We start from the raw sequence: 56696 nt of genomic DNA on the forward strand, positions 1-56696 counted from the left end.
GGTCTTCGAAGCAAACGTGGAGGCCCAAGGCGGCGCCTACGCCACCGGCGTCCTGGTCCTCATGACCTCGGCCTCGATCGCAGTCACCCTGTCCGCCCGCCGGAAGAAGCAGAAGGCCAAGTCCATCGCTTTCGGTGCGGTGGCGGTCGTCTTCGCCTACACCACCGTGGCCAATGTGGTGGAACGCCCGGACGGCATCAGGATAGCGGCCCTGTTCATCCTTGGCATTGTCCTGGTGAGCTTCGCGTCGCGCATACGCCGGTCCTTTGAGCTGCGGGCTACGCACATCAAGATGGACCAGATGGCACTTGAGTTCACGGCCTCCAACGAGGAAGGCCCTATCCGGATCATCGCGCACGAACCCAAGCGGCTCAGCGCCGACCGGTACGAATTGAAGCTGCAGCACGCCCAGCAAGCCAACCACTTGCCGGTAGACAGCCACGCGATCTTCATCGAGATCATCGTGGATGACAGCTCCGACTTCGAGCAGGAACTCCTCGTGGAAGGCAAGGTCCGGCACGGCTTCAAGATCCTGGAGATCCACAGCAACAACGTGCCCAACACACTCGCGGCGGTGCTCCTCCACATCCGGGACGTCACGGGACTCATGCCGCATATCTATTTCCGCTGGACCGAAGGCAACCCCATCGCCAACCTGAGCAAGTTCCTTTTCTTCGGCGAAGGCGAGATCGCCCCGGTAACCCGCGAAGTGCTGCGCGAAGCCGAACCAGACATCACGCGCAGGCCCTGGGTGCACGTGGGCTGAACATGGCAGTGTGGGTGCCGCTCCTCATGGAGCGGCACCCACACAGTGTTTTCCAGGCGATCGCCCTAGCTGATCGCAGACGCGCCGCGCTCCCCTGTCCGGACTCGCACCGCCTGGGAGACCTCGATGGTCCAGATCTTGCCGTCCCCGAATTGGCCGGTACTGGCGCCGGAGATGATGGCGTCCACTATTCCGTCCACCAGCTCGTCCGTCGCCAGGACCTCCACCCGGATTTTGGGAAGGAGATCGGAGTTGTATTCCGCGCCCCGGTACACCTCGATGTAGCCCCGTTGTTGGCCATATCCGTTCGCTTGGCTCACGGTCATCCCGTTGACTCCAAAGCGTTCCAGGGCTTCCCGGACCTCGTCGATCCGCTCCGGCCTCACGATGGCCGTAACCAGTTTCACGTCGACGCCTTGCTGCGCATCCGATCTGTTTTCCCGTTAGAGCTAGCTTCTGGTTCACCGCTGGAACCCGACGGAGTTTTGCCGTTCTGTGGTTCTCCGGGATTGAAGGATCCGCCGACCATGGCCAACTCGTAGGCTGTTTCCGCGTGCTCCGTGATGTCGATGCCCGCCAGCTCTTCGTGCTCCTTGACGCGCATGCCCACAGTCTTGTGGATGGCCAGCCCGATGAGCGTCGTCATGATCGCCGTCCACGCGGTGACCACCAGCGCCGTCAATATTTGGGGCCAGAACTGGGTCAGGCCGCCGCCGTAGAAAAGACCGCCCTCAGTCTTTGCCGAGGGTACGGCGAAGAATCCGAGGGACAGGGTCCCCCACAGGCCGCCGACAAAGTGGACGGCAACAACGTCCAAGGAATCGTCCAGGCCGATCTTGAACTTCAGTCCGATGGCCAGCGCGCAGATGGCACCGGCGATGACGCCGATGACGATCGCGCCAATCGGATCCACGAATCCACAGGCCGGGGTGACTGCCACCAAGCCCGCGACGGCGCCGGATGCGGCGCCGAGGGACGTCGCGTGGCCGTCGCGGAGCCTTTCGACAAGCAGCCAGCCAAGGAGCGCTGCGCTTGTGGCCAGGAGGGTATTTGTCCAGGCGAGCGCTGCGATTCCATCAGCGGCCAGTTCCGAACCGGCGTTGAAGCCGAACCAGCCGAACCACAGCAGGCCTGCCCCGAGCATCACGAAGGGGAGGTTGTGCGGCCGGATGTTGGGATCTTTCATGAATCCGAGCCGTTTGCCGAGCACGACTGCCAGCATCAGCCCGGCCATGCCCGCATTCATGTGGACGACGGTGCCACCGGCAAAGTCGAGGGCTGAGATCTTGCTGCCGATGATCCCGGTGGAACCGAAGAGCCCGCCGCCCCAGACCCAGTGGGCGATGGGAGCGTAGACGATAGTCACCCAAAGGCCGGCAAACAGCAGCCATGGGCCAAACCTGACACGTTCAGCCACAGCGCCGCTGATCAGCGCGACAGTGATGATGGCGAACGTGGCTTGGAATCCTATGAAGACCATGTCCGGCAGCCCTGGGGCTTTCCCGCCAATGACGCTGGCCAGTCCGCTGAGTCCGAAGTTCGCGAAGGGATCTCCGATGAAGCCGCCCAGGGTATCCGGGCCGAACGCGAGTCCGTAGCCCCACAGGGCCCAGACCACCGCGACCACGCCGATGGCACCGAAGCTCATCATCATGATGTTGAGGACGGACTTCATCCTGACCAGGCCGCCGTAGAAGAACGCCAAACCTGGCGTCATGAGTAGAACGAGGGCGGAAGCTGCAAGCATCCAGGCTGTTGCGCCGGGATCGAGGGTCTGGGGGTTCACATCCAGCCCTACGCTGAAGAATACTGGGTTCATTTCGGGAGCCTTCCTGCATATACGGCGCTCCATGGCGCCCGCACGGCGAGACCATTTTTAAAACGAACAGGTCCTGGTACCTCACGGGTTACCGACCTTGACAAGTTGCGTTGACTCGAACGTACAGTCGGCCTGTTTCAGCCTTCGGCACGGCTCATTTCAGGCACGTAACACCAAAGGCCCCAGGGTTAAATCCGGAAGTCAGTCATGTTTCAGGCGTGTTACACGCCGCGTGTCGGCCTCGTACGCCGGGTGGCCAAGGCGCCAGCGTCAGCGGCTGGCTGCCGGCACCAGGATCCAGAGAACCTCGACGGGCTCGTCCGTCGGATTGACCCAGGTGTGCGGCTCGCGGCCCGGGAAGGACAGCGTGTCTCCTTCTTCGAGCTCGTACTCCTCGTTGGTGAGGATCAATTTGATCCGGCCCTTGACGACGTGCAGGACATCGACGTCACAATCGACGGCGTAAAGCTCGGCTTCTCCGCGGCCGCGTGGCTCGATGGAGGCCTGCAGGATCTGCAACCTCCGTTCCGATCGGGCAGTCAGGAGCCGCTCCACGATTCCCTGGCCACCGAGCGAAATCCTCGGCCCGTCGTCGCGCCGGGTCAGGTGTGTCTCCGGTGCGGCGAAAAGGTCTCCGATGGACACTGAGAGAACTTGGCAAAGCGTCACAAGGGAAGCGACCGACGGCGATGTCAGGTCACGCTCCACACGGCTCAGGAACCCTTTGGTGAGGCCAGTGGCGTCGGCAACCTGCTCGATGGTGAGCCGCTGCGATTGGCGGGCGGCGCGGATTCTGGAACCGATGGCAACGGGGACATTGCTCGGTTCAACGGGGAGAGCCTTCATTCACGAACCTTTCAGGCCGTTTATGCGGCCCTGTCATTGCAGCAATAGTAGCCGGATCGCCCGCGTGGCAGGGCCTTTGGCTAGCCGGAGGGCCGCCGATGAGTCCGCTGTGCAAGACAGCGTCTTGACTGTTACTCGCATCACTACGTATCCTCATAGGCAACAAGTGTTGTTTGTGAGGCATACATCACAGACTACTCTCCCCAATCACCAGCGCAGAGACCTTCCGCAACCCCGCGCGAACCCAGCGGACCGGCGTCGGAATCCCCCAGAGCTCTGCGCATCACTTTCAGGAGCCAACCGTGGACTCTTCGTTCATCAATATTGCGATCGTGGTGGTGTATTTGCTTGCCATGCTGGCCTTCGGCTGGTGGGGCAAGTCGCGCACCAAGAACAACAGCGACTTCCTGGTGGCAGGACGCCGCCTCGGTCCGATGCTCTACACCGGCACCATGGCCGCCGTCGTCCTCGGCGGCGCATCGACGGTTGGCGGCGTCGGTCTCGGCTACAAGTTCGGTGTCTCCGGCATGTGGCTGGTGGTCGCGATCGGTTCGGGCGTGCTCCTCCTGAGCCTGCTTTTCGCCGGCACCATCCAGCGACTGAAGATCTACACGGTCTCCCAGATGCTGAGCCTGCGCTACGGCCAGCGAGCCACGCAGACCTCCGGCATCGTCATGCTGGCCTACACACTCATGCTGTGCGCCACGTCCACTGGTGCCTACGCCACCATCTTCGTTGTCCTCTTCGGCTGGGAGCGCTGGCTTGCCATCGCCGTCGGCGGCGCAATCGTCCTCGTCTACTCCACCATCGGCGGCATGTGGTCCATCACCCTCGCCGACCAGGTGCAGTTCATCATCAAGACGGTAGGCATCTTCTTCCTCATGCTCCCGTTCGTCCTCAACGCCGCCGGCGGCTTCGACGGCATCCGTGCCCGCGTTGACGCCAGCTTCTTCCAGTTGGACGGCATCGGAGCGCAGACCATCATCACGTACTTCGTGGTCTACACCCTGGGCCTCCTGATCGGCCAGGACATCTGGCAGCGCGTCTTCACCGCCAAGACCCCCAAGGTGGCCCGTTGGGGCGGCGCCACTGCCGGCATCTACTGCGTCCTGTACGGCGTCGCCGGAGCTTTGATCGGCCTTGCCGCCCGCGTGGCCCTGCCCAATATCGACGTCAAGGCCCTCGGCAAAGACGTTGTCTACGCCGAGGTAGCCACCCACATCCTGCCGATCGGCATCGGCGGCCTCGTCATGGCCGCGGCAGTCGCGGCCATGATGTCCACCGCTTCCGGGGCCCTCATCGCCGCAGCCACCGTTGCCCGCGCCGACGTAGTCCCGTTCGTGGCCAGCTGGTTCGGCAAGACAATCAACACCGACGACACCGAAAACCCCGAGCACGACGTCAAGGCCAACCGGTACTGGGTCCTTGGCCTGGGCATCGTTGCCGTGCTGATCTCGATGGCGGCGCAAGACGTCGTGGTAGCCCTGACCATCGCCTACGACATCCTCGTGGGTGGACTCCTGGTTGCCATCCTGGGCGGGCTGGTCTGGAAGCGCGGCACCGGTATTGCCGCGGCCTGGTCCATGGCGGTCGGGTCCGTACTGACGCTGGGCCTGCTGATCGCCTACGCCACGGGAATCATCCCCAGCGAAGACGGCGTCTACGCCAACGATCCCATCTACTGGGGCCTCGGCGCCTCGCTCGTGGTCTACGTTGTGGTCTCCCTGCTGACCCCGCCAACCGAACCCGCGGTCCGCGAAGCTTGGGACCGCCGCGTTGCCGGAGCAGCCGTGGAGGAGCTCCCCTTGGAAGCCCACCCGGTGGCCAGCCACTAAGCTTCACAGAATCAAGTACGACGGCGGCGCCGCACCTTCTCCTCGAGGGTGCGGCGCCGCTGCCTTTTGGAACCATTTCTACCGAGCCTTAATACCGGGCCGCGATTGTACCGTTCCATGTACAGTAGGAAGAGCTTCAAGAGATGTGGTGCCAAGCTCCGACTTGCCACACGCCAACCCCATGTTCGCGGGTGGTTCGGATGAAGAAGCGGCCCGGCTCGGACCAGAGACAACCGAACGGGCAAGAGCAACTCCACAGGAGAAGGCCATGCCTTTCGAAATCGGCGCCACCGCCGACCGCACCACCCAGTCCGGCACCCTGTTGTTGCCCCGCCCCCGGCGGGTGGACGAGTTCGTCCGGGTGATTCCCGGCGTCGACCTGTCCCAAGGCTCCATCACGTTCGTGGTGGACGGGAACTTGGAACGCTATTGGCATCATGAGCCGCGGCTCATCACCGAAGCGCTCTCAAAGGCGGTCCAGCCCGCCCGCTGGTTCCCGGCGACACGGAAACTCACCCTTACGGTGGCGGCAACCGGGCACCGGGCAGGCGTGCAGAGGCACTTCATCCTGAGCGCGTTTTAGCCGCCCGGGTTTAGCACCTCGGGTTCAGCGGAGCCCGGGGCTACTCGATCTCTTCAGCCTCACGGTGTTCGTCGGCATCGAGGGCAACCGGCCGCTCGTCGTCGTCAAGAACCTCGGATTGGTCGTCCCAGTCCTCGTCCACCGCCAGGTCCTCGTTGTAGTCATAGGCGGGATCGGCCTCGACCGTGGGACGGTCGGGGTGGCGGGCGTGGGTCTCGGTGCTGTCCATGGTGCAACCTCCGTTCGACGTGCCGCTGAGCCCATCGCACAGGCATAGGAGGCAGCCGTCCAGCGCTACCCCGCCAATTCGTGGACCCTGTCCATCCATCCCAGCACTGCCCCCTGCCGTGGTCAAGGCTTCCCGGGAGCCTCCCGTTTTTGAGGGGGACCTAAATTCTCCAGTGAGGATTACCGGCCGAAAAACCGCGGAAATTGGCGATAGAGTGGAGCCGCAATGAGGCGATGAAGCCCGCCCCAGCAACCCAGGAGTCCCGGTGCAACCGCACACAAAACCCTCGCATCCAGACAACTCGCATCCAGATAATCCGCAGGACTCAAGCAGTCCATCGCAGGACGTAGCAGCCCCCAAGGCTCCCCCGTCGTCGTCGGACATCAAGCGCTGGCGGCAGTACTTGGCGGATGAGCGAGCCGAGGCCGCCGTTTACCGCCAACTGGCGCAGCGCCGCGACGGCGAGGAACGCGAAATCCTTTTGGCCCTCGCAGAGGCTGAAGGCCGCCATGAGGCACACTGGCTCAAGCTCCTCGGCGAACATGCCGGTATGCCGAAGGCGGCCTCGGTCCGAAGCCAAATGCTCGGCTTCCTGGCCCGGAACTTCGGATCGGTGTTCGTGCTGGCCCTCGCCCAACGGGCTGAAGGCCGCTCGCCTTACGCGAAGGATCCGGCAGCGACCCGCGCCATGGCGGCCGACGAACAGATCCACGAAGAAGTAGTCCGCGGCCTGGCGACGCGCGGCCGCAACAGGTTGTCCGGCACGTTCCGCGCGGCCGTATTCGGCGCCAACGACGGCCTTGTCAGCAACCTTTCACTCGTAATGGGCATGGCGGCCACCGGCGTTCCCGCCACCGTGGTCCTGTTCAGCGGCATCGCAGGCCTGCTGGCGGGCGCCTTGTCCATGGGTGCCGGCGAGTATGTCTCGGTGCGCTCGCAACTCGAGCTCCTCAAGGCCACCCGCCCCACCCAGGCCACGCTCACCGCAGCCCCTGCGCTGGACATCGAGCACAATGAGCTGGTCTTGGTGTATCTGGCCCGGGGCATGTCCCGAGAAGCCGCCGAACACCGGGCCGCCGAACGCATGGGCCTCTACAGCTGCGATTGCGATCCCAGCCTCTCGCTCCAACCCGAAGTGGAAGAAACCGTCAACGAGCACGAGGCCGTAGGCTCCGCCTGGGGTGCCGCGATCTCGAGCTTCTGCTTCTTCGCTTCGGGCGCCATCGTGCCCATCCTGCCGTTCATCTTCGGCATGACGGGCTTCGCGGCGCTTGCTGTGGCCGGTACGCTGGTGGGCATCGCGCTTCTGTCGACCGGCGCCGTCGTCGGCTTGTTGTCCGGAACCTCGCCGCTGACCCGCGGCCTCCGGCAGCTCGCCATCGGGCTCGGTGCGGCCGCGGCAACGTATGGGCTGGGACTCGTCTTCGGCGCAGTCATCGGTTAGTAGCGCCGGCCCGACGGGGCGCCGGTGCAGGGACTTGGGGGAAGACTTGCATTCAAACTACGGTTACGACGGCGGTCCGCCGCCCAAGCGCCCCAGTACCGTTCTGGCGCTGTTCCGAAACTTGATGGTGGTGGCAGTCGTCGCTGCCGTAGCCGTCCTGGTCAGTGGATTCCTCCGCGGCGGCCCCGGGATCACCGGCTTGCTTCCAAACCGGACCCCTTCTGCCCATGCCACGGCAAGCAGCCCCGGGCAGGACGGGGCTCCCGGGCAGGCACCACAAAAAGCGGCCCGTGCGCCGGATACCCCACCACCTGGACTGGAGGAAGCCGGGCAGCCGCTCGGCTCCCCCGCGAAGCCTGCGGTAGCCAGCAGCTCCTACAAGTTCCTGGCCACCAACGCCGACGGCACCCCAGTTGGCTACTCTCCGTGCCGGCCATTGCACTACGTGGTCAACGCAGCCCTCGCCCCGGCCGGATCCGAGGGGCTCATCGCCGACGCCATCGCCAAGATCGCCGCCGCCACCGGCCTCAAATTCGTTGACGACGGCCCCAGCACGGAAAACCCCTCCGAGAAGCGCAAGCCCTACCAGCCCGCGCTCTATGGAGATCGTTGGGCACCGCTGTTGATTTCCTGGACCACGCCCGAGGCGGCTCCGGGGTTGGCAGGAACCGTCATCGGAACCGGAGGCAGCACCATGTACAGCTTCGGCACCGGACCCAAGAGCTACGTCTCCGGAAGCCTGGACCTCGACGCCCCGCAAATCACGGAACTGCTGGGTGTCCCCGGGGGTGCCCATTATGTCTCCGCCGTGATTCAACACGAACTTGGCCACGTGGTGGGCCTTGACCACGTTGAGGATCCCATCCAGCTCATGTACCCGGAGATCGGTGCCCCGGATGGCTTGGCAGCCGGAGACCTGAACGGACTCTACAAACTCCACACGGCCCCGTGCCGCACCGACCTGTAGCCCGGTTCACCTGCAGCTCCGCCCAGCCCAACTAGCTCGCATTAGATGTCGTTTTGAGCCGTGATAACGACAACAACTGCGAGCTAGTTGGGTGGGGATAGGCCTAGTTGGGGGCGGGCTGTAAGACGCGGGCAGGCTTGAAGCTGGCTCCTGCGCCTGGGTAGGAGGGGATCTCGATCCGGCCGTGGCTGTGGATCTCGTTGACCGTGGCCTTGGTGTGTTCGGCGATCCGCTCCAAGGTGGTCACCCACATCCCGTCCATGGCCTTCACTCGTTCGATCAGCCGCTCCAAGGCAACGGCCTTGGATGGACGGCCGGAGATGAACGGGTGGTTGGTCAAGACGAAGCAACTGCCTTGGGCGTGGTGGGCTTCGGCTTCGAGGGTCCACATCTCCAAGACCTTGGCCGGGCTCTCGATGACGCCGCTTCCTGTTACTCCCGGGTAGAACGCGTATTGTTCCCAATCGTCCAGGGCCCAATCGACCGGGATCTCCACAATGTCCCGTGAATCGCTATCCCCTGAATTACCCGGGGCAACCGCCATGCGGTAGGGGGCATCGCCGTCGAGCAGGCTTGAATCGTAGAGGAAGCCACGGTCCGCTAGCAGTGCCGGCGAGTGCCAGTTCAGCTCCCACCACGGTGCCCTGTAGCCGACCGGCCTGACCCCGGCTACCTTCGCGAGGGCTTCGAGCCCGCGGTCCAGGTAGTTGGCCTCGGTGGCGGCATCGATTCCCTGCATCGGTTCGTGCAAGTAGCCGTGGTGGGCCACTTCATGGCCGCCGTCGACGATCCGCCGCACCACATCGGGGTAGCTTTCCGCCGTGAACCCCGGGATGAAGAAGGTTCCCTGGATCTCTTGTCGCTCGAGGATCTTCAGGAGCCGCGGAACAGCGACCCTCGGGCCGTAGGACTGGTGGCTCATGAGCGACATGCGCCTGGTGCTTGTGGGATCGTGCGCAATGGTGCACGATTCGGCGTCGACGTCGAACGTGAACGACGCCGCCGCCTTGAAGTTTTCGGGCCACGTGATCGCGTGGGCCTCGTCGGGGAAAGCGTTGGTGGTCATCGGGTGTCCTTTCAGTCGTTGACCAGATTGGCGACGGCGTCTTCCGCAAGCGGCTGCGACGTCGCGGCCGCGGAGGAAACTGCGGCTGAGGACGGCAGCGGAAGGTATCGGGCATGAACCCGTGGGCCCAGTGCGCCGTAAACCGCCGCGGCAACGAGCCCGCCTGCCAGCCAGGACAAGTCGATCCCGCCCATGGCCGTGGCGATGGGGCCCTGCATGATCGGCAGGACGCCGTACATGAACAGCCACGTGGCGAAGATTCCTACCAAAAGCGCGGTGATCCCGGCCCAGTTGACTGCCGGGAGCCGACGTGTGCCCACGGGGTCGAAGAGTCGATCGACTGCGACAGGGCTACGCTTGTCCACCCAGAAGTAGTGCACCAGCATGATGCCTCCCCACGCGGCTACCCACGCCACGAGGCCGCCGAGCCACGTGCTCAATGTTGACGCGAAATCCTCCTGCAGGATGAAGAACACGACGCCGACCAGGGCCAGGAGCCCGACAAAGAGGTTCAAGGAACGACGCTTGGCCTTGATGTCCAATGCCTGGGCGGCCACCGAAAAGGTATAGATATTCAGGATGTTCGTCGCGATGGGACCGTGCAGCACCAGGAACAGGACCGGGATGGCCAGGACGCCGAAGTTGTCGACGATGAGGTGGCCGGGATCGGCCGTGCCGCTCTTCGTTGCCAGGCTGGCGCCGAGGATGCCGAGCCACACTACCGGGAGGAACTGGCCGAATACCGAGGCCAGGTAGACCTTGTGCTTGGGGACGGACTTGCTGACGAAACGTGAATAGTCCGCTGCGTAAGTGAACCACGTGATCCCCCAGCCGATGCCGATGACCGTCATCACGGTGGTCATGGCCGCGATCCGCGCGCCGCCTTCAAGGACAGCACCGGGAGGGCCCGCGTAGCCCCAGTCGATATTCATGCCGAACCAGGCCACGGCCGACATGGCGATCAGCACCACGATGGTGGGCGGGACGGTCCACTTTTCAAAAGCCGCGATGGCCTTGTAGCCGAACCAGGCGATCGTGACCTGGGCGGACATGATCAGGAAAGCCACCACGATCTTGGGGCCCACGTTGGGCTGCTCCGGATCGACCATGCCGAGCTTGCCAAGGAGTGCCATCACCAGGTCCAGGATGATCCAGGTGTTGACGGCGCACCAACCGATTCCGAGCAGTGCCTGGATGGCGCTCGGAAGGTAGTTGCCGCGGCGGCCGAAGACGGCCCGGGCCAGGACCATGCCGGTAGCTCCGGTCCGTTGCCCCAGGAGGACAAACAGGCCAAAGAGTGCCATACCGATCAGGTTTCCCACCACCAGGACAGTCACGGTATCGGCAAAGCCGAGTCCGAGCTGGACGCCGAGGGCCCCAAGGACCCAGTTGATGGGGGCAAGGTTTGCGCCTGCCCAGATCCAGAATTGGCCCGCTACGCTGCGGGTACGCGCTGATTCGGGAATGGACTGCAGGTTCTGTTCGACGTCGGTCTGCGCCGTTGCAGCCCCAGGCGTCGCAGTGGATAAGTTCTCGTGCATTGGGGGATCCTCCGTGTAGGAAAGGGACTACTTCAATGTATGTGCCCCAGATCACAGCAACAAGATACGATGTGTACGATAGTTCCCCGAAATTAGTTACGGAGTGTCATGTCCCTACTCCTTGCCGACGCCTTCGAACACGAGAGCCTGAGAGCCGCTGAACCAGTCCTGCGGACGGATGTGCCCGGGGCACTGTCCCGGCAGCTCCGCTGGGTCCATTCGAGCGAAGTGCTGGACATCGCTCCGCTGCTGCGGGGCGGCGAGCTGCTTCTGAGCGGCGGGCAGGCTCTCGCCACTGCTTCGGATGAGCGCCGGGTGGACTACGTCCGCCAACTGGCGGCCCGCGGCATCACTGCCTTGGCCATCGAGACCGGTCCCGAGCTGCCCGCAATACCGGAGTCCATGCTCGACGCCGGCCAGGAGGCCGGGCTTCCCATCATCGAGTTGTGCAAAGTGGCTCCCTTCGTCGGCATCATGCAAGCCATCAACTCGCTGCTGGTCAGCGAATCGGTGGCGCAATTGCAGTTCGGCGACGAAACGAGCCATGCCATGTCGGCGGAACTCGCGCACGGAGGCGGATTGGATCAGCTCCTCGCCGTGCTGGCCGGCCGGACGGGTTCCAGCGCGAGGCTCGTCTCGCCGTCGGGCATCACTTTGGGAAGCGCGACGGCGGCCGTCCAGCCCGAGTCGTTCACCGTCACCACAGTCGATGTGCCCGTCCGCGGCGTGCTGGCCGCCCGACTGGAGTTGGAAGTTCCCGACGACGGCGACGCCAACCTCGCGCGGGTGGCCGGCGAGCGGTGCGTCGATATCCTCGGCTTGGCGTTGCTGCAACGGATGCCACCCGGGCTCAAGGAACTTGCGGGAATCGAGCTTATGCGGGCCATCAGTTCGGGCACCCAGTCATGGAGGCTCCAGCAATTGGGGCCGGCCTCAGGGTTCCCCGCCAGCGGTCCGGTCGCCGCCGTCGTGGTTCGTTCCCCGGCCGCGGGACAGCTTCGGACACGGCTCGACGGCATCCTGGACGAGGCGGTTCCGCAAAGTGCGAGCTACGCGGACAACGCCGAACTGATCGCCTTGGCCGCTCTCCCCCACGCCACGGCAGTGGCTTCGCGCATCGCGCTCATCCAAGCGCTTGGGGCCTTGGATGTCCCCGATGGCTCGGTCATAGCCGTCGGTCCGCTGGCCCAGGGAATCGGCGAAGCACCGTGGTCGCTGGCAGAAGCACGCCGGACGCTTGAACTCATCCCGGGGTCCGAAACCCGGAATGGCGTTGTCGACGCCGAGGACTTCGCGGTCGAGCGCTTGGCGGAGGCAAGCCTCGACGCGGCCGCCCGCGAGGGATTCGTGCGGAGGCAGCTCGGCGCCGTCGTCGAGCATGACGAGCAGCGGCGCTCGGAGCTGATGCGGACCTTGGCGGTGTGGCTGGATTCCGGGTGCAATACCGCCCAGGCGGCTCGGGAGCTGCACTTGGAAAGGCAGTCGATGCACCACCGGCTCCAGAGGATTTTCGAGTTGTGCGGCGGGGATCCGCGGGGGACGGGCCGGTTGGCCGCCCTTCACCTGGCAACCCGCCTCGCCCGGATTTAGGTTGCCAGCCCAAGCTGCCCTGTTCCGCTTTACTGGAACACGGCCGCGCCGGATCCGGACATCTCGGCGCCCATGTTCGAGTTCGCCGGGATCTGGCGCGAGATGCCTAAGTTCGTGTTTTCACGGACCCTCACGCAGGCAGGCTCGAACACCACAGTGATTCACGACGTCGTGCCTGAACAGATCGCGGAAGGAATCAGGGCCTGAACGGCCCACCGTTGGGTGGGCCGTTCGAGCACTACTTGAGCACCACGGTCCTGCTGCCTTGCAGGATCACGCGCCCTTCGCAATGCCAGCGGACAGCGTTGCTGAGTGCTTTGCACTCGGTATCTCGCCCGGCCGCGACCAGGTCGTCCGGACCGAAGGTGTGGTCCACTTCCACGACTTGCTGGGCGATGATCGGCCCCTCGTCCAATTCGCCGTTGACGTAGTGCGCGGTGGCACCCACGGTCTTGACGCCCCGCGCGTACGCCTGGTGGTACGGCTTGGCACCCTTGAAGCTGGGGAGGAACGAATGGTGGATGTTGATGGCCCGGCCATCGAGCTTGCGGGCAAGATCGTCGCTGAGGACCTGCATGTAGCGGGCAAGGACCACGAGTTCGACATCCAGGCGATCGATGAGGTCAAGGAGTTGACCCTCTGCCGCCGTCTTGGTGTCCGGGGTGACCGGCACGTGGAAGAACGGAATGCCGTGCCATTCGACCGTGCGCCTGTGGTCCGGGTGGTTGGAGACTACCCCGACAATGTCGATGGGAAGTTCCCCGATGCGCGCCCGGAACAGCAGGTCGTTGAGGCAGTGCTCGAACTTCGAGACCATGATCAACACCCGCCGCTTGGCACCGTGGCGTTGCAGCTGCCAGCGCATGCCGAATTTTTCAGCAACGGGAGCGAAGGATTCCCGCAGCGAGTCGATGGTCGACTGATCCCCATCCGATGCGAAGTGGATCCGCATGAAGAAATGGTGATCCAGTTGGGAGTCGAATTGCTTGTTGTCGATGATGTCGCAGCCGTGTTCCAGGAGGAAGCCGGAGACAGCGTGCACGATCCCCCGCGTTTCCGGGCAATCGAGCGTCAGGACATGCTCAACAGTGGTAGCCGGCAGCGCCGAGCTAACGGATTCATTCTGTGTGACAGTCATGGCTAGCACTCCACTACGTTGACGGCGAGGCCTCCGCGGGAGGTCTCCTTGTACTTGCTTTTCATGTCCGCTCCTGTCTCTCGCATGGTTTTGATTGCTTTATCAAGGGACACTTTGTGGCTGCCGTCGCCGTGCAGTGCAAGGCGGGCGGCGTTGATGGCCTTCACGCTGGCGATGGCGTTGCGTTCGATGCACGGAATCTGCACCAGCCCGCCCACGGGATCGCACGTGAGGCCGAGGTTGTGTTCGATACCCACTTCGGCGGCGTTCTCCACTTGCTCGGGAGTACCCCCAAGGACTTCGCACAGACCGGCGGCAGCCATCGAACAGGCAGAGCCCACCTCGCCCTGGCAACCCACTTCGGCGCCTGAAATGGATGCGTTGATCTTGAACAGGATCCCGACGGCGGCCGCCGCGAGCAGGAAGCGGACCACGCCGTCGTCGTCGGCTCCCTGCACGAACTTCGTGTAGTAGTGCAGCACCGCCGGCACAATGCCGGCCGCACCGTTGGTGGGTGCCGTGACGATGCGGCCGCCCGCGGCGTTTTCCTCGTTCACGGCAAGCGCGAACAAGTTCACCCATTCCATAGCGAGCAGCGGGTCTGCCGAGCTTGAACCCTGCAGACCGGCGTCGGTGGCCTTGAGCGTCTTGAACAACGACGGCGCCCGGCGCCGCACGTTCAAGCCTCCCGGCAGGATTCCTTCCGCAGCGCAGCCGTTGTCCACGCATTCGCGCATGACGGCCCAGATGTGCAGCAGCCGCTCGCGAAGTTCGGCTTCGCTGCGCCACACGAGCTCGTTGGCGAGCATGACATCGGAAATGGACATGTCCTCCCGTGCGCAGATCGCCAGGAGCTCGTCCGCGGAGGTGAAGGGATAGGGCAGCACGGTGCTGTCTGCGACGACTTTGTCGCTTCCGGACGCATCGCCGTCCACCACGAAGCCGCCGCCGATCGAGTAGTAGCTGCGTTCGCGTAGCACTTCCCCGGTGTGGTCCAGGGCCCGGAAAGTCATGCCGTTGGGGTGGGCGGGCAAGGATTTGCGTCGGTGCAGGACCACGTCTTCGTCCCAATTGAAGTCCACGCGGTGGTGTCCGGCGATCCGCAATTCGGCGTCCAGGGCTGCGGCCGCTACCTGGTCGTCGGCGGTGGAGGTGTCCACCGTTTCCGGCGCCTGGCCTTGGAGCCCAAGTACTACGGCTTTGTCCGAGCCGTGGCCGCGGCCGGTGGCGCCCAGCGAGCCGAAAAGCTCTGCCTGGACGCGCACCGTTGCCGCGAGTTGCCCGGAGGATTCCAGGCCGTCGGTGAACTGCTTTGCCGCCCGCATCGGGCCGACCGTGTGCGACGACGACGGCCCGATGCCAATGGAAAACAGGTCAAGCACACTCAGTGCCATCAGGGAACCTCGGGAGAAGCGAATTCCCTCATGCCGTCAAGCAGCCAGCGTCCCAGGAACTCGGCGAACGAAGCCCGTGGGAAGATCCGGAAGCTGTCCTCTCCGGTCTTCAACAGCATCGCCGGGATGTTGCCGATTTCCGTGGCCAGGGCCGTCCCGGTGCGGAAGGCGCGGGGGTGCAAGTCGAGCGAGCAGCCCTTTTCAAGGACGTCCCGGGCACGGACGCCGGACAGCTCGAAGGTGGTGCGGTTGGCGGACAAGTCCACCACCTGGCCCGGGTCGTCGCCCAGGGCCTCCACCAGTGCACGGACCAGGTCTCCGCCCAGGGAATCATGGGCAGTTTCCGGTGCGACCACCAGGAATTCGTCCGGCCCAAGCCAGAGGGTGGTGGCCCTCTCATCCCCGCTGATCTCACCGCAGGCGGCCGGCAGTCCGCTGGTCACGGACGCGAGGCGGGCTCCGGCGTCGGACGCCCGGTCAACCCGGACGCCCACCATGGTCTGGAACGGGATCTCCTTCAACGCCACGATTCCAGGCACGGAGCCGGACTCAAAGGTCGGTGCAAGGTGCGACGCCGGGCTGCGGCGTGCCGCACGGAGCGTCTCGGGGTTTGCGGGTGTTGCTGTTTCAGCCATCTTTACGGGTCCCTTCAGCGTCGAAAAGTACGGTTTCTCCCACAACGACGTCCAGCAACTGGTCGCCGACGGAGGCCACCAGGGTCTCGCCGATCCGGTTGCGGCCGTTGGTGATCAGTGCCAGGCCGAAGGACCGGCCCAGAGCGGCACTGTGGTAGCTCGAGGTCACGAAGCCCTGCATCGGCACGGGGCCGTATGCCGGGTTGACCGGGATTCCCTTTTCCACGAGCTGGGTGCCTTCCGGAAGACGGAACGAACCGTCCGCCGGCAGTACGCTGACCAAGTGCTTGCGGTCCGTGCGGACCGCGTCCTCGCGGCTGTAGGAACGCTTGCCGATGAAGTCCTTGGCCTTGGAAACGATCCACTCCATCCCGGCGTCCTGCGGGGTGACCGTGCCGTCCGTGTCCTGCCCGACGATCGGGTAGCCCTTCTCGGCACGAAGCACGTGCATGGTCTCGGTGCCGTATGGGGTGATGTTGAACTCGGCCCCTGCCGCAGCAACGGCTTCCCAGGTGTTGAGCCCGTACCAGGACGGAACATTGATTTCGTAGGCAAGCTCACCGGAGAACGAAATCCGGCAAACCCGTGCCTGGACTCCGGAGGCCAGCGTGGTCTCGCGGAACGTCATGAACGGGAATGCTTCGGCGTCCAACCCGCCGTCGGCCGCCAGTTGCGGGGCGACCTTTGCGATCACGGCGCGGGACTTGGGTCCGACGACGGCAATCGTCGTCCACTGTTCGGTCACCGAAGTGCACACCACGTCCAGCTCCGGCCACTCGGTCTGGTGCCACTCCTCGAGCCAGTCGAGGACCTTCGCGGCGCCGCCGGTGGTGGTGGTCATGAAGTAGCGGCCCTCGTCAAGGCGCAAGGTCACGCCGTCGTCGAAGATCATGCCGTCCGGGGTGCACATGACCCCGTAGCGGGCGGAACCCGGGGCGAGCTTCTTGAACGCATTGGTGTAGATGCGGTTCAGGAACTCGCCGGCATCCTTGCCTCGGATCTCGATCTTGCCGAGGGTGGTGGCGTCCATGAAGCCCACGGATTCCCGCACAGCGGCGCATTCGCGAAGCACGGCAGCGTCCATATCTTCGCCCGCTTGCGGGTAGTACCACGGGCGCTTCCATTGCCCGACGTCCTCGAAGAGCGCTCCCTGGGCAACGTGCCAGGGGTGGATTGAGGTGATGCGCGCGGGATCGAACAACTCGCCGCGCTGGCGCCCGGCCAACGCCGCGAAGGCCACCGGGGTGAAAGGAGCCCGGTAGGTCGTGGTTCCGATGTCGCCGATACTCCGGCTGCCTCCGGCGGATGCTTCGCCAGCCTGCTTGAGGGCCGCGGCGATGACGCCGATGGCGTTGACGCCCGACGTCTTGCCTTGGTCGTTGGCGGTGCTGATGGAGGTGTACCGCTTGATGTGTTCCACCGAGCGCATGCCGGCCCCGGTCGAACGAAGCACGTCGGCCACGGACTGGTCGCGCTGGAAGTCGACAAAGTGGTGGTGCCACTCCCCCGCGTTTCCGCTCTGGCCCGGCACCAGCCACAACTGGCGGGTGGGGGCGGAGGCTTTCGGCGCCTTGATTTCGGTGGGCACCGCCTGGGAGCTGAACCCCGCGGCGATGGCGGCTGCGGCACCCGCGGATACGCCTTCGCCGAGGCAGTCCCCGAGATCGTAGCTTCCGCGTCCGGAGCCAACAACCTGCTGGTCCCTGACCACGGAGCTTGGCACGAAGCCGGCCAGCTCGTCGTCCCAACGCAACTTGCCTTGGCGCTGGCTGTGGAGGTGGACCACAGGACTCCAGCCACCGGCAACCGCCAGCAGATCGCAAGCGATCCGTTCGACGCCGGAGGTGACTTCGCCGTCGTCGTTGAGGCTGCGGATGGTGACGCCGTCGATCCGGCCGTTTTCCCCCGCACCGGAGGTATCGGCGACGGCGCTGCCGACGAGGACGCGGATGCCGCTTTCAACGGCGGCTGCGGCCTTGTCGCTGAGCTTCGGACGGGCGTCGACGACGGCGGCGACCTTGACACCGGCGGCGAGCAGATCCGCGGCTAACAGGTAGGCCGAATCGTTGGTGGTGCCGATGACGACCCTCCGCCCGGCAGCGACTGCGTAGCGGTTGAGGTAGCTCCGGACCGCTGAGGCCAGCATGATGCCGGGACGGTCGTTGTTCTCGAAGACGAGCGGACGCTCGTGTGCGCCGGGGGCGAGAACCACCTGCTTGGCACGGATGTGCCAAATACGCTGGCGGGAGACGCCGTCCGCGGCCGGGCTGCCGAGGTGGTCCGTACGGTTCTGTGCCGCGATCACATAGTTCGCGTCATAGGAGCCGAACGCCGTGGTGCGGTTGAGGACGGTGCATTCGGCGGCGGAGACGAGCTCGGCCTCAACGTCGGCGATCCATTCCAGCGCCCCTTTGCCTTCTATCATCTCGGCGAGTTCCGGTGCGGTAGAACCGGAAAGCAACGAGCCGCCGAGTTCGGGCTGATCGTCGATCAGGATGACCCGGGCGCCGGTGCGGACGGCTTCACGGGCTGCCGCGAGGCCGGAAACGCCGCCGCCAACCACCAGGACGTCGGTGTGGACGTATTTCTTGTCGTACTCGGCACGGTCCTCGTTGGGATCGAGCTTGCCAAGGCCGTTCAGGAACTCAACGCTGAGCCCGTCCACGAGGGACACGGTGGTCGCGGGAAGCATCGACTCGGCGACATGGCCGGGGAAGCGGGCAGCCACCTTGACCAGGGCGTTGGATTCTTCCACGCCGGCGGACATGATGCCGCGGGCCCGATCCTCATAGAGCGAGTTGCCGACGTTGATGCGGCCGCTGGCCAGCAATGCTGAAGCAACGGTGTCTCCGGGGTGCCCGGTGTATTCCTGGCCGTCCACGGTGAACCGCCAGGAGATGCTGCGGTCGATGCGGCCGCCGGTGGCGAGGCGGGCGTTCTGCGGGGTCACTTCGTGGCTCCTTCCGGAGTGGTGGCTGCTGCGGTGTGCACATCGGGGCGCGGTTCGCCCATTTTGTAGATGGCCTGGATGTCGTAGCTGACGGTGTCGCGGAGCATGTTGAACCATTGGCGGCAACCGGTGCTGTGCACCCAGCGTTCGGCGAAGGCGCCTTTCGTGTTGTCGCGGTAGAACAAGTACTCGGCCCACTGGCGGTCCGTCAGCGCGTCCGGGTTTTCCGGGTAGGCAACGTGCGCCTGGCCGCCGTAGTGGAATTCGGTTTCGTCTCGTGGCCCGCAATTGGGGCAGCTGATGAGCAGCATGGTTGGTCTCCTAAAGGGCTGCGGCTAGTGGGCGACGGCGGCGGCGCCGTGTTCGTCGATCAAGGCACCGGTCTCGAAGCGTTCCAGCGCAAAAGGCTTGTTGAGCTCGTGAGGCGTACCCGTGGCGATGGTGTGGGCGAACGTCAGGCCGGCAGCGGGTGTGCCCTTGAAGCCACCCGTTCCCCAGCCACAGTTGACGAACATGTTCTCAACCGGCGAGAGTCCGACGATCGGCGAGGCATCCATGGTGGTGTCCACGATTCCGCCCCAGGTCCGGAGCACGTGGGCCCGGGCGAAGATCGGGAAGAGTTCGACGGCGGCGGCCATCTGGTGCTCGATCACGTGGAAGGAGCCGCGCTGGCCATAGCCGTTGTAGGAGTCCACGCCAGCGCCCATGACCAGTTCGCCCTTGTGTGCCTGGGAAACGTAGACGTGCACGTGGTTGGACATGACCACCGTGGGGTGGACGGGTTCATGCAGTTCGGACACCAACGCCTGGAGGGGGTGCGACTGGATCGGGAGGCGGAAGCCGGCCATTTCGGCGAGGACCGAGCTGTGGCCGGCCGCGGCGAGGCCAACCTTTTCGGTGTGGATGGTTCCTTGGTTGGTCTTGACGCCCACCACGCGGTTGCCGTCCTTGAGGAAGCCCGTCACTTCGCAGTTCTGGATGATGTCCACGCCCAGTTCGTCGCACTTTCGGGCGAAGGCCCAGGCGACGTGGTCGTGCTTCGCGATGCCGGCCCGGGGCTGGTACGTGGCGCCCATGACCGGGTAGCGGATGTTGTCGTTGATGTTCAGGATGGGGCAGAGTTCCTTGACTTGCTGCGGGTCCAGCCATTCGGCGTCGACCCCATTGAGCTTGTTCGCGCCGACCCGGCGGACGCTTTCGCGGACGTCGCCCAGGGTGTGGGCCAGGTTCATGACGCCCCGCTGGCTGAAGAGGAAATCGTATTCAAGTTCCTCGGGCAGGATCTCCCAAAGCTTCAAGGCGTGCTCGTAGATGGCAGCGCTCTCGTCCCAGAGGTAGTTGGAACGGATGATCGTGGTGTTTCGGGCCATGTTGCCGCCGGCCAGCCAGCCTTTTTCCAAGACAGCGATGTTGGTCATTCCGTGGTTCTTGGCCAGGAAGTATGCGGTGGCGAGGCCGTGGCCGCCACCGCCCACGATCACGGCGTCGTAGGAAGCCTTGGGCTCCGGGTTACGCCACAGGAAATCCGGGTGTTCGGGGAGTTGGTCTGCGTTCACTGGGCTGCTCCAATCATTTCTGCCTCAAGTTCGGTCGCAGCGGCGTCGTTGCCGCTGACGTTCTGGGAAAGATGCGCGTAAAGCGGGAATTGTTCGGCGAGCGCGGTAACCCTCGCACGGAGTTCGACGGCGGTGTGGTCACCTAGAGTGCCGTCGCTTGCTGCGGCGATCAACGCCGTCGCGATGATGTCCGCGACCTCCGCGAATTCCTTGGCGCCGAAGCCACGGGCGGCTAGTGCCGGAGTGCCGATCCGGAGTCCCGAGGAAACCATCGGCGGACGCGGGTCGAACGGGACGGCGTTGCGGTTCACGGTGATGCCGATGCGGTGCAAGGTGTCCTCGGCTTGCTGTCCGTCCAGTTCCGAGTGGCGCAGGTCAACGAGGACGAGGTGAACGTCGGTGCCTCCGTTGACCACCGAGATCCCTGCTGCGGCCACGTCTTCCTTCAAGAGCCGTTCGGCAAGGAGCTTGGCACCTTCCAGCACCCGCACCTGGCGTTCCTGGAATTCGGGTTCTGCTGCCATCTTGAACGCGACCGCCTTGGCCGCGATCACGTGCTCCAGTGGGCCACCCTGCTGGCCGGGGAAGACTGCGCTGTTGATCTTGCGTGCGTATTGTTCCTTCGACAGGATCACTCCGCCGCGCGGACCGCCGAGAGTCTTGTGGGTCGTGGTGGTCACGACATCGGCATACGGGACGGGGTTGGGGTGCAGTCCCGCGGCGACGAGGCCGGCGAAGTGGGCCATGTCCACCATGAGGTAGGCGCCCACGAGGTCGGCGATGCGGCGGAATTCGGCGAAATCCAAGTGGCGCGAGTACGCGGACCAGCCGGCAACGATCAGCTTCGGGCGGTGTTCCAGGGCCAGGGCTTCGACTTCCGCCATATCCACCCGGAGATCGGATTCACTGACGTGGTACGGGATGACGTTGTACAGCTTGCCGGAGAAGTTGATGCGCATGCCGTGGGTCAGGTGGCCACCGTGTGCTAGGTCGAGGCCCATGATGGTGTCCCCCGGCTCGAGGAGCGCGAACATGGCCGCGGCATTGGCCTGGGCGCCGGAGTGCGGCTGGACATTTGCGGCTTCGGCGCCGAAGAGAGCCTTGACGCGGTCGATGGCCAGCTGCTCGATGACGTCCACGTGCTCGCAGCCGCCGTAGTAGCGCTTGCCCGGGTAGCCTTCCGCGTACTTGTTGGTCAGGACCGAGCCCTGTGCCTGCATGACGGCTGCAGGGGCGAAGTTTTCGGAGGCGATCATTTCCAGCGTGGACTGCTGGCGGATGAGTTCCTGGGCGATCGCCTGTTCAACCTCCGGGTCCGCCTGGGCGAGCGGGCGGATCAGCGGTTCAACCATGATGGTCTCCTTTTGAGATACTTATATTTACTGACTAATCAGCAACTGATATACTAGAACTATTGCCATAGTATGTTGGAGATCACACAACCGTCAACAGCCCGGCAGCAACTGATCCGCCAGACTTGGAATTGTGACAAACGGGAGAGGGCACATGAGCACTGCACTTGAGGCACTGGACACAGGCACACAGGGAACGTCCTTGGCGGAAAACGCCTACCTGCTCCTGCGCGACCGGCTCATCATGCTGGACATCAAACCGGGCGACCCCATCAACGACGGTCAGATTGCCGCGGAACTCGGCATCGGACGGACGCCCGTGCGCGAGGCCATCAAGCGGCTCGAAAGCGACCACCTCGTGGTGTCGTATCCCCGCCGCGGAACCTTCGCCACCGGCGTCGACATCACCCAATTGGCGGATGTGTCCGAAATCCGGGAACTGCTTGAGCCCTTGGCCTCACGGCGCGCTGCCCGCATGGCCAGCCCTAAGCTGCGGGAGGAACTGCGTGAGGTCGCGGCAGCCATAAGCGGCCTGGAAGCGCACGACGCCGGGCAGCAGGAACTCATGCGCTACGACATCCAGGTGCACCGGCTCATCTACAAGGCCGCGGCCAACCCGCACCTCGAGGACGTGCTGATCCGCTACGACAACCTGGCAACACGCATCTGGTGCCACATGCTGGACAAGGTGCCTTCAGTGACGGGCCACGTCGCGGAGCATGCTGAGTTGCTCACCGCAATCGCCGACGGCGATGAGGACAGGGCGGCTGCGCTCGCCCTGCACCACGTGGTGAGTTTCGAGGAAACGATCCGCAAGGTGCTCTAGGTTCGAGGACCTCAGGCGTCATCTCTTCCAGTGCCTGGGCCACTTCACGTTCAACAGCAGCAATCCCAGCAAGAGCGAGTCAACTGCGATTATTCCCGACATGAAGTAAGCCCAACCGATGTTCATGGCTCGATCACCACCAGTCGGCGGCCCGAGGTGCGGGGTTGCATCAGAACACACATACCAATCTCCTGACCCGGATCCCCCCAGTCAATCGATAGTCCACCAAGTGTGGCACGACGGCGCCCAAGAAGGAACGGCTTGAGGCGATCGACGCCTCAGCCCGGAGTGAGGACGCAGAATTCGTTGCCCTCCGTGTCGGCGAGGCACACCCATGGCACGTCGCCCTGGCCGACGTCGGCGTCCGTGGCGCCCAGGGCCCGCAGCCGGGCCACCTCTGCCGCTTGATCATCGCCGCGGTACGGCCTCAGGTCGAGATGGACCCGGCCACACGCGGCATTCGCGGCGGGTGTCCGGACGAACTCCAGATACGGCCCGGCACCCTTGGCCGAACGCAGCCGCGCAAGATCGTCGCTCACCTCGTGCAGGGTCCAGTCCATCGCCCCGCTCCAGAACCGGGCCATGGCCCGCGGATCCGCACAATTGACCACCACCGCTGCGATCGGCCCTGTGTCCCGGTAGATCGGCCGAGGCTCCAGCACGCAGAACAGGTTGCCCTCCGGGTCGGCCAGGACCGTCCACGGCACATCGCCCTGGCCAATGTCGGCGGGCCTCGCGCCGAGCTTCAACAGGCGCGCCACAAGCTCAACTTGATGGGCCTCAGAGGTGGTGGCGAGGTCGAGGTGGGCGCGGTACTTCACCGTTTCGGGGTCCGGGACGGTGACGACATCGACGCAGACGGCAACGGGGTCCGGCCCGATGAAGCCGACGGGTTCAACATTGCTCACACCGGGTCCTTCGCGGGAAATATCCCACCCAAGGACCTCGCCCCAAAACTTGCCGAGCACCGAGTCATCCCGGGCCTTGAAATTCACTTGAACAAGTCGCAGTGCCATATCGCCCGATCCTATATCCAGGCAGGCGAGACAGACCGCCGTACCCCAAGACACGCTGTCCGGAGAGCCCACTCATTTGACCGCGTTTGAGACGATGAACCACATGGACGCTGATGCAAGCATTTCCAACGACCCCGATACCGATCCCGCCGCCGCGCAGCACGCCGGGGTGCAGTCCGTGGACCGGGCCATCACCGTGCTCGAAATCATCGCCCGCAACGGAGCTGCCGGCGTGAGTGAGATCGCGGAGGAAATGGGCGTCCACAAGTCAACGGCGTCGCGACTGCTGAGCGCCTTGGACGCCCGTGGCATGGTGCAGCAGAATCACGAGCGCGGAAAGTACCAACTCGGTTTCAACATCCTGCGCTTGGCCAGTGCCATTCCGGCCCGTCTCAGCTTGGTGAAGGAGGCCCGGGAAGATCTCGAAGCCCTGGCGGAGAAGTTCGCGGAGACTGCCAACCTGGCCGTGCTGCGGTCAAATTTCGCGGTCAATGTGGATCAGGCCATCGGTCCCAACACGCTTGGCACGCAGGACTGGATCGGGGGGCTCACCCCGCTCCACGCGACGTCCAGCGGCAAGGTCATGCTTGCAGCGCTGCCGCCCGCGACGCGTGACCGCGTTCTCAGGGAATCCGGCCAGGCGCGATACACGCCTCAGACCATCACCGACCGGGACAAGCTGGAGCAGCAAATGCCGGTCATCGCGGAGGCCGGGTATGCCGTCACGTATGAAGAACTCGAACGCGGACTCAACGCCGTCGCCGTTCCGATCCGCAACCATAGCGGCACGGTGATCGGAGCTATCAGTCTTTCCGGGCCGGCCTTCCGTTTTGAGCCGGAAAAAATACCCGGCCTGCTCGATGCGCTCAAGCAAGCCGGGTATTCAATCAGCGTCAAGATGGGTTACACCGCAGCCACCGGAGCCTAAACGCCGTCGACCTGGCGATCCAGCGCTGCCTGGGCGAGGTTGTCCCCCTCGGCTTTGATGGTGGTGTCCCCGCCGTGGCCGGTCCGGACCACGGTTTCCGCGGGAAGCGTCAGGAGGCGTTCCCGGATCGAGGCCAGGATGGTCGGGTGGTCGCTGAACGACCTGCCCGTCGCCCCTGGACCGCCGTTGAAGAGGGTGTCGCCCGTGAACACCGTGCCTTCGCTTTCCAAGTAGAAGCACGTGGAACCCGGGGAATGCCCCGGGGTATGGATGGCCTGCAGGGCCGTGCCCGCCACTTCGAAGATGTCGCCGTCTGCAATGTAACGGTCCGGCGCGGCATCCGGGTACACCTGCTCCCACAGAACCATGTCCGCCGGGTGCAGGTGGATCGGAGCGTTCACGGCACTCGCCACCTCGAGCACTGCTCCGATATGGTCATTGTGCGCGTGGGTCAGCAGGATGGCCAGGACCCTCCGGCCACGGACGCGGTCGATGATCGCTGCCGCGTCGTGCGGGCAGTCGATGATCACGCATTCGTCGTCGTTGCCGATGATCCAGACGTTGTTGTCCACGTCCCAGGTGCCGCCGTCGAGCGAAAACGTGCCCGAGGTGACGAGGTTTTCGATGGTGACGCTCATGCGATTTCCACGACCGAGCGGAGCACTTTGCCCTCGCGCATCTTGGCGAACGCTTCTTCCACCTGGTCGATCGTGATCCGTTCCGACACGAACGCGTCCAGGTCAAGGTTCCCCTGCTTGTAGTGCGCCACCAGCATCGGGAAGTCACGGGAGGGCAGGCAGTCCCCGTACCAGGAGGACTTCAGCGAACCGCCGCGGCCGAAGACATCCAGCAGGGGCAGTTCCAGCAACATGCCCGGCGTCGGGACACCCACCAGCACCACGCGGCCGGCGAGGTCGCGCGCGTAGAAGGCCTGCGTGAAGGTCTCGGGGCGTCCGACGGCGTCGATCACCACATCGGCACCGTTGCCGCCGGTCAGCGACCGGATGGCCTCGACGGGGTCCTCCTGGCTGGAGTTGATACCGTGCGTGGCTCCCAGGGACTTGGCCATCTCGATTTTGTTGGCGTCGATGTCCACGGCGATGATCGTGGTGGCGCCGGCGAGCTTTGCCCCGGCAATGGCGGCGATGCCGACGCCGCCGCAGCCGATCACGGCCACGGACTCGCCCCGCTTGACCTCACCTGTGTTGATGGCGGCACCGATGCCTGCCATCACACCGCAGCCGAGCAGCCCAACGGCGGCGGGATCGACGTCGTCGTCAATCTTTGTGCACTGTCCCGCGGCGACGAGGGTCTTCTCGGCGAAGGCGCCGATCCCCAGGGCCGGTGTCAGTTCCGTGCCGTCCTCCAGGGTCATCTTCTGGGTGGCATTGTGCGTGTTGAAGCAGTACTGCGGCTGGCCCTTGGCACACGCCCGGCATTCCCCGCACACGGCACGCCAGTTCAGGATCACCCGGTCCCCGGGCGCAACTTCGGTGACGTCCGGGCCGACGGCGCTGACCACACCGGTGGCCTCGTGGCCGAGCAGGATGGGGAACTCATCGGTGATGCCGCCCTGCTTGTAATGCAGGTCGGTGTGGCAAACGCCGCAGGTGAGGATATCCACCAGCGCCTCGCCCGGACCGGGGTCCGGCACCAGGATGGTCTCCACCGAGACCGGAGCGTTCTTTTCCTTGGCGATGACCGCCCGTACTTTGTAAACCATTATCTGGTGTTCCTTTTCCTAAGTTCGCGGTAGCTCGTCACAAGACAGACATTTCTCAGGCTAGCTGTCGGCGGGTACATCGGCGATCTTGTTGGTGACCCAGCTGTGGAACGCCTCGATGTGATGCTCGCTCGGTACCAGGACGCCGCCCTTGGCGTAGATCTTGGAACCCATCGCTGGCTGGCAGCGTTCGCAGGCGTCGAAGTCCTGCTGGTTGACCCGGTGGAAGAGCTCTACCGATGCGCTCACGTCCTTTCCGGATTCCACCACGCTAGGCAGGTACAGCCAGTCGCATTCGACGATCGTGTGGTCGGCGGCCAGCGGGAACATGCGGTGGATAATGACATGGTCCGGGACCAGGTTGACGAAGACATTCGGCTTGATGGTCACTGCGTAATACCGGCGGTCCTGGTCATCGCCCACTCCGGGAATTCGATCCAAGCCTTCGGAACCGTCAATCGTGAAGCCCTTGATGTCGTCACCGAACTCGGCGCCGTGGCCCACGAAATACTGCGCCGCCAGCCCGTCGGCGAACTCGGGCAGGACTTCGGTGAGTTCGGGGTGGATCGTGGCGCAGTGGTAGCACTCCATGAAGTTTTCGATGATGAGCTTCCAGTTGGCCTTGACGTCGTACTTGATGCGCCGGCCAAGGCTCAGGTTCGCGATGTCATAGTTGTCAACAGCCCGCAGGTCCCCGAGGCGTTCCTCGATCGCACCCATGACGTCTTCTTCGAACGACGGCGGCTCATCCGCGAGGCAGACCCAGACGTAGCCCATGTATTCGCGGACGTGGACCTTGACCAGTCCGTATTCGTTGCGGTCAATATCCGGCATTTTGGTGAGGTTCGGCGCCGCGATGAGCTTTCCCTCAAGATCGTAGGTCCAGGCGTGATAGGGGCACTGGAACGAGCGGTTGGCTTCGCCGGATTCCTCCATGCACAGCTTCACGCCCCGGTGCCGGCAGATGTTGTAGAACGCGCGGATTTCCCCCTTGCGGGTGCGGTTGATGAGCACGCTCTCGCGGCCGATCTGAACCGTTTTGAAGGAGCCGGCCTTTTCCAGGTCCGCGGTCCGCACTGCGCAGAACCACATTTGTTCGAAGATGTGCTCTTGCTCGGCGCGGAAGATGTCTTCACTGACATAAGTGTGGCCGGGGAGAGTTGGGATCAGGCTGGGGGAAACAACTTCAGTAGTCATACTGACTCCTATCCAGTGATGAAAGCGGTGGGGCTTGAGGGGTGTCTAAGGGGTTGCCAGGACGGGCGGGGCGTTGCGGGCGTTGAGTTGCCGGCGCCATCGGGTGAACAGACGCGGCTGGTTCACACCCAGAACGCCCACCGGTTCTTCGCCCCGGTAGTACACGGCCAGGAAACTGTGGTTCTCGAGCTGCCCCGCCTCGATCTCGACGCGCTCTGCGTCACGCGCGTGGCCGGCGAACTGGAGCGTCACTCCGTACTGTTCAGACCAGAAGTACGGCAGGTTGAGCGGTTGGGGTGCTGCTGAGTGATCCAAGAGCCCGGTCACGGCAAGGGCGGCACGTTCCTGGGCGCCGCTCCAATGCTCCACGCGGTGGTGCCGCCCGCCGCGTTCGTCGAACCAGGCCGCACAGTCTCCCACGGCAACCACGCCGGGGACGTTGGTCCGGCCCATTGAGTCGCACATGACACCGTCGTCGATCGCCAACCCCGAACCGGCCAGCCAACCGACATTGGGGACCGCACCGATTCCGAGGAGTACGACGTCGGCGGAGCGGTACTGTCCGTTGCTGAGCCGGACACCGGTCACATTTCCTTCGTAGCTGTAATACGAGTCGATTCCCGTGTCACAAATCAGCTCCACTCCATTGATCCCGTGGAGCGTGGCCATGACGGCAGCCATCTCCGGACCGAGCGGAGCGCTAAGCGGCACTTCGGTGTTGCAGATAATGGTTACGTCCATTCCCAAGCCCTTGGCTGTCGATGCGACTTCCGCTCCGATAAAGCCTGCACCCACAACCAACAGGCGGCTGCCGGCAACGAGTTCCGGCGCCAGATCCTGCGCATCCTGGAGTGTCCGCAGCGTAAACACGTTGGACAGGCCCGCTAGTTCAGGCAGTGTGCGGGCTGAAGCTCCTGTGGCAATCACGACGCCGTCAGCCACCAGGGTGCGTCCGTCGCCTAGTGTGAGGGTCCTGGTGGCGGCGTGAAAGCTTCGTGCCGGCGAGCCCAGCAGCCATTCGGCCTGGAGCGGGTCATCTGCTCCCGCCTCCCCAGCTTCCAACATGACGTGCTTGACACCGATCTTTCCTGCCAGGAACTCCTTGGACAGGGGCGGGCGGTCATACGGCCGCTGTTGCTCATCGCCAATGATGAGCAACCGGCCGGAAAAACCCTGCGCCCGGGCAGCGCGGGCGGCGGAAAGACCCGCCAGTGATGCACCCACGATCGCCAATGTCTCCATGGCTTCCTCCTCGCAGAGCCGTTCGGAAGTTTATTGCGCAATACGCAACAAACTTCATTATGCGAAAAAGCGTGACGGACTTCACATCGCGTGTCAAGGAATCCGCGCAAGAAATTAAACCCCTTGACAAGGCGCTGTGAGGTCAATCACTCTGTTGCGTATTGTGGTCAGCGTTGATCATGAGACAACCGCCCGACAGGTTTCGGTCAGCCCGGTGAAAGAAGGTTCGTGAGATGCACAGTGCTTGCCCGCTTAGCTCGTTGGCTCCGGGGGACGCGATTCGACTCGAGACCTCTCCGCCCATTGCCGTATTCCACACCGAAGAGGGCGAACTCTTCGCCCTCGACGACACTTGCACCCACCAAGACGCCTCACTCGCCGACGGCTGGGTAGAGGACTGCTGGGTCGAGTGCCCCCTTCATGCTTCAAAGTTCAACCTGCGCACGGGAGCCGCCGACGCGCCTCCCGCGAAATTGCCCATCAGGGTCCACGAAGTCCTGGTAGTGGACGGCCAGATCATGGTCAAAGAATCCGAAGACGCCCCCAACCTCCCACCCGGGTTGACCGTCGACGGCCACGTCTAGGGTCCGGCGAGCCCCAAACTTCCACATCTCTTAATTCAGGAGCTTCCCGCATGTCCACAACACCCCGTGTCGTCATCATCGGAGCCGGCATCGTCGGCGCCAATCTCGCGGATGAGCTGTCCACCCGCGGCTGGACCAACATCACAGTGGTCGAGCAGGGACCGTTGACGTTGGCGGGCGGCTCAACTTCGCACGCCCCCGGCCTCGTGTTCCAGACCAACGCTTCCAAGGCCATGACCCAATTCGCGTCCTACACCGTGGACAAGCTGCTCTCGCTCAGCGAATCCGGTGTGTCCTGCTTCAACCAGGTGGGCGGCCTCGAAGTGGCAACCACTCCGGAGCGCTTGGAGGACCTCAAGCGCAAGCTGGGCTACACGGCGTCGTGGGGTGTCGAAGGCCGGCTCATCGATCCGGACGAGTGCGCCAAGCACTACCCCCTGCTCAACCAGGAAAAGGTCCTCGGCGGTCTCTACGTCCCCACCGACGGCCTGGCTTCCGCGGCCCGCGCCGTCGGCCTGCTCATCGCCAAGGCGAGCGCCGCAGGGGTCACGTTCCGCGGTTCCACTCCCGTCACCGGAATTGAACAGTCCGGAGGCAAAGTCACCGGCGTCGAAACGCCCGACGGCGTGATCCCGGCTGACATCGTAGTTTCCTGCGCCGGGTTCTGGGGACCCAGGATCGGAGCCATGGTGGGCATGTCCGTGCCGCTCCTCCCCCTCGCCCACCAGTACGTCAAGACCACCTCCGTGCCTGAGCTCGTGGGCCGGAACGATGCCTCGCGGCTGCTTGACCCGGGCAACGGCGCCTGGATGCCCATCCTCCGCCACCAGGACAAGGACCTCTATTACCGCGAGCACGGGGACCGGATAGGCATCGGCTCCTACGCCCACAAGCCCATGCCCGTGGACCTCCGGGAGCTGCCCGAGGTTGCCGCCGGAGACATGTCCGAGCACCGGATGCCGTCCCGCTTGCCGTTCACGGAAGAAGACTTCCTGCCGTGCTGGGAAGACTCCAAGGAACTCCTTCCTGCACTCGCCGGCGCCCGGATTGCCGATGGCTTCAACGGGATCTTCTCGTTCACCCCCGACGGCGGTCCCCTCGTCGGCGAGTCCAAGGATGTTGAAGGGTTCTTCGTGGCCGAGGCCGTCTGGGTGACACACTCTGCCGGCGTGGCCCGAGCCCTGGCGGAACGCCTCATCGAAGGCCAGGCCCGCATCCCGCTCCACGAATGCGAGGTCTCCCGGTTCGAGGAAATCCAGACTGCGGAGAGCTACGTCAGCGAAACCTCGCAACAGAACTTCGTCGAGATCTACGATGTCCTGCACCCGCTGCAGCCGAGGATCTCTCCGCGCGAGCTGCGCTTGAGCCCGTTCAATGCCCGGCAGAAGGAGCTCGGGGCATTTTTCCTCGAAGCCCAGGGTTGGGAGCGCCCGCACTGGTTCGAGGCCAACCGCGGCCTACTGGAAGTGCTCCCCGAAGAATGGCGTGCGCCGGAGCGCGAGCCCTGGGCCGGGATGTTCCACTCCCCCATTTCCGCCGCCGAAGCGTGGAAGACGCGCACCGCCGTCGCGCTCTATGACATGACGCCGCTCAAGCGGCTGGAGGTTTCCGGCCCGGGCGCCGTAACCCTCTTGCAGCGCCTCAGCGCCGGGAAAGTCGACAAGAAGCCGGGTGCGGTGACGTACTGCCTGCTCCTCAACGACGACGGCGGCATCCGCAGCGACATCACTGTGGCCCGGCTGGATCAGACGACGTTCCAGGTGGGCGCGAACGGCAACATCGACTTCGACTACTTCACCACCGAGGCCCGCAAGCAGACTGCCGGGGACGTCACCCAGTGGGTCCAGGTCCGCGACATCACCGGCTCCACATGTTGTGTGGGGCTTTGGGGACCGCTGGCCCGCGAGGTCATCGCCAAGGTCAGCGATGACGACTTCAGCAACGACGGTTTGAAGTACTTCCGCACCAAAAAGGTCCGGATCGGCGGGATCCCGGTCACCGCGATGCGGCTCTCCTACGTAGGCGAGTTGGGCTGGGAGCTGTACACGACGGCGGAAAACGGCCAAAGGCTCTGGGACTTGTTGTTCGAGGCCGGCCAGGAGCAGGGCATCATCGCGGCCGGCCGCGGCGCGTTCAACAGCCTGCGCCTTGAGAAGGGCTACCGGCTATGGGGTACCGACGTGACCCCGGAACACGAGCCCTTCCAGTCCGGCCTTGGCTTCTCCGTCGGCAAGGACAAGGAAGGATACGTCGGCGCCGAGGCCCTCAAAGCCCGCCGCGAACTGCCCGTCAACCGGCGCCTGCGTTGCCTGACCGTCGACGACGGCACGTCCGTCGTGTTGGGCAAGGAACCTGTCTATTACCGGGGAGAGCCTTCCGGCTACGTCACAAGCGCCGCCTACGGCTACACCGTCCGGAAGCCCATCGCCTACGCTTGGCTGCCCGCCGAGGCGGGCGAGGGTGACGCCGTCGAGATCGAATACTTCGGCAAACGGATCCCGGCCACCATCTCCCCGGATCCCCTCGTGGATCCAACCATGGAAAAGCTGCGCGGCTGACACCGCTCCCGGCTACCGGACACAGCAATGGGGATCACTTCAAAGGAGTTCAAGTAATGGCCAACGAAAAGTTTGATTACGTCATTGTGGGTGGGGGCAGCGCCGGATCGGTGCTGGCGGAGAGGTTGAGCGCCGACCGCACCAAGACCGTCCTGGTCCTGGAGGCTGGCCGCAGCGACTACCCCTGGGACCTGTTCATCCAAATGCCCGCAGCACTCACGTTCCCCAGCGGGAACAGGTTCTACGACTGGCGCTACCAATCCGACCCCGAGCCGCACATGCACGGACGCCGGATCGCCCACACCCGCGGCAAGGTTTTGGGAGGATCGAGTTCCATCAACGGCATGATCTTCCAGCGCGGCAACCCTTTGGACTACGAACGCTGGGGAGCCGACGCCGGGATGGAAACCTGGGACTTCGCCCACTGCCTCCCGTACTTCAACCGTATGGAGACCGCCCTCGCCGCGGATCCCGACGATGAGCTGCGAGGACACAACGGACCGTTGGTCCTTGAACGCGGCCCGGCGCGCAATCCCCTCTTCCAGGCTTTCTTCCGCGCCGCCCAACAAGCCGGATTCGCGCGGACCAACGATGTCAACGGGTACCGGCAGGAGGGCTTCGGGCCCTTCGACCGCAATGTGCACAAGGGCCAGCGGCTCTCCGCGTCGCGTGCCTACTTGCGGCCACACCTGGACCGGCCCAACCTCACCGTAAGGACCCGGGCCCTCGTATCGAAAATCAACTTCGACGGCATCGGAACTTCCGAGGTCAGGGCCACGGGCGTCAGCTACCGACGCAACGGCAAGCAGCACAGCGTGGACGCCCAGGAAGTCGTCCTGTGCGGAGGAGCCATCAACACCCCGCAGCTCCTGCAGTTGTCCGGCGTCGGGGACTCCACGCACCTCAAGTCCCTGGGCATCAAGCCTGTAGTTGACCTCCCCGGCGTCGGCGAAAACCTGCAGGATCACCTGGAGGTCTACATCCAGCACGCCTGCACCCAGCCGGTGTCCATGCAGCCAAGCCTGAGCCTGTGGCGCTATCCGTGGATCGGCCTGCAGTGGCTATTCGGGCGCAAGGGGCCTGCGGCCACCAACCACTTCGAAGGGGGCGGGTTCGTCCGCTCCAACGAGGACGTTGCCTACCCCAACCTGATGTTCCACTTCCTCCCGGTGGCCGTCCGCTACGACGGCCAGAAGGCCGATGCCAAGCATGGCTACCAAGTGCACATCGGGCCCATGTATTCCGATGCCCGCGGCAGCCTGAAGATCACCTCAACGGATCCAACCGCCCACCCGTCCATGAAGTTCAACTACCTTTCCACGGAGCAGGACCGGCGCGAGTGGGTGGAAGCCATCCGGATTTCCCGGAACATCCTGGAGCAGTCTGCCATGGCGCCTTTCAATGGCGGCGAGCTCTCCCCCGGCCCCGCCGTCCAGACCGACGAGGAAATCCTCGACTGGGTAGCCCGCGACGCCGAAACCGCCCTGCACCCATCCTGCACAGCCAAGATGGGCCCGGCCACCGATCCCATGGCCGTGGTGGACCCGCTCAGCATGCGGGTGCACGGCACATCGGGCCTGCGGGTGGCTGACGCTTCGGCAATGCCCTACGTGACCAACGGAAACATCTACGCGCCGGTCATGATGCTGGCCGAGAAAGCTGCGGACTTGATCCAGGGCCGCAAACCCCTCGCTCCGATCGCCGCCGAGTTCTACCGGCACGGCACGGTTCAGGGTGCGGGCGGGCCGGTTCGGGACAGTCTAAGCCAGCCCGAGGCCACTTCGGCAAGGAACTAAGGAGCGGCATGAACAGCCCACAACTTTCACAGATCCACACGGTGCGTGGCAGCTACGTCGGCGGCGGGTGGCAGCAGTCCAGCGGAGGCATCCGGAGCATCAGCTGCCCGGCGGACGGTACGCACGTTGCCGACGTCGCGGAGTGCACCCCGGCCGATGCCGAGGCCGCTGTGGCGAGCGCCCGGAAGGCGTTCGACGACGGCGGCTGGCCGAACACGCCGGAACTGGAACGCGGCACGATCCTGCTCCGCGTGGCCGAGCTGCTGCTGCGGGACAAGGCCGCATACGCCGCGGCCGAAGCCCTCGATACCGGCAAGCGCCTTGTCGAAGCCGAATACGACATCGACGACGTCATAGCCTGCTTCCGCTACTACGGCAGCGTGGCAGGCACGGACGCGGGCCGCGTGATCGATACCGGCCGTCCCGGCGCCATCAGCAGGGTCGTCCATGCACCGGTGGGCGTCTGCGGCCTCATCACGCCGTGGAACTATCCGCTCCTGCAGGCTTCGTGGAAGGTTGCACCGGCACTGCTTGCCGGGAACACCTTTGTCCTCAAGCCCAGTGAGTTGACGCCTTCGACATCCGTCCTGCTCATGGACACCCTGCGGGAAGCAGGCGTGCCCGACGGCGTCGCGAACCTCGTGACGGGAACGGGACCGGAAGTGGGGGCTGTGCTCAGTTCGGATCCCCGGGTCGACCTGGTCTCCTTCACCGGCGGACTGGAAACCGGCAAGCGGATCATGGTGGCTGCTGCGCAGACGGTCAAGCGCGTGGCCCTCGAGCTTGGCGGCAAGAACCCGAACGTGGTCTTCGCCGACGCCGACCGGGAGGCCGCGATCGACAACGCCTTGACGGCCGTCTTCCTTAATTCGGGCCAGGTTTGCTCTGCCGGGGCCCGGCTCATTGTCGAAGAATCCATTCACGACGAGTTCGTGGCCGAAGTGGTCCACCGTGCACGCCGGATCCGGCTGGGCGGCCCCTTTGACCAGGAAGCCCAGACCGGTCCGCTGATCTCCACGGCCCACCGGGACAAGGTCCACGCCTACGTGCAGGCCGGGGTCGCGGAGGGCGCCCGGCTGCTGTGCGGGGGCGTCATTCCGGACAGCCCGGAGCTGGCTGGTGGCAGTTTCTACCCGCCCACCGTGTTGGACGGCTGCAAGACCTCGATGCGCGTGGTCCAGGAGGAATCCTTTGGCCCCGTCATGACGGTGGAAACGTTCACCACCGAGGAAGAAGCTATCCGACTGGCCAACGACACGGTCTACGGGCTCGCCGGAGCAGTGTGGACGGCGGACGCTTCGAAGGCCCAGCGAGTTTCCGAAGCATTGCGCCACGGGACGGTCTGGATCAACGACTACCACCCGTACGTTCCGCAGGCCGAATGGGGCGGCTTCGGACAGTCCGGCAACGGCCGCGAATTGGGGCTCGCGGGCTTGGCCGAATACCGGGAAACAAAGCACATCTGGCAAAACATCAGCCCCGGGCCCAGCCATTGGTTCGAGCCGCCACAGGCAGGAGTACAGCAATGAGCAGTCCTGACATATCAGTGCGCAACCTCTGGAAGGTCTTCGGACCCGGAGGTGAGAAGATCCCCAAGGATCCCGAACTCTCGGCGTTGAGCTCCGCCGAATTGCTTGAACGTACCGGCTGCAATGCTGCCGTGCGGGACATGAACTTCGACGTCGCGAAGGGCGAGGTGTTCGTCGTCATGGGCCTGTCCGGATCCGGAAAGTCCACCCTGATCCGGTGCCTCACCCGGCTGATCGAACCGACGTCGGGAAGTGTCCTCGTGGACGGCAAGGACGTAACGCAGGCAGGAACCACTGAGCTTCGGGAGCTGCGCCGGCGGAAAATGTCCATGGTCTTCCAGCATTTCGGCCTCCTGCCGCACCGAACCGTGTTGGACAATGTGTCCTACGGGTTGCAGGTCCGCGGCGCCGCCAAGAACGAGCGCTACGCCAGGTCCCGCGAAATCATCGACCTCGTGGGACTCACGGGATACGAGCAGCATTTCCCTGACCAACTCTCCGGTGGAATGCAGCAGCGCGTCGGATTGGGTCGCGCTTTGGCAGGCGATCCGGACACCATCCTCTTTGACGAACCCTTCTCGGCTCTGGACCCGCTCATCCGACGCGACATGCAGGCGGAAGTCATCCGGCTGCACAAAGAGATGGGCAAGACGATGGTGTTCGTCACCCACGACCTTTCGGAAGCGCTCAAACTCGGGGACCGCATCCTGATCATGCGGAACGGGGAGACGGTCCAATGCGGCACAGGCGATGATCTCGTCGGATCGCCTGCGGACAAGTACATTGCCGACTTCGTCTCCGAAGTACCGCGCGCGGATGTCCTGACGCTCAAGTGGATCACCGATCCTGTGGCTTTGGGCACTCCCGGGGATGCTCCTGTCCTGAGTGCAGGCATGATCATCCGCGACGCAATTCCCACCGTCATGAACTCATCGTGTCCTATCCTGGTGGAAGACTCCGGCAAGATCACCGGCCAGATCGACCGCGACAGCATCTTGTCGGTCATCCGCAGCACGGAAGTTGCGGCGTGATGTCCACTCTCGTTCGCGATCGCGCCCCGGTTCAGACCGGTCACGTTTCCGTCCGCCCACCGCGCAAACGGCTCAGCCGCCGCACCCTGCTTCTGGTCGGGGCCGGCGTCGTCTGGCTTGTTGGATACCTGATCCTCCACGGCACCGCGACACTCACGCTGCCGGCGTCGGAGCTGACTGACCTCCACCGCTCGCTCAACCAATTCAATGCCTGGGTGGCCGCGAACCGTGCGGACAATCCAGTCTTCCAATACGTCTTCACTCCCCTCCGGGCCGCCGTGGACGCGGTCGCAAACCTGTTCATCGGTATTTTCGCCGCCAGCTCCACCGGGCTTCGCCTGCCGGAAATCGGCTGGCTGGGAACCGTCGCGTTGCTCAGCTGGATCGCTTTCGCGGTGGGCAACGCCCGGGTAGCCTTGCTGACCACGGCGGCCTTCGTGTTCTTCGGCCTCCAGGGGCTGTTTGTTGAAGCGGCTTACACCTTCGCCCTCGTCCTCACAGCCGTGCTGTTCAGCCTCCTGATCGGACTTCCGCTCGGAGTCTTGGCCGGGATCTCCGGGAGGGTCTCCCAAGTAATCACTCCGGTCCTCGACTTCATGCAAATCCTCCCCACGTTCGTCTATCTGGCACCTTTGGCCCTCATCTTCCTGATCGGCCCTGCCTCCGCGGTAATCGCCACGGTGATCTACGCGGTGCCTCCGCTCATCCGGCTGACCGCGCACGGAATCCGGAACATCCCGGAAAACACCAGGGAAGCATCCGACTCCTTGGGCACCACGGGGTTGCAGCGACTGCTGACCCTCCAACTCCCTTTGGCACGGCGCACCATTGTGATGGGGATCAATCAAAGCACCATGGCTGCTTTGTCGATGGTTACCATCGCAGCGCTGATCGCGGCTCCGGGGCTGGGACAAGTGGTTGTGCGTGCCCTGCAATCACTCGACGTCGGGACAGCAGTCAACGCCGGCCTGTCGATTGTCCTCTTGGCCATCGTGCTGGACCGGGTCACCACGGCTGCCAGCCGCCGGGCCGAACCCGGGGCAGCCCGCAAGCGCCGTATATCGCGGAGAAGCAGATACATCCTGCTCGCCGTCAGCCTTCTTGTTGCCCTAGTCATGGTCCAGCTCTCCCGCACGATGCTCTGGGCCGCGGCCTTTCCGAAGAACCTCAACTTTGGCCCGGACATCGTCAGCGGAGTAAGTGCCGCGAGCGAATGGCTGCAGACGAATCTCTCCCTTTTTACAGTGTCCTTCCGCGAGGCGCTGACCAACGGAATCCTCAACCCGTTCCAATCCCTTCTGGCCGAGACCCCCTTCTACCTCCTGGTCGCGGTTGTCCTCATTGCGGCTTGCGCACTCGGCGGTTGGAAGCTGGCATTGGTCACGGCCTCATGCCTGGGCGTCATCATTTACCTGGGCCTGTGGAGCGATGCCATGGTCACCCTCGCCAGCACCCTTGTTGCCACGGCCGTGGTCATGGTGCTGGGCATCGTCTTCGGTGTGGCGATGGGCAGGTCCAGCAAGGTGGACCAGATGATGCGGCCCATGCTGGATGCGGGCCAGACTATGCCCGCCTTTGTCTATTTGGTTCCGTTCCTAGGCCTCTTCGGCGCAACCAGGTTCACTGCGATCGTCGCCGGCATCATCTACGCTGCGCCTGTGGCCATCAAGATCACGGCCGACGGAATCGCAGCGATCTCCCCCACCGTCATGGAGGCTGCGGTATCCAGCGGCTCCACGCCCTGGCAGGTCATCACCAAGGTCCAACTCCCGATGGCCAGGAAATCCCTGGCCCTCGCAGCCAACCAAGGCCTGATCTATGTCCTCGCCATGGTTGTGGTCGGTGCGCTCGTGGGCGCAGGTGGCCTCGGGTATGACGTCGTCGCCGGCTTTGTCCAAAGCTCGCTGTTCGGCAAGGGCCTTGCCGCCGGCCTGGCCATCGTCTTCCTCGGCATCCTGCTGGACCGCATGACCCAGGCCGCCGCAGCCGACCCCGTCCGTGAAATCCGCTCAGCAAAATCGAGCGCGCACTAATTCCTCACCGCTTACCCCCCAACAAGGAGACCCCAACCATGAGTAGAACCAGACAGCTTTTGAAACGAACAATTCCCGTATTGGCCGGAACCGTTACTGCAGCCCTCTTGCTTGCTGGCTGCGGAGGCGCTTCCGTGAACCAAGCGGCAGCCGCAGGCTCCTCGAATACGCCCTGTGGAACCGTCAATGTCGCCCTCAACGCGTGGGTCGGCTACACGGCAAATGCGGCCGTCTATAGCTACATCGCGCAGAACAAGCTCGGTTGCACAGTAGTCCAGAAGGACCTGTCGGAGCAGATTTCCTGGCAAGGCTTTGGTTCCGGTGAAGTCGATGTGATCCTTGAGAACTGGGGTCACGCGGACCTCACGAAGCAGTACATCACGGACCAAAAAGTAGCGGTGGACGCCGGCCCCACGGGCAATGAAGGGCACATCGGCTGGTACGTACCACCATGGATGGCCCAGAAATACCCGGACATCCTGGACAGCAAAAACCTGAACAAATACGCGTCCATCCTTGCCACCTCCGAATCCGGCGGCAAGGGCCAGGTGCTGGACGGCGACCCGGCGTTCGTGACCAACGATGAAGCCCTCGTCAAGAACCTTGGCCTCGACTACAAAGTGGTCTTCTCCGGTTCGGAAGCAGCCCTGATCCAGTCCTTCCGTACGGCGGAGAAGAACAAGACACCGCTGCTGGGCTACTTCTACGAACCGCAATGGTTCCTTTCCGAGGTCCCCCTCAAGAAGGTCAGCCTGCCCGCCTACACCCCGGGCTGCGATGCCGACGCCGAGAAGGTGGCCTGTGACTACCCCGATTACAAACTGAACAAAGTGATGGCCAAAAAGTTCGCGGACAGCGGTTCTCCCGCCGCGAAACTGCTCAAGGCCTTCTCATGGACCAACGCGGACCAGAACTCCGTAGCAACGGACATCCAGGGCGGCATGAAGCCCGATGCCGCTGCCAAGAAATGGGTGGATGCCCACCCTGATGTGGTGGCCGCCTGGCTCAAATAGTCTTTCTCCCGGTCTCACCTTGAAGCTCCCCGGATCCTTGGATCCGGGGAGCTTCTTTGTGCTTTCCGGGACACCCCCTCACTCATTTCACGCAACATCGTTGCTGCTGACGCACCCCACCTTCGCCACACTCCCCAACTGACTCGCATTTGTTGTCGTTTAGCCCCCAGAAAACGACAACAAGTGCGAGTCAGTTGGGCGGAAACCGGAGACCCTTGACGGTGATGCACAACACATCTATTCTGGTGCAACAGCGTTGCGTTGAATGCAACCCCAAAATTCTTGGTGGATTCATGAAAAACGAAACATCCTCCGTGGCAGCAATCCCGGGAAGCGCTCATGCCGGATCCAAAGGCGGATCCGGCGAGCTTCCCGATGCGACAGCCATCCCGGGCGGCCCGTCAAAGCCAGCCGGCAACCACACGGTCAGCAAGGACACCCGCCGCCGCGTCATCACTGCAAGCTTCATCGGCAACTTCGTCGAATGGTTCGACTACGCCGTCTACGGCTACCTTGCCGGCATTATCTCGACTGTCTTCTTCCCCGCATCGGACCGGCAGACCGCCCTGCTCGCCACGTTTGGCGTCTTTGCCGTCTCCTTCTTTGTCCGTCCACTGGGCGGATTCATATGGGGCCACATCGGTGACCGGCTCGGACGGAAACAGGCACTCTCGCTGTCGATCGTGCTTATGTCCGTGGCAACGTTCTGCATCGCCCTGATCCCCGGCTACAACACCATCGGCGTCATGGCACCAGTCCTCCTGCTGCTCGTCCGCGTTGTCCAGGGCTTCTCGGCAGCAGGCGAATACGCAGGCGCCTCAGCCTTCCTGGTGGAATATGCGCCGGCCAATCGGCGCGGACTCTATGCCGCCGTCGTACCTGCCAGTACAGCGGCAGGCCTGCTGCTCGGTTCCCTCCTTGCGGCACTGCTCAGCTCAGTGCTGAGCGCCGAGCAGCTCGGCGAATGGGGCTGGCGCCTGCCCTTCCTCCTGGCCGCCCCGATGGGCCTGATCGGCCGCTACATCCGCACCAAACTCGAGGACACACCGGCATTCCGCGAAATGGCCGCGAAAGACACCGCGGTCAAGGCGCCGGCCTTCGCGATGTTCAAGACGTACCGCAAGCAGCTCATCATCGCGACGGGCGCCGTGCTGCTCAACGCCGTCGGCTTCTACGTGATCCTCAGCTACATGCCCACGTACCTTTCCGAGGAGCTTCACTTCGGTGCAGCCGAATCGTTCCTGGCCACCACCATTGCCCTCCTCAGCTACATCGGATTCATTTTCTTGACGGGGATCGCATCGGACAAGTTCGGCCGCAAGCGCATGCTCATCACTGCTTCCGTACTGTTCGTGGTGCTGACTGTTCCGGCGTTCATGCTCCTCGACACCGGTAACTTCCTGGTCATTGTCCTGGTGCAGATTCTGTTGGGCGCAATGCTCACGCTCAACGACGGCACCCTGCCCAGTTTCCTTGCCGAGCTCTTCCCCACGAGGGTCCGCTACAGCGGCTTCGCCGTCAGCTTCAATCTCTCCAACGCCCTATTTGGCGGTACCGCCCCATTCATGGCAACCCTCCTGATCGGCCTGACCCACAACCAACTGGCCCCCGGCTGGTACCTCGTGGCGGCCGCCGTCATCTCCCTCATCGCGGTCCTCTTCGCTGTGGAGACTTCCAAGAAGCCCCTGCAGCAGGACTGAAACAACCCACCCATTGAAAGGAACACCACCCATGACCATCACCGAGAATGAAGCCGTAAGCGACGTCACCAAGCTTGAGCGCCTCAAGGTCCTCAACAACGGAGAGAAGGTCTCCCTGACCTTCTCCGACGCAGAGTTTGAACGACGCCTTGCCGGTCTTCGCCGGATCATGGCCGAGAAGGAACTGGACGCCGTTGTCCTGACCAGCTATCACTCCATCAAGTACTACTCCGACTTCCTGTTCACCTACTTCGGCCGCTCGTACGCCATGGTGGTCACGGCCGACGACACCGTCACTGTCACCGCCAACATCGACGCCGGTATGCCGTGGCGCCGCAGCTACGGGGAAAACCTCGTCTACACGGACTGGCGCCGGGACAACTACATCTTCGGCATCCAGGAAGTGCTGCGCACCCGCGGGATCAACGTCCGGCGCCTGGGTGTCGAGGACGATTCCCTTCCGCTGGACAACCGCAACAAGATCCAGGCCGCCTTCTCCGGCGCGACGCTTGTGGACGTGGCCCAGGCCGCGATGCGCCAGCGCATGATCAAGTCTTCCGAGGAAATCGAGGTCATCAAGCACGGCGCCCGGATCGGCGACCTCGGCGGCGAGGCCATTCGCAACGCCATCACGGCCGGAATCACCGAATACGAGGTGGCCCTGATCGGCACGGAAGCCATGGTCCACGAGATCGCACGGACGTTCCCCGACTCCGAGATCCGCGACACCTGGGTCTGGTTCCAGTCCGGCATCAACACGGACGGCGCCCACAACTGGGCAACCACCCGCAAGATCCAGGAACACGACATCCTGTCGCTGAACTGCTTCCCCATGACCTCGGGCTACTACACGGCCCTGGAGCGCACCTTGTTCTACGGCGAACCCGATGCCCGCTCCCTGGAACTGTGGAACATCAACGTGGAGGTGCACAAGCGCGGACTGGAACTCATCAAGCCCGGCGCCGTCTGCAAGGACATCGCCGCAGAACTCAACGAAATCTACGTTTCGCATGGACTGCTCGCCAACCGCACCTTCGGCTACGGACACTCCTTCGGGGTCCTCTCGCACTACTACGGCCGCGAAGCCGGACTGGAGTTGCGCGAAGACATCGACACCGTTCTGGAGCCAGGAATGGTGGTCTCCATGGAACCGATGATCACGGTCCTCGACGGCCAGCCGGGTGCCGGCGGTTACCGTGAGCACGACATCCTGGTGGTCGGTGAAGACGGTGCCGAGAACATCACCAAGTTCCCGTTCGGCCCGGAATACAACATCATCGGCGCCTGACACCCACCTCCAATGGACATGCCCGGCCTTGCGCCCGAGCAGTGGACATATGACTCATATGCTCATTGCTCTAAGCGAAGGCTGGGCATGTCCCAATAAAAAGAGCCATATAGTGACCATCATGACCCCAGCAGAACAGCGTGCAGAACAGCGTGCAACCACGAGCGAAACCCCGGCCAACGGCGACTCCAAGGGCGCTTCGGTACTCGAGAACGCCATCGCCGTGCTCCGCAGCTTCACCGCCGACGAGCCCTTGCTGGGCGTCACCGAGATCGCCGGCAGGATCGGCTTGCACAAGAGCACCGTGTCCCGGATCCTGGCAACCTTCGAACAAGAACACCTGGTGGAACGCGACCCCGAATCCCGACGATTCCGGCTGGGCCTGGGGATGATCGCCCTTGCCGGCCCGCTCCTTGCCGAGCTGGAAGAGCGCCGGGTTGCCTATCCCGTGCTGCGCGAACTGAGCGAACGGACGGGCGAGACGAGCGCCCTCATGGTGTGGAACGGGAGCGAATCCATGTGCGTGGAGCAAATCGCCAGCCGTCACCAGGTCAAGCACCTCGCTCCGTTGGGTGCCCGCTATAACGAGGCGCTCAGCTCCTCGGTGCAGGTCTTCCTTGCCGCCGAAGACGCCGACCGCGTGCGCAAGCTCCTGCGCAGCGGCTCCATCACATTGCCCGGCCTCGACGACGAAGCACTCGAGGCCTACCTGCTCAGGCTCCGGGATTCTGTGGAGCGGGGCTGGGCCTTCAATTTCGGCGAAACGTCCATCGAAGAAGTCGGCGTTGCCTCCCCCGTCTTTGACCTCCGTGGAGACATCGTTGCCTCCGTCCTGATCCCGGCGCCAAAGTTCCGGGTCTCGCAGGACACGCTCGCCAGCCTCGGCGAGGCATGCCAGGATGCGGCCCGCAAAATCACCACGCGCCTGGGCGGCCGCGCCCCGCACTAACTCCCAAGTAATCCCCACCGCGACCCTCGCCTCGCAAGTCCCCACCGGCTCCCAGCCTTCGCAAGCTCAGGCAGGGGCCCACGCCGGTGGGGCCCCACGGCCAGGGAACCCTGGCGGTGTGGGCCCACGCAGTTGTCGTTATGAGCCGCCATAACCAAGCGGTTAGCCCGCGACGACGGCGAGCGCCTCCTCGACAGTGTCTACCAGGAAGATTCGGCCCTCCATGACTTTCCCCGCAGCGAGGCTCTGCAACATGGGCCACGCGGGATACTTGTGCTCCCAGTGGTCACGCCCCACGAGCACCATGGGCGTGACGGTTTCCGGGGCGCCGTAGAAGTTCTCGCACGCGTCCTGGAAGATTTCCTGCACGGTGCCGGCGGAGCCTGGAAGGAAGAGGATTCCGCCGTTGCATAGCTCGAGCAGGATCGCTTCGCGCATGGAGTTGGCGAAGTACTTGGCGATGTGGGTGGCGAAGAGGTTGGGCGGCTCGTGCCCGTAAAACCAGGTGGGAATGCCCAGTGACATCGTCCCGCTCGGGTGGTGCCCGACGACGGCGGCCGCCGCCCGCGCCCAGGCCGTCACCGAGGGGCGGAAACCCGGCACCGCCGCGAGTGACTTCAGCGCGGCGGCGAATTCGGCGTCGGGCAGTCCGCTCAAGTAGGCGCCCAAATTGGCAGCTTCCATGGCCCCCGGGCCTCCCCCGGTGGCTACCGTGAATCCGGACAGCGCCAAGAGCCGGCCCAGCCGCGCCGCGTCCTCGAACTCCTGTGTTCCGCGTTGCGCGACGTGCCCGCCCATGACTCCCACGATCTTGTTCCCCGCGAAATCCCCGTTGCCCAGGAGTTCGTCCAGGGCGTCCCCGATGGCGTGGTCGTGCAGTGCGGCGGCGAGGGTGGCGTCCAGGCTGGTCCGCTGCCCCGGCATGATGCTCCAGTGGTAGACCTGGGCATCCAGGGTGGCTTCGTACTCCGTGGAGTCAATGTCCTCGTATAGCTCGGCGGCGCTGTAGAGGCTGCCCCGATACGGGTTGAACGGCACGCCGCGCAGCTTGGGAAAGATGAGTGCGCCGCGGCTCCGCAGGGAGTCCTCCACGCCGTCGTCGAAGGTACAGCCCAGGAAGATGGCACCTTGGGGGTCGAGCCTCTCCAGGTCCGCGCGTCGGCCTCGCAAGTCCAGCGACTGGGCGTGCCATCCGTGCATCGTTGCGGCCCCGGAGCCCAGAAGCCTGTCGAAATGGGCGACGCTCTCAATGTCGAGTGTGCGGGGACTAGGAGTCAGGGCGCGGGACGGATTCATGGCATCAGCGTATGCCCGCGGTTCCCGTTGCGCAGGAGCCGACCGACCAGTGCATCATGGAGCATGCAGACTTCCGAACAGCAAAGCAGCTTAAGGCCCCGGATCGGCATACCTGTCCGCCTCAGCGGCTCCGAAACCGCGGATCCTCGCGTGGGAGAGGCGAACGAACTCTTCGACTTCATCGTCGAACTAGTGCGCGACGCCGGCGCGGAGCCCGTGCTGCTGGACGCTTCCTTTACCGACGAAGCCGGTCCGCTGGCCGCCGAGCTCCGTTCCCTTAACGGGGTCCTGCTGCCCGGCGGCGGAGACCTGGATCCGCGACTCTATGGTGAAGAAGCAACTGATGCCTGCTACGACGTCAACCCGGACCAGGATCGCCTTGACTTGGCGGTCGCCCGGGGATCGCTCGACGCCGGTTTGCCCACCCTCGGCATCTGCCGCGGCCACCAGCTCCTCAATGTGGTCTATGGCGGGACGCTCATCCAGGACATGCACCCATCGCTAGTGGAGCACAACGGCCTGACCCCGGCGGAAGGTGGACTCAGCGCCTGGGCGTGGCACGACGTCGAACTTTCACCGGATTCCAAAGTGGCCGGACTCTATGGTTCACGGAACTCGGTGCGGATCGCCTCAGGGCATCACCAGGCTGTGGCCCGGGTAGGCGATGGCTTGGTGGTGACGGCGGTCGCCGAGGACGGGACCGTGGAGGCCCTCGAGGATCCGCAGCGCTGGGTGGCATCCGTGCAATGGCATCCCGAGGCCTCGCAGCTGCCTGAGGAGGAACGGCTCGCGCCGTTCAAGGCATTCGTGGAGGTCTGCAGGACGCTGCGTCCTGTGGGGTGATCGAGCGGCCGGTCCGCCTGCCGGAATCAATTTCCCGCGCCCGTGAACCTGACCGCTCCGGAATTCGTCTCATCAATGTGGCAAGCACCTTCGAGCGCCACCGGACACGAGAAGCGGGGAACCAATCATGAGAAACAGCCCCAAAGCCACGATGGTCATCGTAGGAGCGGCCGCCCTGATCGCCGTGAGCGGTTGCGGGGCGTCCGGAACCGGCTACCAGGGCTCATCGTCGAGCCCACCTGCCGCCGCGTCTTCGACTGCTCCGCCGTCCGGGACCTCGCAATCGCTCACCATCACCATCAAGGACTTCGGCTATCAAGGACCCGTCTCGGTCAGCCCGGGCGCCAAAATCACCGTGAAGAACGAGGACGTCCAGGCCCACACGGTCACCTCTGACGATGGAAAGGCCTTCGACGCGGCCGTCGACGGCGGGGGCGGAACAGCCCAGTTCACCGCGCCCACCACACCGGGCAGCTACCCCTACCACTGCACCTACCACTCCAATATGCACGGAACCCTGGTTGTGAAATGAGAACAGTGAAATGAGCACCCGTGAAGCGGCCCGCCGCAAGCCGATGAGCCGCAGGCCCAAGGACATCCTGTTGCGGCTGCTTGTGGCGGCAGCCTTGGTCGTCGACGCCGTGGTGCACTTCGATCTTGCCTCCGGCTACCAATTGGGTGCCCCTGGCGGAATCGGGGAAGGCAACCTGTTCCGGATTGAGGCCGTCGCTGCAGTTCTCGTTGGCCTTTATGTCCTGGTCCGGGGCAGTCGGCCGGCCTACGCGGCCGCGGTGGTCGTCGCTGGAAGCGCCTTCCTAGCCGTCATCCTCTACCGCTATGTCGACATACCTGCCATAGGTCCACTCCCGTCTATGTACGAGCCCGTATGGTTTTTCGAGAAGTCCCTCAGCGCAGTCGCCGAGGGACTGGGTGCCGTTCTGGCGGGCGTCGGCTACTTCCGGCAACGCGGCAGCGCCCGCCGACGCTGAAAGCGCCCGACGCCGGAAGACGCACCGGCCGCCGAAAGGCGTCCGCCGGTGGCCTGCCCGCGCATGGTTCTGATGTCTGGACATGTTCCAAACCAGGTCCCAAACAACACCCCTGAAACGCCGCAATAAACGCGCTTCCGGCACCCTTGACCCGCACAATGCTCCTGCTATCATCAGTAAAGCAGTATGTCCTATCAAGCGAACATGAGCGGACATGCTTGCAACTTCCGGGACAGTCCCGGAATGCGAGGGAGCATGCAATGGCGAATCAACTTGGCCTCACTATCGACCGTTCTTCCCCTGTGCCTTTGTACCACCAGGTCGTCCAGGGCATCGAGGCAGCCATCCACAGCGGAGTGCTGGAGCCCGGCAGCCGTTTGGACAACGAGATAGACCTCGCCGCCCAGCTCAACCTGTCCCGGCCCACTATGCGCAAGGCCATGGACGAACTCGTCCGCTCGGGCCTGTTGGTCCGGAAGCGGGGCGTCGGAACACAGGTGGTGTCAAGCCAGGTCCGCCGTCCCCTGGAGCTTTCCAGCCTTTACGACGACCTGAGCAACAACGGCAAGAAGCCCACAACGCAGGTCCTCAGCTTCTCGCACATGGAGGCCGACGCAGCCACCCTGACCGCCCTCCAGCTTCCGGCCGGCTCCAAGGTCTACCACTTCACCCGCCTGCGCAAGGTGGGCGGTAAGCCCTTGGCGCTGATGGAGAACTGGGTCCGCGACGACATCACCACCATGGACGAGTCCATGCTCCAGGCAGAGGGCCTCTACGCCATCCTTCGCCGCGGCGGAGTCAACTTCCGCCTCGCCTCGCAACGGATCGGCGCAATGATCGCCAATGACTTCCAGGCACCGCTCTTGGAGGCAGAAGTCGGTTCGGCTTTGGTCACCATGGAGCGCACCGCCGTCGACGACACCGGGCGCATGGTGGAGACCGGCCACCACGTGTATCGGGCCGATTCCTACAGCTTTGAAATGACACTCGTACAGCGCTAACGCAAGGACATAACTTCATGGCCAACTGGGTCTATCCACTGGGAACCGCCAACGACGGCGATTGGGACATCTCGCTCGGAACCTCCGATTCCGCGTTGGCTGTGGACGGTTGGGCCCATACTGGGCTCAAGGTCGCCACGCTCGCCGCGGGCGCCGCCGTCGTACTCCCCGCCGCAGCTGAAGAGCGGATCATCGTGCCGCTCAACGGCGCCTTCACGGTGACGGTCGACGACGTCGAGTATCCCCTTGCGGGGCGGGCGTCGGTTTTCCATGGCCCCAGCGATGTCCTGTATTCCGGCACGAATGCTGCCGTCACCATCAGTTCGCCCGACGGCGGCCGCGTCGCCGTTGCCACTGCCCCGGCCAACGCGTCGTACCCCACCAGGCTAGTGACCGCCGCGGAAACCCCGGTTGAGCTGCGCGGAGCAGGCAATTGCTCCCGCCAGGTCCACAACTTCGGCACCCCAGCGGCCCTTGAGGCGGATCGTTTCATCGTCTGCGAAGTACTCACCCCTGCGGGCAACTGGTCCTCCTATCCCCCGCACAAGCATGACGAGGAAAAGGACGGCGAAACGCAGCTCGAGGAGATCTACTACTTCGAGACCCGGGTGGCTGAAGGCTCGGGCGCCCCTGAAGACGCCGACGCGATTGGCTTCCAGCGCGTCTACGCCTCCGATGAGCGCCCGATCGATGTGGCCGCGGAAGTTCGCACGGGCGACGTCGTCCTTGTTCCCTACGGCTGGCACGGCCCCGCCATGGCCGCTCCCGGCTACGATTTGTACTACCTGAACGTCATGGCAGGCCCGGGACCCGTGCGCGAATGGCTCATCAGCGACGACCCCCACCACGGGTGGGTGCGGCAGAGCTGGGACGGACAGGACATCGACCCCCGCTTGCCGTTCGGCGCCTAAAGGAGTTCGTGCACCCAACTGACTAGCAGTTGTGGTCGTTCTGAGCCGTCAAAACGACAACAACTGCGTGGGCCCACGCCGCCAGGGTTCCCTGGCCGAGCTTGCGAGGCGAGGGTGGCGGTGGGGCCAGTTGGGGCCTGCAAGCACTCCAGGTTGCTAGGCCGTCACCAGCGCCACCCTGACCGGAACCCCGCTTGCCAGAGACTCCTGCGCGGCGTCGGCCACGCGGGAAGCCGCGACGGCGTCCTCGGGCGTGCACGGGTTCTCCCGTTTGCCCAGGACCAATTCAACGAAGGCCGCCATTTCGGAGCGATAGGCCTGGTCGAAGCGTTCGGCGAACGTCTTGTGGGGCTCTCCGGCTGGGAACGCTACGCCGGCCTCGGCTGATTCCATGGCTGTCTTGTCGTCCAGGCCGACCATGATGGAATGCTTGGAGCCTTGGATTTCGAGGCGGACGTCGTGCCCCGCACCGTTGTAACGCGTTGCTGACACCGTGCCGACCGTCCCGTCGTCGAACGTAATCAAAGCCAAGGCAGTGTCCACATCGCCCACCCCGCCGATGGCGGGATCACCGTTGTTGGAACCCTTGGCATAGACCTCCACGATCTCGCGGCCGGTCAGCCAGCGCAGGATGTCGAAGTCGTGGACGGAGCAATCGCGGAACAGCCCGCCGGACGTTGCCAGGAACTCCACGGGTGGCGGTGTCATATCGCAGGTCACGGCGCGCAGGGAGTGGATCCAGCCGAGCTCCCCCGCTTGGTAAGCGCGCTTGGCCTCGAGGTAACCGGCATCGAAGCGACGCTGGTGCCCGATCTGCACTACGCCATCGTTGGCACGGATATGTTCCAGGACAGGCAGCGAATCGGCCACATTCATGGCTACAGGCTTCTCGCAGAACACCGGGATACCGGCGTCCACTCCAGCGCGGATCAGTTCGGGGTGCGTGCCCGTTCCGGTCGCGATCACCAGCCCATCCACTCCGGAAGCGATCAAAGCCTCCACCGACGGCAGGAATTGAGCACCGAGACCGGCTGCCACCGTGCGGGCATGCTCTTCGGCCACATCCGTGGGCCGCAACTCCACGTTGATGCCCTGCGCATTCAGTTCCGCGTTGAGGCCGGCAATGTTGTTGGCGTGCATCACGCCGATCCGCCCTACTCCAACCAGCCCGAGAATGACGTCCTTCATAGTGCTACCTCCGTTGAAAAAGCTGAGCTGTTCCGGAACTCGGAGGCCTCAAGCGTGAACGCCCGGCGGAACGCCTCAAGCGCCTCCATGCTGTCTCCGCTGGCCCACGCTTCCATGCCGACGGTGCCTTCGTAGCCTGCAGCCCCGAGCGCCCGGGCCACGGCCGAGTAGTTGATTTCGCCGGTGCCGGGCTCGCAGCGGCCCGGGACGTCCGCCACCTGGATCTCGCCGATGTGCGGCAAGGCGGTGCGGACCAGCTCAATGAGGTTCCCCTCCCCCAATTGTGCGTGGTACAGGTCCAGCATCATCTTCACGTTGGGGTGTCCGGCCGCCTCCACGAGTGCCAAAGTGTCCTTCGCGCGGGCCAGCGGAATTCCGGGGTGGTCCAGCACAGTGTTGAGGTTTTCGAGGCAGAATGTCAGTCCGTGCTTTTCGCCGAGCGCGCCAAGGCGCTCCAGGGTCCGGACACCCGTGATCCACATACTCCCGTTGGACCGGTAGACGGGACGGGCCGCATTGCCGTCGATCAGCTCGGCCGAGTGCACCACCATGCGGCTGACGCCGAGTTCCAAAGCGGTCGGAATCAGCGTCTCGGCCGTCCTCACGACGTCATCGGCGGTGTCGGCGTCAACCAGGCTCCCGGAGGTGTACCCGGTCATGGAGGAAAAGACCGCGCCGCTCGACTTGAGTGCCGCAATGTCCTTGCTCCTCGAGTCCCAGAGTTCGACGTCGAATCCTGCCTCGTGGATCCGACGTACCCGATCGGTGAACGGCAGATCAGTGAAGACCATTTCCGCACAAACGGCCAAGCGCATCAGACACCGGCCTTGCTGTTGCTCGAAACGGCGGGTACCGCCACGGGTCCGCCTTGCTGGACCGATTCGATGCAGGCCAACGCCATCGCGAGGGCGCGGCGCGCATCCGCGGCTCCCGGGGTGAGGGTGAAAGCGCCCGACGGCGGCTGCGTGCCGTCGCGACGCGCGCGGACTGCCGCCGCGAAGTCCACGAGTTCGTCGGTGTAGGCGTCGCGGAACAGTTCCACGTTGAGCCTCGGAGTCTCGGCGGAAAGGCCCTCTGCGGTGTACCTCACGGCAGCCGTTTCAGTGGGCCGTCCGGCCTGGACCATGCCCTTGGAGCCGAAGACTTCGCCCCGGACGTCATAGCCGTAGAGTGCGCTGAAGTTGGCTTCCGCTACTGCCAAGGCTCCATTGCTGTAGCGGATGGTGACCACAGCGGTGTCCAGGAATCCCTGGTCACGCAGGCCCGGTTCCACCAGGGCGTCCGCGACGGCGTAGACCTCCACCGGCTCGGCGCCTTCGTTGAACCAGTTCAGGGTGTCGAAATCGTGGATGAGGGTTTCCAGGAAGATCGTCCAGGCCGGAACCCTGGCTGCGTGCCTGATACTCCCTGTGCCCGGGTCCCTCGTCAGCGAGCGCAAGAGCTGCGGCACTCCCACAATTCCCTCGGCCAAGTCCTTCTTGGCGGCCTGGAAGTCGGTGGCGTAGCGGCGGTTGAAGCCGATCTGGAAATGTACCCCTGCCGCTTCGACGGCGACCAGGGCGGCGTCGAGCTCTTCGAGGCTCTGCGCGGCAGGCTTCTCGCAAAACACGTGCTTGCCGGCGGCGGCGGCTTGGGCGATCAGGGAAGCGTGGAAGCGCGCCGGGCTGGCAATGATCACGGCGTCGATGTCCGGATCGGCCAGGATGTCCGCGGCGTCGGCCGTGACCTTCGCCGTACCAAGCTGGGCAGCCACCGACGCCGCAGAGTCCACGTTGGGATCGGCGACGGCGGCCAGGACCGCACCAGGAACCCTGCGGGCTATGCTTTCGCCGTGGAACGCTCCCATCCAGCCCGAGCCTATGAGGCCAAGCCGCACCGGCGTGGGGAGACTGGAGTGCTGTTCGATGTAGGCCATGGGCCTGTCCTTTCGATAGTCAGTACAACAATTGCTTAGGCGGCGTTGCCTTCGCCCGGGAATTCAATGCCCACTTGGCGGCGGATCTCATCGGCAACTTCCATCGTCCGGATGGAGGAGGCCAACGGCCGTTGCCGGGTTTCGGTCTCACCGGCGGCGATGGCGCGTGCCACGGCCGCGGCTTCGTAGTGCAAGCCTTCCAAATGCCCGCCCGCCGCTTCGTTGTGGCGAAGCCGCGTGCCATCCGGGAATCGGATCTCGAAACCGCCGGGCATGTTGAAGGGGCCATCGATGGTCAACGTGGCCTCGGAGCCAACGATCGTTGCCGCGGTGGGGGTGAAATTATGCAGGTGGGTATTCATGACGGCCTGGTTTCCGCCCGGGAATTGCATGATGGCGGAGAGCTGGGCATTGACACCGGACTCGTGGGGTTGGCCGAAAGCGCTCAAGCGTTCCGGGGCGCCGAGGATCTCTGTGATCAGGGCCAGCGGGTAGGTGCCCAGGTCCAGCAAAGGCCCGCCAGCCAGTGCGGGGTCGAAGATGCGGTGGCTACGTTCGAAGTGCTCGCCGTATTCCGCCAGGACCGTTGTTACGGTACCCAGCGTCCCGGCGTCGAGCACTTGCCGGATCACGTCGAACTTCGGAAGGAAGAAGCTCCACATGCCCTCGGCGGCGAAAACGCCGGCTGCCTTGGCCCGCGCGGCGATATCCCTCGCCTGTGCCGCGTTCAGACCGATCGGTTTTTCGATCAGGACGTGTTTGCCGGCGTCGATGGCGAGGACGGCAGCGGCGTGGTGGAAGTTGTGTGGAGTGCACACGTACACGATGTCTATGTCCGGAGCCGCGGCCAGCTCTTCGTAGCTCCCATAGGCGGCAGGCACGCCGAAAGCGTCCGCGAACGCCTTGGACCGGTCCAAAGAGCGTGAGCCGACGGCGGCGATCACTTGCCGTGAGTGGGCCTGCACCGACTCCGTGAAGCGTTCGGCAATCCACCCCGGGCCCATGATCCCCCAGCGCAACGCGGGAGCGTCGCGGGAATCCGGGACGCGGGTCACCGGCAGACCAGGCACTGGCAGCCCGGATGACACCATCAGTAGACCACTTTCGTGTAGGCCCCGTCGCTGTGGAGCGAACGGATCATGGCTTGTGCGAGCTGGGACGCGCGCAGGCCATCCTCACCCGTGGCGATCGGCGCAGGCTCCCCCTTTTCGAGGGCCGAAATCCAAGCCTGAAGTTGCAGGCGGTAAGCGTCGGCGAAGCGTGGACGCCAGTCGGCAGGGATTTCGGAACTTCGCCTCCCCTCCTGCCGGACATCGAGGGCAGCCGGTTCCGGGAGTGCCGTAGTGCCGAACTCTGATACGACCTCGCACCGGGTGGTGTAGCCATACTGCGCGTTGAGGAAGAGTTCGAGCGTGGCCAGGGTACCGTCGGCCGCGCGCAGGAGCATGAAGGCTGGATCCCGCAGGTCACCGGTACTGTGCCGGGAACTCCGCCCCGCTTGCCAGGACACCTCGGTGATAGGCGAATCCAGCAGCCAAGGGATGATGTCGAGCTCGTGGATGGCCGAATTGGTGATGGCCGATTCCGAGCTCGCACCCGGACCCGCGGACGCCGTCCTGCTCGTGCAATGGACCTGTAAAGGCTCGCCTTGCGTGCGTGCCCGGGTGGCTTCGCGCAAGGCGACATAGCCGGGATCAAAACGCCTCATGAAGCCCATCGACAGCAGCCTGGCACCCGTTGCGGCCAGGAGGTCGGCTTCGGCCTCCACCACTTCGCGGCTTTCCAGGAGCGTGGGGGCCAACGGCTTTTCGCACAGCACCGGGGTCATCGCTTCGAAGCATTCCAGGACGAGCCCCGCATGGGTGGAGTCATGGGAGGCAACGACGACGGCGTCAACCTCACTGGAGTTGATCAGCTCGGAAGGATCGGTGGTGATGCGTGCGGACGGCGGCGCCGCGGCCGCCGCACGTCCGGCGTCGAGGTCTGCCACGAAGGTGACTTCGGCCCCGCTGATGGTGGTGGAGAGGTTCCTGATGTGGTCTGCGCCCATAACACCGGCGCCGATAACGCCAACCCGGATCGTCATGCTGTCTTCCCGTCTACTGCTTCGTGCACATTCCCGTGGTGGCATGGCGAGCGGGGGCCCATCCGGTTTTCCGGCGGACCCCCGTCTCTGTCCGCGCTGTCTCCCTGCGCCCTAGGCGTGGCGTGGGCTGTTTTCCTTTGAAGCGTCAGCGACGTCGGCGACGTCGGTCACTTCGGATACCCCGGCGACTTCGGCTTGGACTTCCTTGAGTGCTTCGGTGTGTCCGCCGAGTTGTTCGAGTTCGTGGGCGAGTTCTGCCAGTTCCGCGCCGCCGGCCATCTGGGCGGTGAGTTCGTCCAGGGTGATGTCCTTCTTGTCGTAGTAGCCGATGGACTTCCCGCGCTTGAGCAGCAGGAACCGGTCCCCGACCGGGAAGGCGTGGTGCGGGTTGTGCGTGATGAAAATGACGCCCAGGCCCCGGTCGCGGGCCTGCAGGATGTACCGGAGCACGACGCCGGACTGCTTCACGCCCAGCGCGGCCGTGGGTTCGTCCAGGATCAGCACCTTCGCCCCGAAGTACACGGCCCTGGCGATCGCGACGCACTGGCGTTCACCGCCGGAGAGCTGGCCGATGGGTTGTTCCACATCGCGCAGGTCGATGCCCATCTGAGCCAGTTCCGCCAGGGTGATGTCCTTCATTTTCTGGACGTCCATGGATTTGAAGGGCCCGAACCCGGTGGTCAGTTCCGAGCCGAGGAAGAAGTTCCGCCAGATCGGCATCAACGGGACCACGGCCAGGTCCTGGTACACGGTGGCGATGCCGACATCGAGGGCGTCGCGGGGGGAGTTGAATTTCCGTTCCTCGCCCATGACGTGCAGCGCGCCTTCGTCGTGCTGGTGCAGTCCGGCGATGATCTTGATCAGCGTGGACTTGCCGGCGCCGTTGTCCCCCAGGACGCAGGTGACGCGGCCGTTGTCCACGGCCATGGTCACGTCCCGCAGGGCGATGATGTTCCCGTAGTGCTTTCCGATCTTGTCCAGGGAGAGCAGGTGCACGGGGGTGTGGGTCAGCGGGTCCTTTTCATCCTTGAGCAGGGTCTGCTGGTCGATCTGTTTGGCATTCATTTCTTGTGCGCCCCTTCTACTTGAGCTCTGCGCGGCGTTTGACGATGAGGTTCACGATGGTGGCCAGCAGCAGCATCAGGCCCAGGAAGAACTTGAACCAGTCCGGGTTCCACTGGGCATAGACGATGCCCTTGTTCGCCATGCCGAAGATGAACGCACCGATCGCACCGCCCACCGCGGAGCCGTAGCCGCCGGTGAGCAGGCAGCCGCCGATGACCGCGGCGATGATGTAGAGGAACTCGTTGCCCACGCCTTCGCCGGACTGCACCGCGTCGAAGGCGAAGAGGTTGTGCATGCCCAGGATCCAGCCGCAGAACCCGACCGCCATGAACAACCCGATCTTGGTCTTCGTGACCGGGACGCCCACGGCGCGGGCCGCGTTCGCGTCCCCGCCGACGGCGAAGATCCAGTTCCCGACCTTCGTGCGCAGCAGCACCCAGGAGGCGATCGCGACCAGGATGATCCAGAAGAACACCGTGATCTTCACCTCGACCCCGCCGATGCTGATCGAGGACGCGAACACCGCGTGGGCGGAATCGAAACCGTCCAGCTTGGAGATCGACGGCGAGGACACGGACCCGCCGATCAGGCGGGTCAGGGCCAGGTTCAACCCAGTGAGCATCAGGAACGTCGCGAGCGTCACGATGAAGGACGGCAGCTTCGTCTTGACCAGGATCCAGCCATTGATGAAACCGATGCCGAGCGAAACGACGAGCGCCAGCACGACACCGACCCACGCGTTCAGCGAGAAGTTCCAGCTGAACAGCGAGGCAGTCAGGGCCGAGGAGATCACGGCCACACCGGTGGAAAGGTCGAACTCACCGCCGATCATCAACAGCGACACCCCCACCGCCATGATCCCGATCGTCGAGGAACCATACAGCACGGTCGCGAGCGCGTTCGGCTGCGTGAACGTCTGGGACACCGACGCGAAGAAGATGAAGAGGACAACGGCCCCCACGAGGGCGCCGACTTCGGGCCTGCCCAGAAACTTCTGGACCGGGCTACGGCGTCCGATACGCTCATCGCCGGGGGCCGAAGCCGGTGCCGGCGGCAGGGTTGCTGTGTTTGCCATAGGAAGAACTCCTTGTTGGTCAGGCCGCGCGGTGGTCACCCGCCGCGCGGCCAGAATCCTGGATCTAGCGGACGCCCTGCTGGGCGAATTTGAGGACGTCGGAAGCGTTGGACTTGTCCACGATGGTGGGACCGGTCAGAACGGGCTGGCCGCCACCGAGCTTGAAGCCGCCGCGCTTGGCCTGCCACAGGGAGTCAACGGACATGTAGCCCTGGAGCCACGGCTGCTGGTCCACGGTGAAGATCACAGAGCCGTCCACAATTTTCTGGGCGAGGTCCGCGTTCAGGTCGAAGCTAGCCACCTTTGCAGAGCTGCTGGCGTCCGTGACGGACTTGAGGAGCGTGAGGGTGATCGGCGCGCCCAAGCCGATGATGACATCTGCATCCTTGGCTGCCTGGAGCTTCGCGGTAGCGGTGGACTGGACCGCAGTCATGTCCTTGCCGTCGACGTACAGGATCTCAGTTCCGGGCACCTTCGCTTTGACGCCAGCACACCGTGCTTCGAGGCCAACGTGGCCTTGCTGCTGGATCACGCAGACCGGGTGCTTGAAGCCTTGCGATGCCAGCTTGGTTCCGACGGCCTCGCCTGCCAGCTTCTCGTTCGAGCCGAAGTGGGTGAACGCCCCGAGCTGTGCCGAGACACCCTCGCCGGCGTTGAGGCTCACCACGGGGATACCGGCATCGGTTGCTTTCTTGAGGACGTCCTTGAGGGCATCCGGCGTGGCGAGGGTGACGGCGATGCCGTCAACCTTCTGGTCGATAGCCTGCTGCACGAGCTGTGCCTGGCGCCCAGCCTCGGGGTCACTTGTGTAGAGGAGGTCAACATTGTCCTTCGCGGACGCTTCCTCAGCGCCCTTGCGGACGATATCCCAGAATGTATCGCCTGCCGCCGCGTGGGTGATGAGGGCGACTTTCATACGCGGAGTGCTGACGGCTTGACCGCCGCCGGCGGCATTGGCGCTGTCAGCCGGCTTCCCGCCCGTGCTGGAACAAGCGCTAAGAGCCATCATCGGAACGACGGCCGCAACGAGTGCCGCCTTCCGCCAGGAAAACTTCTTCACGATTTATCTCCTTTGATTGGGGTTGTGGCCCTGCCACTCTGCAGGAGCTCAAAGCCCTCTACACAGATCATGGTGACTCGCCTCACAGATGTCAATACTTTGTCCTGACATTAGGATGTTTTTACGTGAGATGGTCATGTGAT

At 64.2% G+C, this 56696-nt stretch carries 50 protein-coding genes, 1 pseudogene and 1 riboswitch (1 of these 52 cut by a window edge); of the genes and pseudogenes, 24 read left to right on the forward strand and 27 right to left on the reverse strand.

Features of this window, described 5'->3' with window-relative positions; translation table 11 throughout:
* Positions 1–766: the final stretch of an APC family permease gene (locus ACSVHC_RS05805; RefSeq protein WP_437772668.1), read on the forward strand. Its footprint begins 1223 nt before the window's first position; the window shows 766 of its 1989 coding nt (coding positions 1224–1989); the start codon falls outside the window, past its left edge; the stop codon is at positions 764–766.
* A gap of 65 nt (positions 767–831) precedes the next feature.
* On the opposite strand, the gene ACSVHC_RS05810 is transcribed toward ACSVHC_RS05805, so the two are convergent.
* The 3 genes from ACSVHC_RS05810 to ACSVHC_RS05820 form a co-directional block, all read right to left on the reverse strand.
* On the reverse strand, positions 832–1173 hold the full coding sequence (locus ACSVHC_RS05810; RefSeq protein ID WP_345447857.1) for a P-II family nitrogen regulator: 342 nt from the start codon (positions 1171–1173) through the stop codon (positions 832–834).
* Positions 1170–2585 carry an ammonium transporter gene (locus ACSVHC_RS05815; RefSeq protein ID WP_437772667.1) on the reverse strand — a complete coding sequence of 472 codons (1416 nt, stop codon included), beginning with the start codon at positions 2583–2585 and terminating at the stop codon, positions 1170–1172. Before ACSVHC_RS05815 ends, ACSVHC_RS05810 begins: the two co-directional genes overlap by 4 nt.
* A gap of 270 nt (positions 2586–2855) precedes the next feature.
* On the reverse strand, positions 2856–3431 hold the full coding sequence (locus tag ACSVHC_RS05820; protein WP_059388136.1) for a helix-turn-helix domain-containing protein: 576 nt from the start codon (positions 3429–3431) through the stop codon (positions 2856–2858).
* Between the two features lie 302 nt (positions 3432–3733).
* Between ACSVHC_RS05820 and ACSVHC_RS05825 the strand changes: the two genes are divergently transcribed.
* Positions 3734–5266: a sodium:solute symporter family protein gene (locus ACSVHC_RS05825; protein WP_437772666.1), complete on the forward strand. Its 1533-nt coding sequence runs from the start codon at positions 3734–3736 to the stop codon at positions 5264–5266.
* Between the two features lie 134 nt (positions 5267–5400).
* Positions 5401–5520, forward strand: a riboswitch (SAM riboswitch).
* Between the two features lie 14 nt (positions 5521–5534).
* Positions 5535–5849, forward strand: a complete 315-nt coding sequence (locus ACSVHC_RS05830) for a hypothetical protein (protein ID WP_439180658.1) — start codon at positions 5535–5537, stop codon at positions 5847–5849.
* A gap of 40 nt (positions 5850–5889) precedes the next feature.
* On the opposite strand, the gene ACSVHC_RS05835 is transcribed toward ACSVHC_RS05830, so the two are convergent.
* Positions 5890–6078 (reverse strand): hypothetical protein, encoded by a 189-nt coding sequence (locus ACSVHC_RS05835; protein WP_437772664.1) that lies wholly within the window; start codon positions 6076–6078, stop codon positions 5890–5892.
* 265 nt (positions 6079–6343) lie between these two features.
* Here ACSVHC_RS05835 and ACSVHC_RS05840 point away from each other — a divergent pair, with 265 nt between their 5' ends.
* Positions 6344–7522, forward strand: a complete 1179-nt coding sequence (locus ACSVHC_RS05840) for a VIT1/CCC1 transporter family protein (protein ID WP_437772663.1) — start codon at positions 6344–6346, stop codon at positions 7520–7522.
* A 124-nt stretch (positions 7523–7646) separates the two neighbouring features.
* Positions 7647–8489: a matrixin family metalloprotease gene (locus tag ACSVHC_RS05845; RefSeq protein ID WP_439181374.1), complete on the forward strand. Its 843-nt coding sequence runs from the start codon at positions 7647–7649 to the stop codon at positions 8487–8489.
* Positions 8490–8592: 103 nt separating this feature from the next.
* Here the strand turns inward: ACSVHC_RS05845 and ACSVHC_RS05850 are convergent, their stop codons facing one another.
* Both ACSVHC_RS05850 and ACSVHC_RS05855 read right to left on the reverse strand, forming a co-directional pair.
* Positions 8593–9555, reverse strand: a complete 963-nt coding sequence (locus ACSVHC_RS05850; protein WP_437772662.1) for a polysaccharide deacetylase family protein — start codon at positions 9553–9555, stop codon at positions 8593–8595.
* A gap of 11 nt (positions 9556–9566) precedes the next feature.
* The gene (locus ACSVHC_RS05855) at positions 9567–11096 is read right to left on the reverse strand and encodes a purine-cytosine permease family protein (RefSeq protein WP_437772661.1); all 1530 of its coding nucleotides are present in this window, start codon (positions 11094–11096) and stop codon (positions 9567–9569) included.
* A gap of 108 nt (positions 11097–11204) precedes the next feature.
* Between ACSVHC_RS05855 and ACSVHC_RS05860 the strand changes: the two genes are divergently transcribed.
* Complete coding sequence (locus ACSVHC_RS05860) at positions 11205–12686, forward strand: PucR family transcriptional regulator (RefSeq protein ID WP_437772660.1); 1482 nt, start codon at positions 11205–11207, stop codon at positions 12684–12686.
* Positions 12687–12758: 72 nt separating this feature from the next.
* Entirely contained in the window at positions 12759–12893 is a 135-nt protein-coding gene (locus ACSVHC_RS05865) for a hypothetical protein (protein ID WP_439180659.1), read from the forward strand.
* Between the two features lie 31 nt (positions 12894–12924).
* On the opposite strand, the gene purU is transcribed toward ACSVHC_RS05865, so the two are convergent.
* From purU to glyA, 7 genes and pseudogenes are all read right to left on the reverse strand, one after another.
* Entirely contained in the window at positions 12925–13824 is a 900-nt protein-coding gene (gene purU / locus ACSVHC_RS05870) for a formyltetrahydrofolate deformylase (RefSeq protein WP_345447866.1), read from the reverse strand.
* 2 nt (positions 13825–13826) lie between these two features.
* Entirely contained in the window at positions 13827–15218 is a 1392-nt protein-coding gene (locus ACSVHC_RS05875; RefSeq protein ID WP_437772659.1) for an L-serine ammonia-lyase, read from the reverse strand.
* Entirely contained in the window at positions 15218–15853 is a 636-nt protein-coding gene (locus tag ACSVHC_RS05880; protein ID WP_437772658.1) for a sarcosine oxidase subunit gamma, read from the reverse strand. Before ACSVHC_RS05880 ends, ACSVHC_RS05875 begins: the two co-directional genes overlap by 1 nt.
* Positions 15846–18803, reverse strand: coding sequence for an FAD-dependent oxidoreductase (locus tag ACSVHC_RS05885; RefSeq protein ID WP_437772657.1), 2958 nt, complete (start codon positions 18801–18803; stop codon positions 15846–15848). Before ACSVHC_RS05885 ends, ACSVHC_RS05880 begins: the two co-directional genes overlap by 8 nt.
* Positions 18804–18841: 38 nt before the next feature.
* Positions 18842–19114: pseudogene (locus ACSVHC_RS05890) on the reverse strand (sarcosine oxidase subunit delta); the annotation flags it as partial.
* Between the two features lie 24 nt (positions 19115–19138).
* Positions 19139–20359 (reverse strand): sarcosine oxidase subunit beta family protein, encoded by a 1221-nt coding sequence (locus ACSVHC_RS05895; RefSeq protein WP_437772656.1) that lies wholly within the window; start codon positions 20357–20359, stop codon positions 19139–19141.
* Complete coding sequence (glyA, locus tag ACSVHC_RS05900) at positions 20356–21711, reverse strand: serine hydroxymethyltransferase (RefSeq protein ID WP_437772655.1); 1356 nt, start codon at positions 21709–21711, stop codon at positions 20356–20358. Before glyA ends, ACSVHC_RS05895 begins: the two co-directional genes overlap by 4 nt.
* Positions 21712–21865: 154 nt before the next feature.
* Here glyA and ACSVHC_RS05905 point away from each other — a divergent pair, with 154 nt between their 5' ends.
* Positions 21866–22537 (forward strand): GntR family transcriptional regulator, encoded by a 672-nt coding sequence (locus ACSVHC_RS05905; protein ID WP_345447873.1) that lies wholly within the window; start codon positions 21866–21868, stop codon positions 22535–22537.
* Positions 22538–22815: 278 nt separating this feature from the next.
* On the opposite strand, the gene ACSVHC_RS05910 is transcribed toward ACSVHC_RS05905, so the two are convergent.
* Complete coding sequence (locus ACSVHC_RS05910; RefSeq protein WP_437772654.1) at positions 22816–23553, reverse strand: VOC family protein; 738 nt, start codon at positions 23551–23553, stop codon at positions 22816–22818.
* 103 nt (positions 23554–23656) lie between these two features.
* On the opposite strand from ACSVHC_RS05910, the gene ACSVHC_RS05915 reads away from it, so the two are divergent.
* Positions 23657–24481 carry an IclR family transcriptional regulator gene (locus ACSVHC_RS05915; protein ID WP_437772653.1) on the forward strand — a complete coding sequence of 275 codons (825 nt, stop codon included), beginning with the start codon at positions 23657–23659 and terminating at the stop codon, positions 24479–24481.
* Here ACSVHC_RS05915 and ACSVHC_RS05920 read toward each other — a convergent pair.
* Genes ACSVHC_RS05920 through ACSVHC_RS05935 form a run of 4 tightly spaced genes read right to left on the reverse strand, consistent with a single transcriptional unit; the run spans position 24478 to position 28643 of the window.
* Positions 24478–25119, reverse strand: a complete 642-nt coding sequence (locus tag ACSVHC_RS05920) for an MBL fold metallo-hydrolase (RefSeq protein ID WP_437772652.1) — start codon at positions 25117–25119, stop codon at positions 24478–24480. The two genes, ACSVHC_RS05915 and ACSVHC_RS05920, sit on opposite strands and share 4 nt — an antisense overlap.
* On the reverse strand, positions 25116–26204 hold the full coding sequence (locus ACSVHC_RS05925; protein WP_437772651.1) for an S-(hydroxymethyl)mycothiol dehydrogenase: 1089 nt from the start codon (positions 26202–26204) through the stop codon (positions 25116–25118). Before ACSVHC_RS05925 ends, ACSVHC_RS05920 begins: the two co-directional genes overlap by 4 nt.
* Before the next feature lie 60 nt (positions 26205–26264).
* On the reverse strand, positions 26265–27401 hold the full coding sequence (locus tag ACSVHC_RS05930) for an aromatic ring-hydroxylating oxygenase subunit alpha (protein ID WP_437772650.1): 1137 nt from the start codon (positions 27399–27401) through the stop codon (positions 26265–26267).
* Positions 27402–27446: 45 nt separating this feature from the next.
* Positions 27447–28643: an NAD(P)/FAD-dependent oxidoreductase gene (locus ACSVHC_RS05935; protein ID WP_437772649.1), complete on the reverse strand. Its 1197-nt coding sequence runs from the start codon at positions 28641–28643 to the stop codon at positions 27447–27449.
* Positions 28644–28876: 233 nt separating this feature from the next.
* Here ACSVHC_RS05935 and ACSVHC_RS05940 point away from each other — a divergent pair, with 233 nt between their 5' ends.
* The 10 genes from ACSVHC_RS05940 (at position 28877) to ACSVHC_RS05985 (ending at position 43124) form a co-directional block, all read left to right on the forward strand.
* Entirely contained in the window at positions 28877–29227 is a 351-nt protein-coding gene (locus ACSVHC_RS05940) for a bifunctional 3-phenylpropionate/cinnamic acid dioxygenase ferredoxin subunit (RefSeq protein ID WP_078106204.1), read from the forward strand.
* 50 nt (positions 29228–29277) lie between these two features.
* On the forward strand, positions 29278–31785 hold the full coding sequence (locus ACSVHC_RS05945; protein WP_437772648.1) for a GcvT family protein: 2508 nt from the start codon (positions 29278–29280) through the stop codon (positions 31783–31785).
* Between the two features lie 56 nt (positions 31786–31841).
* Positions 31842–33581: a choline dehydrogenase gene (gene betA, locus ACSVHC_RS05950; RefSeq protein WP_437772647.1), complete on the forward strand. Its 1740-nt coding sequence runs from the start codon at positions 31842–31844 to the stop codon at positions 33579–33581.
* Between the two features lie 8 nt (positions 33582–33589).
* Positions 33590–35110, forward strand: a complete 1521-nt coding sequence (locus ACSVHC_RS05955; RefSeq protein WP_439180660.1) for an aldehyde dehydrogenase family protein — start codon at positions 33590–33592, stop codon at positions 35108–35110.
* Positions 35107–36141 (forward strand): quaternary amine ABC transporter ATP-binding protein, encoded by a 1035-nt coding sequence (locus ACSVHC_RS05960; protein ID WP_437772645.1) that lies wholly within the window; start codon positions 35107–35109, stop codon positions 36139–36141. The genes ACSVHC_RS05955 and ACSVHC_RS05960 overlap by 4 nt, the downstream gene beginning before the upstream one ends.
* Positions 36141–38174 carry an ABC transporter permease gene (locus tag ACSVHC_RS05965; RefSeq protein WP_437772644.1) on the forward strand — a complete coding sequence of 678 codons (2034 nt, stop codon included), beginning with the start codon at positions 36141–36143 and terminating at the stop codon, positions 38172–38174. Before ACSVHC_RS05960 ends, ACSVHC_RS05965 begins: the two co-directional genes overlap by 1 nt.
* Positions 38175–38212: 38 nt before the next feature.
* Positions 38213–39187 (forward strand): ABC transporter substrate-binding protein, encoded by a 975-nt coding sequence (locus tag ACSVHC_RS05970; protein ID WP_437772643.1) that lies wholly within the window; start codon positions 38213–38215, stop codon positions 39185–39187.
* A gap of 293 nt (positions 39188–39480) precedes the next feature.
* On the forward strand, positions 39481–40887 hold the full coding sequence (locus tag ACSVHC_RS05975) for an MFS transporter (protein ID WP_437772642.1): 1407 nt from the start codon (positions 39481–39483) through the stop codon (positions 40885–40887).
* 31 nt (positions 40888–40918) lie between these two features.
* Entirely contained in the window at positions 40919–42175 is a 1257-nt protein-coding gene (locus ACSVHC_RS05980) for an aminopeptidase P family protein (RefSeq protein ID WP_437772641.1), read from the forward strand.
* A gap of 121 nt (positions 42176–42296) precedes the next feature.
* Positions 42297–43124: an IclR family transcriptional regulator gene (locus ACSVHC_RS05985; RefSeq protein WP_437772640.1), complete on the forward strand. Its 828-nt coding sequence runs from the start codon at positions 42297–42299 to the stop codon at positions 43122–43124.
* A gap of 162 nt (positions 43125–43286) precedes the next feature.
* On the opposite strand, the gene ACSVHC_RS05990 is transcribed toward ACSVHC_RS05985, so the two are convergent.
* The gene (locus tag ACSVHC_RS05990; protein ID WP_437772639.1) at positions 43287–44420 is read right to left on the reverse strand and encodes an LOG family protein; all 1134 of its coding nucleotides are present in this window, start codon (positions 44418–44420) and stop codon (positions 43287–43289) included.
* Between the two features lie 63 nt (positions 44421–44483).
* Here ACSVHC_RS05990 and ACSVHC_RS05995 point away from each other — a divergent pair, with 63 nt between their 5' ends.
* The 5 genes from ACSVHC_RS05995 (at position 44484) to iolB (ending at position 48164) form a co-directional block, all read left to right on the forward strand.
* Positions 44484–45263 carry a gamma-glutamyl-gamma-aminobutyrate hydrolase family protein gene (locus ACSVHC_RS05995; RefSeq protein ID WP_437772638.1) on the forward strand — a complete coding sequence of 260 codons (780 nt, stop codon included), beginning with the start codon at positions 44484–44486 and terminating at the stop codon, positions 45261–45263.
* Between the two features lie 127 nt (positions 45264–45390).
* Positions 45391–45795, forward strand: a complete 405-nt coding sequence (locus tag ACSVHC_RS06000) for a cupredoxin domain-containing protein (protein ID WP_437772637.1) — start codon at positions 45391–45393, stop codon at positions 45793–45795.
* A 10-nt stretch (positions 45796–45805) separates the two neighbouring features.
* Positions 45806–46252: a hypothetical protein gene (locus ACSVHC_RS06005; RefSeq protein WP_437772636.1), complete on the forward strand. Its 447-nt coding sequence runs from the start codon at positions 45806–45808 to the stop codon at positions 46250–46252.
* A 260-nt stretch (positions 46253–46512) separates the two neighbouring features.
* Positions 46513–47253 carry a GntR family transcriptional regulator gene (locus ACSVHC_RS06010; RefSeq protein WP_345447895.1) on the forward strand — a complete coding sequence of 247 codons (741 nt, stop codon included), beginning with the start codon at positions 46513–46515 and terminating at the stop codon, positions 47251–47253.
* Between the two features lie 17 nt (positions 47254–47270).
* Positions 47271–48164, forward strand: a complete 894-nt coding sequence (gene iolB / locus ACSVHC_RS06015) for a 5-deoxy-glucuronate isomerase (RefSeq protein WP_439180661.1) — start codon at positions 47271–47273, stop codon at positions 48162–48164.
* 156 nt (positions 48165–48320) lie between these two features.
* On the opposite strand, the gene ACSVHC_RS06020 is transcribed toward iolB, so the two are convergent.
* From ACSVHC_RS06020 to ACSVHC_RS06055, 8 genes are all read right to left on the reverse strand, one after another.
* Positions 48321–49352 carry a Gfo/Idh/MocA family oxidoreductase gene (locus tag ACSVHC_RS06020; protein WP_439180662.1) on the reverse strand — a complete coding sequence of 344 codons (1032 nt, stop codon included), beginning with the start codon at positions 49350–49352 and terminating at the stop codon, positions 48321–48323.
* Positions 49349–50167: a TIM barrel protein gene (locus ACSVHC_RS06025; RefSeq protein ID WP_437772633.1), complete on the reverse strand. Its 819-nt coding sequence runs from the start codon at positions 50165–50167 to the stop codon at positions 49349–49351. The genes ACSVHC_RS06020 and ACSVHC_RS06025 overlap by 4 nt, the downstream gene beginning before the upstream one ends.
* Positions 50167–51267, reverse strand: coding sequence for a Gfo/Idh/MocA family oxidoreductase (locus tag ACSVHC_RS06030; RefSeq protein ID WP_437772632.1), 1101 nt, complete (start codon positions 51265–51267; stop codon positions 50167–50169). Before ACSVHC_RS06030 ends, ACSVHC_RS06025 begins: the two co-directional genes overlap by 1 nt.
* Positions 51268–51302: 35 nt before the next feature.
* Entirely contained in the window at positions 51303–52358 is a 1056-nt protein-coding gene (locus ACSVHC_RS06035; protein ID WP_437772631.1) for a Gfo/Idh/MocA family protein, read from the reverse strand.
* Positions 52358–53353: a Gfo/Idh/MocA family oxidoreductase gene (locus tag ACSVHC_RS06040; RefSeq protein WP_437772630.1), complete on the reverse strand. Its 996-nt coding sequence runs from the start codon at positions 53351–53353 to the stop codon at positions 52358–52360. The genes ACSVHC_RS06035 and ACSVHC_RS06040 overlap by 1 nt, the downstream gene beginning before the upstream one ends.
* Positions 53354–53464: 111 nt before the next feature.
* Positions 53465–54418, reverse strand: a complete 954-nt coding sequence (locus ACSVHC_RS06045) for an ATP-binding cassette domain-containing protein (protein WP_437772629.1) — start codon at positions 54416–54418, stop codon at positions 53465–53467.
* A gap of 16 nt (positions 54419–54434) precedes the next feature.
* A complete protein-coding gene (locus ACSVHC_RS06050; protein ID WP_395801301.1) occupies positions 54435–55493 on the reverse strand; it encodes an ABC transporter permease in 1059 nt (352 codons plus the stop codon).
* Positions 55494–55557: 64 nt separating this feature from the next.
* Entirely contained in the window at positions 55558–56553 is a 996-nt protein-coding gene (locus ACSVHC_RS06055; RefSeq protein WP_437772628.1) for a substrate-binding domain-containing protein, read from the reverse strand.
* Between the last annotated feature and the right edge of the window lie 143 nt (positions 56554–56696).

The organism is Arthrobacter sp. KNU-44 (genome assembly GCF_051843155.1).
GTDB lineage: Bacteria > Actinomycetota > Actinomycetes > Actinomycetales > Micrococcaceae > Arthrobacter.

Coding starts and splice junctions, on each gene's coding strand:
- ACSVHC_RS06020 (WP_439180662.1), bottom strand. CDS start 49,352: ATGAAGGACGTCATTCTCGGGCTGGTTGGAGTAGGGCGGATCGGCGTG.
- ACSVHC_RS05830 (WP_439180658.1), top strand. CDS start 5,535: ATGCCTTTCGAAATCGGCGCCACCGCCGACCGCACCACCCAGTCCGGC.
- ACSVHC_RS05875 (WP_437772659.1), bottom strand. CDS start 15,218: ATGGCACTGAGTGTGCTTGACCTGTTTTCCATTGGCATCGGGCCGTCG.
- betA (WP_437772647.1), top strand. CDS start 31,842: ATGGCCAACGAAAAGTTTGATTACGTCATTGTGGGTGGGGGCAGCGCC.
- ACSVHC_RS06025 (WP_437772633.1), bottom strand. CDS start 50,167: ATGCGCTTGGCCGTTTGTGCGGAAATGGTCTTCACTGATCTGCCGTTC.
- iolB (WP_439180661.1), top strand. CDS start 47,271: ATGGCCAACTGGGTCTATCCACTGGGAACCGCCAACGACGGCGATTGG.
- purU (WP_345447866.1), bottom strand. CDS start 13,824: ATGACTGTCACACAGAATGAATCCGTTAGCTCGGCGCTGCCGGCTACC.
- ACSVHC_RS06030 (WP_437772632.1), bottom strand. CDS start 51,267: ATGGCCTACATCGAACAGCACTCCAGTCTCCCCACGCCGGTGCGGCTT.
- ACSVHC_RS05955 (WP_439180660.1), top strand. CDS start 33,590: ATGAACAGCCCACAACTTTCACAGATCCACACGGTGCGTGGCAGCTAC.
- ACSVHC_RS05855 (WP_437772661.1), bottom strand. CDS start 11,096: ATGCACGAGAACTTATCCACTGCGACGCCTGGGGCTGCAACGGCGCAG.
- ACSVHC_RS05935 (WP_437772649.1), bottom strand. CDS start 28,643: ATGGAGACATTGGCGATCGTGGGTGCATCACTGGCGGGTCTTTCCGCC.
- ACSVHC_RS06000 (WP_437772637.1), top strand. CDS start 45,391: ATGAGAAACAGCCCCAAAGCCACGATGGTCATCGTAGGAGCGGCCGCC.
- glyA (WP_437772655.1), bottom strand. CDS start 21,711: ATGGTTGAACCGCTGATCCGCCCGCTCGCCCAGGCGGACCCGGAGGTT.
- ACSVHC_RS05930 (WP_437772650.1), bottom strand. CDS start 27,401: ATGACTACTGAAGTTGTTTCCCCCAGCCTGATCCCAACTCTCCCCGGC.
- ACSVHC_RS06040 (WP_437772630.1), bottom strand. CDS start 53,353: ATGACGATCCGGGTTGGCGTTATCGGCGCCGGTGTTATGGGCGCAGAC.
- ACSVHC_RS05880 (WP_437772658.1), bottom strand. CDS start 15,853: ATGGCTGAAACAGCAACACCCGCAAACCCCGAGACGCTCCGTGCGGCA.
- ACSVHC_RS05985 (WP_437772640.1), top strand. CDS start 42,297: ATGACCCCAGCAGAACAGCGTGCAGAACAGCGTGCAACCACGAGCGAA.
- ACSVHC_RS05920 (WP_437772652.1), bottom strand. CDS start 25,119: ATGAGCGTCACCATCGAAAACCTCGTCACCTCGGGCACGTTTTCGCTC.
- ACSVHC_RS05860 (WP_437772660.1), top strand. CDS start 11,205: ATGTCCCTACTCCTTGCCGACGCCTTCGAACACGAGAGCCTGAGAGCC.
- ACSVHC_RS06035 (WP_437772631.1), bottom strand. CDS start 52,358: ATGGTGTCATCCGGGCTGCCAGTGCCTGGTCTGCCGGTGACCCGCGTC.
- ACSVHC_RS05980 (WP_437772641.1), top strand. CDS start 40,919: ATGACCATCACCGAGAATGAAGCCGTAAGCGACGTCACCAAGCTTGAG.
- ACSVHC_RS06045 (WP_437772629.1), bottom strand. CDS start 54,418: ATGAATGCCAAACAGATCGACCAGCAGACCCTGCTCAAGGATGAAAAG.
- ACSVHC_RS05995 (WP_437772638.1), top strand. CDS start 44,484: ATGCAGACTTCCGAACAGCAAAGCAGCTTAAGGCCCCGGATCGGCATA.
- ACSVHC_RS05865 (WP_439180659.1), top strand. CDS start 12,759: ATGTTCGAGTTCGCCGGGATCTGGCGCGAGATGCCTAAGTTCGTGTTT.
- ACSVHC_RS05945 (WP_437772648.1), top strand. CDS start 29,278: ATGTCCACAACACCCCGTGTCGTCATCATCGGAGCCGGCATCGTCGGC.
- ACSVHC_RS06005 (WP_437772636.1), top strand. CDS start 45,806: ATGAGCACCCGTGAAGCGGCCCGCCGCAAGCCGATGAGCCGCAGGCCC.
- ACSVHC_RS05975 (WP_437772642.1), top strand. CDS start 39,481: ATGAAAAACGAAACATCCTCCGTGGCAGCAATCCCGGGAAGCGCTCAT.
- ACSVHC_RS05850 (WP_437772662.1), bottom strand. CDS start 9,555: ATGACCACCAACGCTTTCCCCGACGAGGCCCACGCGATCACGTGGCCC.
- ACSVHC_RS05815 (WP_437772667.1), bottom strand. CDS start 2,585: ATGAACCCAGTATTCTTCAGCGTAGGGCTGGATGTGAACCCCCAGACC.
- ACSVHC_RS06050 (WP_395801301.1), bottom strand. CDS start 55,493: ATGGCAAACACAGCAACCCTGCCGCCGGCACCGGCTTCGGCCCCCGGC.
- ACSVHC_RS05925 (WP_437772651.1), bottom strand. CDS start 26,204: ATGGTTTACAAAGTACGGGCGGTCATCGCCAAGGAAAAGAACGCTCCG.
- ACSVHC_RS05845 (WP_439181374.1), top strand. CDS start 7,647: ATGGTGGTGGCAGTCGTCGCTGCCGTAGCCGTCCTGGTCAGTGGATTC.
- ACSVHC_RS05820 (WP_059388136.1), bottom strand. CDS start 3,431: ATGAAGGCTCTCCCCGTTGAACCGAGCAATGTCCCCGTTGCCATCGGT.
- ACSVHC_RS06010 (WP_345447895.1), top strand. CDS start 46,513: ATGGCGAATCAACTTGGCCTCACTATCGACCGTTCTTCCCCTGTGCCT.
- ACSVHC_RS05835 (WP_437772664.1), bottom strand. CDS start 6,078: ATGGACAGCACCGAGACCCACGCCCGCCACCCCGACCGTCCCACGGTC.
- ACSVHC_RS05910 (WP_437772654.1), bottom strand. CDS start 23,553: ATGGCACTGCGACTTGTTCAAGTGAATTTCAAGGCCCGGGATGACTCG.
- ACSVHC_RS05970 (WP_437772643.1), top strand. CDS start 38,213: ATGAGTAGAACCAGACAGCTTTTGAAACGAACAATTCCCGTATTGGCC.
- ACSVHC_RS05940 (WP_078106204.1), top strand. CDS start 28,877: ATGCACAGTGCTTGCCCGCTTAGCTCGTTGGCTCCGGGGGACGCGATT.
- ACSVHC_RS05965 (WP_437772644.1), top strand. CDS start 36,141: ATGTCCACTCTCGTTCGCGATCGCGCCCCGGTTCAGACCGGTCACGTT.
- ACSVHC_RS05990 (WP_437772639.1), bottom strand. CDS start 44,420: ATGAATCCGTCCCGCGCCCTGACTCCTAGTCCCCGCACACTCGACATT.
- ACSVHC_RS05960 (WP_437772645.1), top strand. CDS start 35,107: ATGAGCAGTCCTGACATATCAGTGCGCAACCTCTGGAAGGTCTTCGGA.
- ACSVHC_RS05915 (WP_437772653.1), top strand. CDS start 23,657: ATGGACGCTGATGCAAGCATTTCCAACGACCCCGATACCGATCCCGCC.
- ACSVHC_RS05905 (WP_345447873.1), top strand. CDS start 21,866: ATGAGCACTGCACTTGAGGCACTGGACACAGGCACACAGGGAACGTCC.